This window comes from Candidatus Accumulibacter necessarius, from assembly GCF_036625085.1.
In genome coordinates, this window is the sequence record NZ_JAZKUM010000005.1 from 57,672 (window position 1) to 115,342 (window position 57,671).

Genomic DNA, 57,671 nt, shown 5'->3' on the forward strand with positions numbered 1-57,671 from the left:
AAATCGTTCAGGCCGGCGTGGGTGACCGCTTCGCCGCGCAGGCGCCAGCGGCCCGCGCCGGTCGAGCGACAGCCAGCCGTAGCAGGCAGGCACGTTCGGCCAGCGCAGCATGGCGCTGAAGTCAGGCGCGGCATGCTTCACTCGGCGGGCCCGGGTGGTGAACCTTGCTGCCAGCCTCCGCCGGTCGTCGGCGAGCAGCCGCGGCGGCAGGCACCTCAGAGCAGTTCCTCGATGTCGTCTGCGATGGCTCCGGCGGGTGGCCGGCGCATAGCGTTCTCACTTCCCCCTCGCGATTGACCAGAAACTTGGTGAAGTTCCACTTGATTCCCTCGCTGCCGAGCAGGCCGGGTGCCGCTTTCTTCAGATACTGGTAGAGCGGGTGCGCGTCGTCGCCGTTGACCTCGATCCTTGGCAAACATCGGGAAGCTGACGCCGTAGTTCTTCTGGCAGAAGCTGGCGATCTCCTCGGCCTCTCCGGGTTCCTGCGCGCCGAACTGGTTGCAGGGAAAACCGAGCACCACCAGGCCGCGCTCGCGATAGCGCTGGTAGAGCGCTTCGAGCCCTTCGTACTGCGGCGTGAAGCCGCATTGCTGGCGGTGTTGACGATCAGCAGGACCTTGCCCGCGTAGTCGCCCAGCGACTGGCTGCCGCCGGTGAGGCGTTCGGCGGTGAACTCGTGGATCGGTGCGCTCATGTTCATGTCTCCAGGAATCGTTGTCTGGGGAGACGAAGTGTAATCACAAATCGCCCGGGATGCGCCAGCGCCGGCTCGCGACGCGGCGCGCAGCGTCGATGCCGCTCGACTCTTCGCAGTACTCGTCGATCGGCACGCAGGCACAGAACAGGTGGCGGTCGCCATAGACGTCGTCGACCCGATTGACGCTCGGCCAGAACTTGTTCTCGGCCACCCAGGGCAGCGGGAAAACGGCTTCCTGGCGGCTGTACGGTCGCTCCAGTCGCGTCGACGAGGTCGGCCTGGGTATGCGGCGCATGCTTCAGCGGGTTGTCGTCGGCGGCCAGTGGCCCAGCTTCGATCTGGCGGATCTCTTCGCGGATGCTGATCATCGCGGCGATGAAGCGGTCGAGTTCGGCTTTTCGATTCCGACTCGGTCGGCTCGACCATCATCGTTCCGGCGACCGGGAAGCTGACCGTCGGCGCGTGAAAGCCATAGTCCATCAAGCGCTTGGCGATGTCGATCTCGGAGATTCCGGTCGCTGCCTTGAGCGGGCGGATGTCGAGGATGCATTCGTGCGCCACGCGGCCGTTGCTGCCGGTGTACAGCACCGGGTAGTGTGGCTGCAGGCGGCTGGCGATGTAGTTGGCGTTGAGGATGGCCACTTCGGTGGCGCGCGTCAGCCCGCTGCCGCCCATCATGGCGATATACATCCACGAGATCGGCAGGATCGAAGCCGATCCCCAGGGCGCCGCGGCGACCGCGCCCTGGCCAGCGTGCGGGCCGCTGATCGGCTGTACGCTGTGGTTGGCCATGAACGGCGCCAGATGCGCCTTGAGACCGATCGGTCCCATGCCCGGACCGCCGCCGCCGTGCGGGATGCAGAAGGTCTTGTGCAGATTCATGTGGCTGACGTCGGCGCCGATCAGTGCCGGCGAGGTCAGGCCGACCTGCGCGTTGAGGTTGGCGCCGTCCATGTACACCTGGCCGCCATGCTGGTGCACGATGGCGCAGATATCCTTGACCGATTCCTCGAAGACGCCGTGCGTCGACGGGTAGGTGATCATCAGGCAGGCGAGGTTGGCCGCGTTCTGCGCCGCCTTGGCCGCAGGTCGGCAAGGTCGATGTTGCCGGCATCGTCGCAATCGACCACCACCACCCGCATGCCGCACATCTGCGCGGTGGCGGGTTGGTGCCGTGCGCCGACTTCGGGATCAGGCAGACCTTGCGCTGCGTTTCGCCGCGGCTGGCGTGATAACGTGCGATGGCGACCAGGCCGGCGTATTCGCCCTGTGCCCCCGAGTTCGGCTGCATGCAGATGGCGTCGAAACCGGTGATCGCCTTGAGCCAGGCTTTCCAGCTCGCCGATCATCTGCAGGTAACCCTGCGCCTGGTCGAGCGGGGCGAAGGGGTGGATGTCGGTGAATTCCGGCCAGGTGATCGGGATCATCTCGCTGCTGGCGTTGAGCTTCATGGTGCAGGAACCGAGCGAGATCATCGAGTGATCGAGCGCCAGATCGCGGTTCTGCAGCTTCTTGAGGTAGCGCAGCATCTGCGTGTTCGGTATGGTGCGTGTTGAATACCGGATGCGTGAGGATGGCGTCCTGGCGCAGCAGGCTGCCGGCAAGGTCGGGTCGGCCTGCTGCAGTTGCTCGTCGAGCGGCGTGAGGTCGGCGGTGACGCCGGTGATCAGCTTGATCAGAGGGTGATGTCGGCGCGTGTGGTCTTCTCGTTGACCGCGATGCCGAGTACGCCGGGCGATACCTGGCGCAGGTTGTAGCCAGCGTCGACCGCGGCCTGGTAGGCGCTCAGCGCATCGGCTGCCGAGGTCGACGCGCAGGGTGTCGAAGAAGTGCCTGGTGAGGACGGTGATTCCGGCACGCCGCAGCCTTCGGCGAGAATCGCGGCCAGGCGGTGGATGCGGCCGGCGATGCTGCGCAGGCCCTGCGGGCCGTGATAGACGGCATACATGCCGGCCATGTTGGCGAGCAGAACCTGCGACGGTGCAGATGTTCGAGTTGGCCTTTTCGCGCCGGATGTGCTGTTCGCGGGTCTGCAGCGCCATGCGCAGCGCCCGCTTGCCGCGGGCGTCGATCGAGACGCCGATGATGCGGCCGGCGACCGACGCTTGTGCTCGTCCCGGGTGGCAAAAAAGGCGGCGTGCGGACCCCCGAAACCGAGCGGGATGCCAAAACGCTGCGACGATCCGAGGGCGATATCGGCGCCCATTTCGCCCGGCGAGCGGAGCAGCACCAGCGCCATCAGATCCGAGGCGACGGCGACGACGCCGCCGCGTGATTTGACGGCAGCGATCGGTCCGCTGAGGTCGCTGACTTCGCCGTCGTCGTTCGGATACTGAAACAGCGCGCCGAAGACCTCCTGCTGCGCCGCCTCGTCCGGCGTGCCAAAGACCAGTTCAAAGCCGAAGAAGGCGGCGCGCGTCTGAGCACGTCGATGGTTTGCGGGAAGCAGGCCGGCGTCAACGAAGAACCGTTCGACTTCGACCTTGCTGACCCGGCGTGCCATGCTCATCGCTTCGGCGGCGGCGGTCGCCTCGTCGAGCAGCGAGGCGTTGGCCAGTTCGAGGCCGGTCAGGTCGATCACCATCTGCTGGTAGTTGAGCAGCGCCTCGAGGCGCCCCTGCGCGAGTTCTGCCTGGTACGGCGTGTAGGCGGTGTACCAGCCGGGGTTCTCAAGCACGTTGCGCAGTACCACGCCGGGGTCAGCGTGTCAGCGTAGCCCATGCCGATCATCGAGTGCTGCACGCGGTTGCGGCGGGCAATCGCCCGCAGCGCTGCCAGCGCTTCTCCTTCCGGGCGGGGCTCGGCGAGCGCCAGTGGCGCCGCCAGCCGAATCGCCGCCGGCACGGTCTGTTCGACGAGTTGCTCGAGGCTGCTCGCGCCGATGCTTGCCAGCATGGCAGTGATTTCACTGGCGTCGGGGCCGATGTGACGGTCAAGGAAATCGTCGCGCTGTTCGAGGGTGGCGAGCGACGGCAATGAGGGAGGGGACGAAAGGGGGGCAGGCATGGCGTCTTCCGGTAGCGCTTCCACTGGCCTAGGCGGCGTCAACGATTTGCTGGTAGGCGGCGGCATCGAGCAGGCCATCCAGGTCGCTGGCTGCGGCGGGCTTCATCCTGAACAGCCAGGCAGCATAGGCGTCCTGATTGACCAGTTCGGGGGCGTCGACCGCCGCCTGGTTGAGCTCGATGACGGTTCCCGTCAGCGGCGCGTAGACGTCGGCAGCCGCCTTGACCGATTCAACGACGGCGGCTTCCTGCTCGGCGGCGAGTTCGCGGCCGACCTCCGGCAATTCGATGAAAACCAGGTCGCCAAGCAGCTCCTGGGCATGATCGCTGATGCCGATGGTGACAGTGCCGTCCGCTTCGCGCGGACCCATTCGTGACTCCTGGTGTACTTGAGGTCGGCGGGGATGTTCATCTTCTCTCCTGATAAATAAGACCAAGTCTGGCCATTTAATGCCATGAAATCAAACGAGGATGTTGCCGTTTCTGACGAAAGCGGGTTTGACCACCCGGGCAGCGAGCCGTTTGTCGCGAATCGACACCTGGACCGTGTCGCCTATCGTCACGGCGAGTGGCAGGCGGGCGAGGGCGATCGATTGTTGCATCGTCGGGGAGAAGCTGCCACTGGTGATCTCACCGTTGCCATGGGTGGTGTGTACCGGTTGGTGGGCTCGCAGCACGCCGCGGTCGAGCAGCACCAGGCCGAGAAACTGGACTTGCTGCGGCCGGGCGAGGAGGGCGGCCTTGCCGACGAAGTCGCGCGGTGATACGAGATCGACCGTCCAGGCCAGGCCGGCGTCGAGCGGCGAAACTGTTTCGTCCATATCCTGGCCGTAGAGATTCATGCCGGCCTCAAGGCGCAGCGTGTCGCGGGCGCCCAGCCCACAAGGCCGCACACCCGCTGCAGCGAGTGCCTGCCAGAGGCCGTCGGCCCGGGCGGCGGGCAGGGTGATCTCGTAGCCATCTTCACCCGTATAGCCGGTACTGGCGATGAAGTGGTCGCCGACGACGGCGGCAAAGAAGGGCTTCAGCGCTTCACTGGCTGCCCGGCATTCGGGCAGCACCTGCCACACCTTCTGGCGAGCATGCGGTCCCTGGACAGCGATCATCGCCAGCGCCCCGGCGCCCTCGCGGCGGGGCGTGATGTCTACCGCAAGCTGCCACTCGTCGCGGCGGGCGGCCATCCAGTCCAGATCCTTCTCGGCGGTGCCGGCGTTGACCACCACCCGGTAGCTACGGTCGTCGAGGTAATACACGATCAGGTCATCGATCACCCCGCCGGCTTGGTTGAGCATGGCGCTGTACAGTGCCTTGCCGGGGACCTTCAGCCGCTCGACATTGTTGGCCAGCAGGCGACGGAGAAAAACACCGGCGTCGCGACCCGCCACATCAACGGCGCACATGTGCGAGACGTCGAACATGCCGGCGTCGCGGCGCACGGCGTGATGTTCCTCGATCTGTGAACCATAGTGCAGCGGCATCTCCCAGCCGCCGAAATCGACCATTCGGGCGCCGCTTCGGCGGTGGCAGGCATTGAGGACAGTTTTCTTCATCGTATCAATCCATAAGGAGCACTTGTTCGAGTGGATTCAAGAAACAGAAAAGGGGCGAACCCGAAACGAGTTCACCCCCCTGTCCATGTACCTGAGAGATTGTCGGGCGGCTACCCTCATTCGCAGCCGCTCTTGCCCCATCGGTGGGCGCTTCGCCAATAGCGTGCGCCGCTCTCCAGAGTTCATTGCACGAACGGTCCTTTTGCCTGAGCGTTTCCGGGTGGATTGCGCCGTCGGCGGCGACACTGTCGCCCTCTCCCATTCGCGGTGCGACTATAACGCGACGCGAGCCCGGCTCGCAAGGCAATCGTCGCTGGGGTGCGTCGCTACAGCGCAGCGAGGGGCGGTCGCCGGGCGGTGTCTGAAGGTTCAATTGTTGCCCCGGGGAGCCGGGCTCGGGTGCTTCAAGGGATACGCGTGGCTGCCGGGCCGGGGCGCTGCCTCAGCGGCGAGGTTCCTGCCGCGGGTGCTGCAACCCTCAGGGGCTTGAGGGGTCCACCTGCCGCAGGGAGGCATCAGAGCCTCGTCTTGCGAGTGCGAGGCGGTCGCCCTCGATCGCGTGGGCCAGGGGTGCGGTGTCGGTTTTTTTTACACTTGAGTTATCTTGAACGATTCGTGAATTATTAAACACTTGGTTTCATGGAACATTCCTTTTTGGGCACGAATATTGCTACTTTTTCACTGAGTCAGGTTTTGTTGAGGACGCACGGATGTTGCTTTCCGGGTTTCCGAAAGCCAAGACTTGTGAAGCCCATTAAAACCCTCATCAACCGGTCTGCGAAACGGACTGGTGATTGACGTGAAGGAGTTCTCAATGAATCTACTATCTAGCAAGACAAGAATCGCTTTGGCGGTGTTGGCAATGGCTGCTTCGGCCGGCGCGTCGGCCGCGCCGATTGGTATGCAGGTCACCGGAATCAGCAATACGTTTGCCGTTTATAACGCTGACGCTACAGGCGTGGGGCTACTCAGCCTCGGGGTATCTGACCTCGCGAATGCCCAAGCGGCCCTCAACGATGGTAACGGTGACGCCACGAAGCCCGGCGGCAACGTGGAACTCGGGAAGTACGGCGCGAAGCCAGTCGCGGTGATGACCGGTACGGTCGGTGGCAAGAACATCACACTGAGCGGCCTGGACAGCGATGACTGGACCGGTAACAACAATGCTCTGGCTTATCGCTACGTCGGCGGTGCGGCGGCTTCGATTAACCAGCCCTTGACTCAACAGCAGTTGGATTTTGCAGTAAACAGCTTCCTGACTGTTCCTGTGGGTACGCCTGTCACCAATCCGCTCGGCCTCAAGCCCTGGAACTTCGTCAGTGACCCCAATATTTCGTATGTCTACATTGACGGTCACACGGTCAATATCGGCCTGGCAGGTTTCTTCGACGCGTCGCAGGCCCTGGGGCAATTGTTTCCCGGCTTGGTGTTTCCCAAAGGGGCGCAAGTGAGCGAGGTCGTTGAGGTCACCTTGGGTAATGCCCATGAGTACCTGTTCGGGTTTTCTGCGACGAACTCCCTTGTTTTTACTAAAGATGGCTCGTATACAGGTAACTACAACGTGCAGATCCCCGAACCCGAATCGCTCGCGCTGCTGGGCATCGGTCTCGTCGGTCTGTTCCTCGGCCGTCGCCGTCGGGTCTGAGCGAGCCTGAGAGTTCACCGGCGCGCAAGCGCCGTGAGGTTCCAAGAGCAGAGCCCGCAAGGGCTCTGCTTGTGTCGAGCGTGACCAGTGTCCGGGGCGGCGCTGAAGCCTTGACTGTGAATTGCGGAGGTGGCCGTGGATTTGGCCGTTTTGTTCGGCGTGTGTCTGCTGGTATCCGGTGTGGCGATCCGAGTAGGTATTGCGCTTGCCGGCTATCTCGGAATCATGGATCACCCTGGCGGGCACAAGCAGCACCAGGCGAGTACGCCGTTTGTCGGCGGCTTTGGCTTGATGACTGTTGTCGTCAGCGCTTCTCTGTTGGCCGATACGTTTTTTGCTGATGTCACGCTTGCTCCCCTGAGCGGGATTCTTTTCGGCGCACTGGCCATCTTCCTCACCGGCCTGGTTGATGATATCTGGCGCCTTGGTTTCAAGCCCCGTTTCATCGTGCAGGCGCTGGTTGCGTTGTCGATGGTCTTCCTCGGCGGCGTCGAACTCCGCTCGCTTGGTGAGCTGGTTCCGGGCGTGGTCGTTGATCTCGGCTGGCTGGCTATTCCTCTGACCGTTTTCGCAACCATCGGCCTGATCAATGCTATCAACATGATGGATGGCATCGATGGCCTTTCAGGCACGGGGAGTCTGGTCAGTCTGGCGCTGACCGGCATCGTCGCGTATTACGGCAACGGAAGTTCCTATGTCTTTCTCATTGTTGCCCTGATGGGTGGCGTCGCAGGCTTCCTCTATTACAATCTCCGCTATCCGGGTAACCGCCGGGCGCGGGTTTTTCTAGGCGACAACGGCAGCATGTTGCTGGGCTTCCTCTTTGCCTGGTTGTTCATTGCCATGTCGCAGGGGGAGCAGGCGGCGATGACGCCGGTTACCGCGTTGTGGTTGTTGGCTCTGCCGCTGATGGATACCGTCGGCGTCATGCTGCGCCGTGTCTGGTTTGGCGGGTCGCCGTTCCGTGCTGACCGCAACCATCTGCATCATCTCTTTGTCCGCGCCGGGTTTCGGGTAAGCGACGTCGTTCTCCTTGCGGCTGTGATGCAAGTTCTCTTTGGCTTGATCGGGGTCTGTGGTTTCCTGCTGGGTGTCCCCGAGTATCTGATGTTCTGGCTGTTTCTCGGGGTTTTCGCGGTGTACTTCGTGGTCATCCTGCGGCCCGCACGCCTGGTTACCCGTCTGCGCCAGCTCAATCGCTGGCTGGGGCTGCCGTCGGTCCAGGTGCGCGGCATCTTTGTCGGCTATCTGCGCAGGGAGAAGTCTCCGGAGATTGTTGCGGTGATCTCGCAGGGACTTGGCAGCACTTATGATTTCCAGCTCGGTGTGTACGAGATGGACAGGTCTTCGACCGACGGCCGCAACGTCTATTGTGTCGTGCACATTCACACCGACGGCGACGAGCAGCTGATCGGCAACATACAGCGTGATGCGCGGCGCATCAAGAGGCGCATCGCCGGGCAGCCGGGACTTGAGGTACGTCTCTTGATGGGCCGTAGCAGCCCGAACTCTCGTGTGGGTGCCGGCGAGCCATTGCTACCGGGCAGCAGCCGGGAGGCTGATCGCCGTGGTGTCCGGAGCACCTTGATCTACTCGATGGAGCGTGGCTGCTGCCCGGTCGAGAGCACCGTTCCGGGGTTTGAAGTCAGCGTTCCACCCTCCTGCAGGTGAGTTGAGCACATGTTCAGCAGGATTCTCACAGTCTGTACCGGCAACATCTGTCGCAGCCCGGCGGCAGAGTTCCTGCTGCGTCAGCGTATCGAAAAAGCCGGGAAGCGGGTGGAAGCGCGCTCCGCGGGCATTGGCGCGCTGGTCGATCATCCGGCGGAAGAAGCCACCTGTGCGATGATGAATGCGCGTGGTGTGGACCTCAGTACACATCGTGCCAGCCAGCTCACGCCCGAGCGTCTGCGCTGGGCTGAACTCGTTCTGGTCATGGAAAAACACCACCGGGAGGCGGTGCTGGCGATGGACCCGACGGCGCGTGGCAAGACCTTCCTGCTCGGGCACTGGACGAGGACCGAGATTCCCGACCCGTATCGGCGAGGAGATGCAGCGCACGCGGAAGCTCTGCAGTTGATCGAGGATGCGCTCGATCCGTGGATCAGCAAGCTCTGCTGAGCTGGCTGTTCTTTGCGCGGGTGTGAAATAAGGCACTGGTCCCGAAGTCGACCGGCGTTATCCTTGCGTTCGGAACCGACGACTCCCCCGGCAGCACCAGCATCGCATTGTTCCGGCCGGGTGAAGGTTCCCAGGCTGCACACGGGGTTCGCCGGGGTTCGCCCAAGGCGCCTGGACGAGCACCGCCGGAGGTATGCCGGGCGGCTGTGAACGGGCTGATCAGGCCGACCACAGGCGCTGATGTCTTTGCGCGATGGTCCAGCCGGGGGTAAACTGCGCGGCGCCCGTTGACGAGAGGTTCTCGGCAGCCGCAATGAGGGAAAGATATGAGGAGTTCGGCATGAAGCTGTCCTTTGCCCGCCATGACGGGAGCCGTCGCTTGCTGGTGTGTGTCGCCGCGAGCCTGTTGGCGGGTTGCACCCTCATTCCCGGTAACCAGAATTACGGCAACCGTGAGGAGTCCGACGTCAGGCTGCCGGTGCAGCAGGGCGACTTGCTTGCGCCAGCCAACATCAAGATCAGACCGATTACCGCCGAACTGATCATCGACATGTTTCAGGCGGCGCGGCCGCCAATTGGCGATGGCACCAGCTCGGCGAAGGTGGCGGCGAAGGACAGTCCGCGTTTCATCGGTGACAACCCCGCGTCGGTGCCCGAGTACCGGCTCGGTCCGGGCGACATCATCTCGATCATCGTCTGGGATCACCCTGAACTGACCATTCCCGCGGGCAGTTTCCGTACGGCCGAGCAGGCCGGTACCGTGGTTGCCGAAGACGGAACGATCTTCTACCCCTACGTCGGGGTCATCAAGGCCCAGGGCAAGACGACTCGCGAGCTACGGGCGATCCTGTCGGACAAGCTGGCCAAGTACATCGAGCGCGTTCAGCTCGATGTGCGCATGGTCGCCTTCCGTAGCCAGCAGGTGTATGTCGTCGGAGAGGTGGCGAAGCCGGGTATTCAGCAGGTGACCGATATTCCGATGACCGTTCTCGATGCGGTCAATCGTGCCGGGGGTTTCACGCCCGAGGCGGATTTCAGCCGCGTGCTGCTGACCCGGCGTGGCACGACCTATCTGGTCGATATCCAGGCAATGTATGACTACGGTGCCAGCGAGCAGAATGCGCTGCTCGAGCAGGGCGACATCGTCAACGTCGCCGACCGCAGTTACAACAAGGTCTTCGTGCTGGGCGAAGTGACCAAGCCGGGCTCGCTGGTGATGAACAGGAAGCGTTCGACGCTTGCCGAAGCGCTCAGTGATGCCGGCTACATCAATCAGAGTACCGCCGATCCCCGCTGGATCTACGTCATGCGCGGCAACACCGATACGCCGGAACTGTTCCATCTCGATTCGCGTCTGCCCGACGCGCTGTTGCTTGCGGATCGCTTTCCGCTCCGGCCACGCGACGTCATCTATGTCGATACGGCACCAGTTGTTCGCTGGCAGCGTGTAATCGCGAACATCCTGCCGACCGCGACGATGCTTGATGTGACCAGCCGGACGCAGTACCCACTTTTTGGCGGACGGCAGCCGTAGCGCCGAAGCAGGGCTGGGCCGCGTGCGTGGCCGCATGGTAGCCGCGAGCCCTGTCGGCTGAGAACTGCCTGCTTGCTCGCACCACGCTCGGCCCGGCGCGCTGCCAGGCGACCACAACCACGGACAACCAATGGACAACGATCACTCAAGACCCTTTCCCAATACGGGCAGCGGCCCCGCTATGAACACGGCCGCCCCGCAGCCGATGCAGCAGGCTTCCGCTGACGAAGAGGATGAAGGCCTGGCTCTGGGCGAGATCATTGCCGTACTGATGGACTATCGCTGGCTGATCGCGGCGATCAGTCTTTTTGCGCTGGCCCTCGGTCTGGCGTGGGTGCTGGTGGCCAAGCCGGTCTACCGGGCGGATGGATTGCTGCAGATTGAAGAAAAGGGCTCGGGCGGGGCGCTCAAAGCCCTCGAGCCGCTGTTGGGTGACGATACGACTGTGTCTGCCGAGGTCGAAATCCTCACTTCGAGGATGGTTCTCGGACGAGTGGTGAACAAACTCAAGCTCGACATTGTTGCCATGCCGAGGACACTGCCGCTGATTGGCGGTGCGTTTGCCCGGCGCTATCAGGGCGACGAGCCGAACTCTGCGTGGCTTGGCTTTTCGAGTTTCGCCTGGGGTGGCGAACGGATCCAGGTCGATTCGCTCGACGTTCCCCCGCAGGCGCTCGATCAGCCACACGCCCTGATCGCCCGGGAGGGCGGTACGTTCGAAGTTTTTGACGACGATGACCGCCTGGTCCTCAAGGGAAAGGCAGGGACGCGCGCCAGCGACCAGGGCTACTCCATCTTTGTCGCGCAACTCAGAGCGCGGCCGGATACCCAGTTCCGGTTGACGAAACGCTCTGCCGAAGCGGCGATTGACGATCTGCGCAGCAGTTACTCGGTCAAGGAACGGGGCAAGAAGTCGGGCGTGCTTGAACTGAGCTTGCTTGGATCGCGCCCCGAGCAGATCGCTCTGGTACTGGATGACATCCTCAATACCTACGTCCGGCAGAACGTCGAGCGGCGGTCGGCTGAGGCCGAGAAAACGCTCAAGTTCCTCGAAACCCAGTTGCCTGCGCTCAAGACGCAGGTTGACAGCGCCGAAGCGGCCTACAACAGCTATCGCCAGAGCCGCGGCTCGCTAGACCTGAGCCTGGAGACGCAGGGCATCCTGAAGTCGCTGGTTGAAGTCGAGAATGCCGCGGTATTGCTCAAGCAGGAGCGCGACGAACTGCGCCAGAGTTTCACCCCGGAGCACCCCCGGATCCAGGCGGTAGACAACAAGCTGGCGCGCCTCAACGACCGCCGCAAGCAGTTTGACGGCGAGGTTTCGCGCCTGCCCGATACCCAGCAGACCGTTCTGCGGCTGGCGCGCGATGTCGAGGTTTCCAACCGGCTGTATACCGAGCTGCTCAACACGGCGCAGCAGTTGCGGGTATCCAAGGCCGGCACGGTCGGCGACGTGCGCGTCATCGATACCGCTGCCGTTGCGCGCAAGCCGGTTGGCGCAGGCCCGGTGGCGATCCTGGGAATTGCCCTGCTGCTCGGCCTGCTGGTCAGCATGGTGGTGATCTGGGTACTGCGTTCGCTGCGGGTGGTGGTGGAAGACCCGGAGATCATCGAGTCGCAGCTCGGCCTGCCGGTGTACGCGACGGTGCCTCACAGCAAGACCGAACTCGAGTTGTATCGCAAGGCGCGCGGCGGCGTCGAGGAACTGCTGGCGGTATCGTATCCGCAGGATGATGCGGTCGAGAGCCTGCGCGGACTGCGCACGACGCTTCACTTCGCGCTGCTCGACGCGCAGCGCAACTCGCTGCTGATCACCGGATCGAGTCCGGGCCTGGGCAAGAGCTTCATCTCCAAGAACCTGGGCGCGGTCCTGGCACAGGTCGACAAACGGGTCGTGATTGTCGATGCCGACCTGCGCCGGGGACACCTGCACCAGGAGTTCGGCCTCGAGCGGGCGGTCGGCGTTTCAGAGTACGTCGCCGGGCAGGCATCCCTTGAAGACCTCCTGAAGACCACCATGGTGCCCAAGCTGTGGGTGGTCACGACCGGCCAGATTCCACCGAATCCTTCCGAGTTGCTGATGCATCCGCGTTTTCAAGTGCTGCTGAGCGAACTCGCTGCGCGCTTCGATACGGTCATTGTCGATGCGCCGCCGGTGCTGGCGGTCTCCGATGCGGCGATCATCGGGCGGCATGTCGGCGCAACGCTGATGGTCGCGCGGGCAGGCAAGCACCCGATCCGCGAGCTCGAACAGGCGGTCAAACGGCTCAATCAGGCCGGCGTACAGGTCAAGGGCTTCGTTTTCAACGACCTCAACGTCAGTCGCCAGAATTACCGTTATGGCTACAAGGGTTACGTCTACCGTTACTCGTACAAGACCTAGACGTTTGGCTGCGAGCGGGGCTATTTGCCGGCAGATCCCTGGCTGGCAAGCCGCCGCCGCGCCTCGTAGAGGCAGACGCCGGTGGCGACCGACACGTTGAGGCTGGCAACCGAGCCGAGCATGGGGATGCTGACCAGTTGATCGCAGGTTTCCCGGGTCAGGCGACGCAGGCCGTCGCCTTCGGCACCGAGAACCCAGGCGCAGGCGACTGGCCACTGAGCAGCATAAAGATCGTCCTTTGCCTCGGCATCGGTGCCGACCAGCCAGATCCCGCGTTCCTTCAGTTCGCGCAATGTGCGGGCGAGATTGGTGACCGTGATGTACGGCACCGTTTCGGCCGCTCCGCTGGCCACCTTGATCGCCGTCTGGGTGAGGCCGACGGCGCGGTCCCTGGGCGCGATCACCGCATGCGCGCCGACGGCATCGGCGACCCGCAGGCAGGCGCCGAGATTGTGCGGGTCCTGGATGCCGTCAAGGACGAGCAGGAACGGCGCTTCGTCCAGCGTATCGAGCACGTCGTCGAGCGTCACGTGGCGTTGCGTCGAATCGACAGTGGCGATGACACCCTGATGCCGGGCGCCGGGAGCCATCGCTTCCAGGCGGACGGAAGGTACCGGCAGCACGCGCACCTTGGCGAACTCCGCGTGCGCCAGCAGGTCGCGCAGACGCGCATCGTGGCGCCCGGAATCGACATAGATCTCGCGCACCGCACCGGCGTCGTGACGCAACTTGGCCAGGGTCGAATGAAAGCCGAAAATCAGTCGTGAGTGGGATGTCATCGAGGGGCGAGGAGCCAGGTTGAGGGGGAAGGGCTGGAGGGGAACGGTTCAGGGGACGATGTGCTTGTTGACGGCAGATTGCCCAGCTTGCGTCTGGTTGACCGCGATCGTCTCCAGGGTTCGCGAGCGCCAGTCGAGCACCGCGGTGCGCATGCTCATCTGCTCGCCAAGGCGAGGAAACTCGGCGCGAATGACATCGGCGGCGAAGGTTGACAGAAAGCGAGACTTGAGCTCGGCGCGCGCGCGGTCCACGCCGATCTCGTCGTAGGGCACCGAAGCCAGCAGCAGGAAGCCGTCGTCCGGGATGCGTCCAGCCTGCATGTTGGCTTCGATGATGCCGGCAGCGCGGCGGATCGGGACGTCGAGGTTCGGACTGTAGGGGCCGATGATCAGCGCGATGTTCGGCGTATGCAGGAAGTCGAAACCGCGGCCAAGACAGATCATCCACTCGCGGTGTTCGATGTCGAGCAGCCGTTCATTGCGGCGAATCTGCGCGCGCACGTTCTCGATATGTTCGAGATTGCCGTAGAACAGCGGCAGCAGATCGGCCCGCATGCGTGCCGGCATGTCCGGCAGCAGGGCGGCGAGGCGCAGTTCGAGCGTCGCCCGGTCAGTCGAAGTCAGCGTCGCGAGGTCGAGCTTGTCGCCGGCCGTACCATGGATCACCAGCGCGTCCTCGTCGGTCTCGAAACCGCAGACCAGAGGGTAGACGGTGCCGTGATCGGTGCCGAAGATGTGTTCGATCTGACGCCGTATTTCGTAGGTGTGGGCGATCGCCGCTGCCGTGTCGTACTGAAAGCCGGCGCAGCCCCGCCGCGGGTCGCCCTGCGAGTAATGGTAGGTGACCAGGAAGACGACGTTGCGGCCGGCGCTGACGACGCGCTGCACCTGGTGGGCGAGGACCTCACCGAGGTGCGGCCAGCCGAGGTCGAAGATGCCGCCGAGGTTGCGAAACGGCATCAGGATACCGACCGGTGTGTTGGTGGCGACCGGAATGTTGATCCGGCCGTCCATGCACTTGAGGACCGCGATCGCTGTCGGGTGTTCGGCCAGATAGCGCTCGCGTGCCAGCCACGCTTCCGGGCTGCGGAAGATCGTGCTGTGCCGATCGGCGAGGCCGAACAGCCAGTCGATGCGTTCCTCGATGGGTTTTCCGTGGATGTCCATGGCGACCGGAGCCTTCAGACGGCAAACGCGGCCAGTTGCTGGCCGGGCATTCCACACCGCGGTTGCGGGCGGACGCTCACTAGTATCTTCGCGCTTGGCGCTCAGGTCAAACACTCCCGCCCGGCTGCTGGAGGTCGCGGTGCCGCCAGCCATCGAGGCCGCCCGGCAGGTGCTGCCGCTCAGACGATCATGCCGGCGCCGACGGTATTGTTCGACGACTCGTCGATGACGATGAAGGCGCCGGTGCCGCGGCTCTCCGAGTACGGATCGGCGAAAATCGGCTGCGCCAGCCGGAAGCTGACGCGGGCGATATCGTTCATCACCAGCCGCTCGGCCGCCTGCTGTTCCAGCGTGTTGACGTCGACCCGGTAGTCGATGCCGGCGAGCATCGCCTTGCTGTCGCGCGTGGTATGGCGAAGCAGGTACTTGCGGCGCGGGTCGAGCGGCGATTCCGACAGCCAGCAGAGCATGGCGTCGATCTGTTTGCTGACCATTGGCAGTTCGCCGCTCTTGACGATCATGTCGCCGCGCGAGATGTCGATCTCGTCGTCGAGCAGGATGGTGACCGACTGTTCGGCGACCGCGTGCGGTTGTGACTCGCCGAGCACCTGGATGTCCCGGACGCGGGTCTCGCGTCCGGAAGGCAGTACGGTCACCGCATCGCCAATGGCCAGCTCACCGGACTCCACCCGGCCCATGAAGCCGCGATAGTCGTGCAGTTCCGGGTTGGCCGAATCCTGCGGGCGGCAGACGTACTGCACCGGGAAGCGGAATTTCTCGGCGTGGGCGCTGTGGATCGCCGGCGCGGTCTCGAGGATCTCGAGCAGCGTCGGCCCGTCGTACCAGTCGAGGTGCTCGCCACGGTCAACGATCATGTCGCCGTTGAGCGCCGACATCGGGACGAAACGCACGTCCGCTATACCCAGCTCGGCGGCGAAGGCCAGGTAGTCATCCCTGATCTGCGCGAAGGTTTCGGGTGAGTAGTCGACCAGGTCCATCTTGTTGACCGCGACGACGATATGCCGAATGCCGAGCAGGTGCGCCAGGTAGGAGTGGCGCCGGGTCTGCGTCAGCACGCCCTTGCGGGCGTCGATCAGGATGATCGCCAGGTCGGCGGTCGACGCGGCGGTCACCATGTTGCGCGTATATTGCTCGTGGCCGGGGGCGTCGGCGATGATGTACTTGCGCGTACCGGTCGTGAAGTAACGATAGGCGACGTCGATGGTGATTCCCTGTTCGCGCTCGGCCTGCAGTCCGTCGGTCAGCAGCGACAGGTCGACGACGTCCAGCCCGCGTTTGGCCGAGGTGCGCTGGATGGCGTGCAGGGTATCGGCGAGGATCGTCTTGCTGTCGAACAACAGGCGACCGATCAAGGTGCTCTTGCCATCATCGACGCTGCCGCAGGTCAGAAAGCGCAGCAGGCCGTTGTCCGGGAGGGTTTCGGCGGGGAGTTTCTCGATCGCGGACATCAGAAATAGCCTTCCTTCTTGCGTTGTTCCATCGATGCGTCCGATGTCTGGTCGTCGAGGCGGGTCGCGCCGCGTTCGGTGATCGTCGTGATGGCCGTTTCGGCGATGATTCTGGCGACGGTGTCGGCATCGGACTCGACCGGCGCGGTGCAGGTGATGTCGCCGACGGTGCGAAAGCGGACCATCAGGTTCTCGATCGTCTCACCGGATCGCGCCGGCGTCACCTCGGTCACCGGCAGCAGGCCACCGCTGCGGCGAACGAGTGGGCGTCGGTGTGCAAAGTAAATCGACGGCAGGGCGAGGCGCTCGCGCTCGATGTACTGCCAGACGTCGATCTCGGTCCAGTTCGAGATCGGGAAGACGCGGATGTTCTCGCCCTTGAAGCTGCGCGCGTTGTAGAGATCCCACAGCTCTGGCCGCTGGCTTTTCGGATCCCATTGGCCGAACTCGTCGCGGAACGAGAAGATGCGTTCCTTGGCGCGGGCCTTTTCCTCGTCGCGGCGCGCGCCGCCGATGCAGGCATCGAAACCGAATTCCTCGATCGCTTCGAGCAGCGTCACCGACTGATGCTTGTTGCGCGGTTCGTCGGCCGACTTGAGAACGACGGTGCCGCGCGCCATCGAGTCCTCGACCGAGCGAACGATCAGGCGTTCGCCGAGCTCGGCCGCCCGCCGGTCGCGGAATTCGGTGACCTCGCGGTAGTTGTGGCCGGTATCGACGTGCAGCAGCGGGAAGGGAAAGCGGCCCGGGCGGAAGGCCTTCTCGGCGATGCGCAGCATGCAGATCGAGTCCTTGCCGCCGGAGAAAAGCAGAACCGGGGTGCTGCACTGGCCGGCGACCTCGCGCATGATGTGGATGGCTTCGGATTCCAGCCAGTCAAGGTGGGAAAGCCTGGCCTGGCCTGGCTGGGAGAGCGTTGCTGTATTCATGATGGACCTGTGTTTCGGGGCTTGCAGTGCGTCGGGCGTGCTGGCCGGATGTCTTCCGTCGGGATGTCAGGCGCGCCTGACGTGCAGACCACATTCTTTCGATTCGGGATTCTCCCACCACCAGCGGCCAGCGCGAACATCTTCGCCGGGCGTGATCGGCCGCGTGCAGGGTGCGCAGCCGATGCTCGGGTAGAAGCTGTCGTGCAGCGCATTGTAGGGCACCTCGTTGAGCATGATGTAGGCCCACACTTCGTCCTCGCTCCATGCCGCAAGCGGGTTGAACTTTTCGAGGCCGCCATCGCCGTTGGCGGCGTCGAAGCTGCGCACTGGCAGCCCATCGCGGGTCGCCGACTGCGCCGCCCGCAGACCGGTGATCCATGCCTTGCGGCCCGCCAGAGCGCGCTGCAAGGGTTCGACCTTGCGCACGAAACAGCAGCCCTTGCGCAGCTCGACCGATTCGTAGAAGGCGTTGATGCCGTTGGCGTGGGTGTAGGCCTCGACCAGATCGTGGCGCGGATAGTAGAGGCGCAGCGCCAGGCCGTAGTGTCTTTTCACTGCGGCGATCAGCTCGTAGGTCTCGAGCGGCAGGCGACCGGTGTCGAGCGAGAAGATTTCGATGTCGAGCCGATCACGGACGATCAGGTCGGTGAGCACCATGTCTTCGGCACCAAGACTGCTGGCAAAGGCCGCTGGCGAGAAGTCCCTGGCGATCTCGCACAACAGCATGCGCGCGGCGGCGACCCGTCCCGCGAGGCTGTCGCGCAGGGCCTGGTCGTGCAGATTGATCCTCGTCCTCATGCCGATCCCTGTGCCTGGCGCCGGCGGAACAGCGGGTAGGGCTGGTCGACCGCCGCCTGGTAGGTTTCGCTGAATACCGACAGCCCGGCCAGCGCCCGGTCGATGTCCTTGTCGCCGCGCAGCGCGTAGGCGTCGATGCCGCAACGCTGCATGTAGAAGAGCTGGTCCTGCAGCACGTCGCCGATGGCGCGAATCTCGCCGGCAAAATGATAGCGCTCGCGTAGCAGGCGGGCGCTCGAATAGCTGCGGCCGTCGGTGAACTTCGGGAAATTGACGGCGATGACGGCGAAACGGTCGACGTCGCCGGCCAGCGCTTCGGGCCCCTCATGGCTGTCGAGCCAGACGCCGATTGGACGGCCGCCAGCGATGATCTCGTCCCGCCGTGCCAGCCAGACTGCCAGTGGCAGCAGCACCGGCCCGGCAGGCAGGGCGACCGCTGCCGGCGTCTCGCCCTCGGCCAGGGTGAGGACCTGCCAGTCGTCTTCGACGATGCTCGTGTTCCTGATGATCCTAGGCATTGACGACCTCCTTTTCCCTGTTGTCTACCTTGGCTGGCCGGCGGCGGTCGCGGCCGGCATAGGCGCGTGTCTTGAACGGCTCGATGCCGATTCGCTGCAGGGTGTCGATGAAGCGCTCGCTCGGCGTCCGCTGTTCGAGATAGACGGCGATCAGCGCTGCGATGACCTCTGGGACTTCCTGCGCATAGAACGAAGGTCCGATCACCTTGCCGATCGCTGCCTCCTTGCCCTGCTGGCCGCCGATGGTGATCTGGTACCACTCCTCGTCGTTCTTGTCGACGCCAAGGATGCCGATGTTGGCGACGTGGTGATGGCCGCAGGAGTTCATGCAGCCGGAGATGTTGAGCGATATGTCACCGATGTCGTACAGGTAGTCGAGGTCGTCGAATCTGTCCTGCACCGCCGTGGCGATCGGGATCGAGCGGGCGTTGGCCAGCGCGCAGAGGTCACCGCCCGGGCAGCAGATCATGTCGGTCAGCAGGCCGATGTTCGCGGTCGCCAGCCGATGGCTGCGGGCGATCTGCCAGACTTCGTAGACATCGCGCTGGCGGACGTCGGCGAGCACCACATTCTGTTCGTGCGTGACGCGCAGTTCGCCAAAGCTGAAACGCTCGGCGAGTTCGGCGACGGCGATCATCTGGCCGTCGGTGATGTCACCGGGAGCGACGCCGGGAGCTTTGAGCGACAGGGTGACGGCGGCGTAGCCAGGCGTCCTGTGCACATGAACGCAGCGCTTGACCCAGCTGGCGAAGGCCCGGTCAGCCTCGATTCTGTTCAGGTGTGCCGGGTCTGGCGAGGGCAGCGTCTCCCAGGGCGGTGGCGAGAAATGCTGCGCGATGCGCGCGAACTCCTCGTCAGGTACCGTCGTCGGGCCGTCGCGCAGGTGCGACCACTCTTCCTCGACCTGACGGGCAAACTCCTCGATACCGAGCGCCTGGACGAGGATCTTGATCCGCGCCTTGTACATGTTGTCGCGGCGACCGTAGCGGTTATAGACGCGCAGGATGGCATCGAGGTAGGAGAGCAGATGCCGGCGCGGAAGGAAATCGCGCACCTGCTTGCCGAGAATTGGCGTGCGGCCCAGCCCGCCACCGACAAAAACGCGGAAGCCGATTTCACCGCGGTCGTCGCTCACCAGATCGAGGCCGATATCGTGGGCGCGAATCACCGCCCGGTCCTGCGCCGCCGCATTGACGGCAATCTTGAACTTGCGCGGCAGGAAGGCGAATTCCGGGTGGAAGGTCGACCATTGCCGCAGCAACTCGCAATACGGGCGTGGGTCGGTCAGTTCGTCCGGCGCGACGCCTGCGAACTGATCGGTGGTGATGTTGCGCACGCAGTTGCCGGAGGTCTGCACGGCGTGCATTTCGACGCTCGCCAGTTCAGCCAGGATGTCCGGCGTTTCCTCGAATTGCGGCCAGTTGAGCTGCATGTTCTGGCGGGTTGTGAAGTGGCCGACGCCGCGGTCGTAACGGCGCGAGATCTCGGCCAGCTTGCGCAGTTGCGCCGCCGACAGCATGCCGTACGGGATGGCGATGCGCAGCATCGGTCCGTGCCGCTGGATGTAGAGGCCATTCTGCAGGCGCAGCGGGCGCAACTCGTCGGTCGATAGCTCGCCAGCCAGATGCCGGGCCATCTGGTCGCGATACTGGGCCACCCGCTGGTCGATGATCTGTTGGTCAGTACTGTCGTAGCGATACATTGCTCGTTCCTTGGTTGAATGCGGTCGTGGCCGGTTGCCGGTGGTGCAACGGCAGCTACTGGGCGATCAGCTTGCCACCGATCAGCACCAGCATGCCGGCCAGGATCGGGCGCAGAATGCGGTCGGGTACTTTCGCCGAAGCGTGGCTGCCAAGCCAGATCCCGGGCAGCGAGCCGAGCAGCAGGCTGCCGAGCAGTGACCAGTCGACGCTGCCGATCAGCCAGTGCCCGAGGCCGGCAACCAGCGTCAGCGGCACGGCGTGGGCGACATCGCTGCCGACGACGCGAATCGTCGGCAGGCGTGGGTAGAGATAGAACAGCACGGCGACGCCGAGAGCGCCAGCGCCAACCGACGAGACCGTCACCAGCACGCCGAGCAGCGCCCCGACGGCGACCGTGATCGGTGCCCGGAACTGCGTGTGCGCGGCATCGTCGGCGTGTGCCAGCGCCTGCCGCTGCAGCCTCTGGCGAAAGATGATCGCGGCAGCGGTCAGCAGCAGGGCGACACCGAGCGAGACGGAAATGATCTGCGAGACGGCCGCGCTCTGCTTCGGCAGCAAGGAAAGCACCCAGACGGTCAGCAACGCTGCCGGGATGCTGCCGCTGGCCAGCAGACGGGTGACGCGCCAATCGACGTGTCCCTTGCGGGCATGGACGACGGTGCCGCCGGCCTTGGTGATCGCCGCGTAGAGCAGGTCGGTGCCGACCGCCGTCGCCGGGTGGATGCCGAACAGCATCACCAGCAATGGCGTCATCAGCGAGCCGCCGCCTACCCCGGTGAGACCGACGATGGCGCCGACAACAAAACCCGACAGGGTGTACATCCAGTCCATGGCGCGCCGCAACAGAAAAAGTGCGCGCATGGTAGCAGCGCAAGGTTTGATCGAAAAAGAATATTCAGTTAGATTCTTATAACCAATCGTATTGTACAGCCGCCATGAAGCTCCAGCAGCTCCGCTATCTCGTCGAAGTCGCGCGCCGTGGCCTCAACGTTTCCGAGGCGGCGGAAGCGCTGCATACCTCGCAGCCCGGGGTTTCCAAGCAGATCAAGCTGCTCGAGGACGAACTCGGAGTCGTCGTTTTCGAGCGCGGCGGCAAGCGCCTGCTGGCGATCACCGAGCCGGGGCGGGCGGTGATCGCGATTGCCGAACGCATGCTGCGCGACGCGGAGAACATCCGGCGCGTCGGCGAGGAGTACGCCGGTGGCGACTCCGGCAGCCTGGTCATCGCAACGACGCATACGCAGGCGCGTTACGCCCTGCCGGCCGTCGTCAAGCGCTTCGTCGATCGCCATCCCAGGGTCAGGCTGTCCCTGCATCAGGGCCATCCGACGCAGATCGCCGAGTTGACGCTGAAAGGCGAGGCCGACATCGCCATCGCCACCGAGGCGCTAGACCAGTATCCGGAACTGGTGATGCTGCCCTGCTACCAGTGGGTGCACTGCGTGATCGCCCCCGACGGGCATCCGATCCTCGGCGAACAGCCGCTATCGCTGGCCGCGCTCGCGCGCTGGCCACTGGTGACCTACGACTCCGCCTTCACCGGTCGCTCACGCATCAACAAGGCTTTCGAACTGGCGCAACTGACACCCAACGTGGTACTCAGCGCCATCGACGCCGACGTCATCAAGACCTACGTCGGACTCGGCCTGGGGCTCGGGATCATCGCCCGCATGGCTTTCGATCCGCTGCGCGACGTCGGCTTGCAGGCGATCGCCGCCGAGCATCTGTTCGGCTCGAACACGACGCGCATCGGGCTGCGCCGCGGCACCCGCCTCCGTCGCTACGAATACGATTTCATCGAACTCTTTGCCTCGCACCTGACCCGCAAGGCGGTCGACCTGGCGATGGCCGGCGCGCGTCCGGCGGACGAGTATCAGCTTTGACGCCGCGCTGACGACAAGGTCAGTGCAGGGGTGGTGGCTGACGGTTGCCCGGTTTGCCGAGCGCGGCCCGGGCGGCAGAAACCGCCTTGACGCCAAGCAGGGTCAGGCTGCCGCCGACGATGCCGACCAGCACGTCGAGCAGCAGCGGGGTCACGGCCCTGAGTACACCACCGACGGCCGGGAGGCCACCAGCCAGCTCGGCCGCATGCGCGATGAAGTGATGCAGCGGCAGTCCGTGCGTGAGGATGCCGCCGCCGACCATGAACATCGCGGCCGTACCGATCACCGTTAGCGCCTTCATCAGGCGCGGCGCCGCCAGCAGCAGGCCCCTGCCGATCGTGCGCGCCAGCGCGCCGCTCCGGGTGAGCAGGTGGAGCCCGAGATCATCCATCTTGACGATACCGGCGACGACCCCATAGACGCCGACGGTCATGATCAGGCCGATCCCCGACAGCACCGCGACCTGGGTGGTGAAAGGCTGGTCAGCGACGGTGCCGAGGGCGATGACGACAATTTCGGCCGAGAGAACGAAGTCGGTCCGGATGGCGCCCTTGATCTTGTCGGCCTCGAATGCTGCCAGGTCGACCTTTTCGTCGGCCAGCGCGGCAGCCAGTTGCTCGGCGTGCCGGTCGTCGTCGCCGGCCTTGTGCAGCCAGCGGTGGGCCAGCTTCTCGACCCCCTCGAGGCACAGGTAAAGGCCGCCAAGCATCAGCAGCGGCGTCACCGCCCAGGGGATGAAGCGGCTGATCGCCAGCGCCGCCGGCACCAGGATCAGCTTGTTCTTCAGCGAACCGACAGCGACCGCCCAGACCACCGGCAGCTCGCGCTCGGCGCGTACCCCGGACACCTGCTGCGCGTTCAGCGCCAGATCGTCGCCCAATACGCCGGCAGTCTTCTTCGCGGCCACCTTGGTCATCAGGGCAACGTCGTCGAGGACCGAGGCAATATCATCGATCAGGGCAAGCAGGCTGGCTCCGGCCATTGAGGTGTCCCCTTCTGAAGGTCAGCGCCGCCGCGGTCGCGGCGGTCTGAAAACCCCGGATTCTAGGGCATAAGGCGATTCGCGTTGCGCCATCGGCCCAACAGGCTGGCCTGCCGCCAGCGCGGGCGAGACGACGGACAGGACGCTCTTCAACCAGGATGCACGGTTTGCCGGTCCGCGCCACCAGGATCCGGCCGTGTGCATTTCGCCACCTCGGCCCTGTGTGACTAGCGCGTGGTGCGGACTTGGCGTTATGCTCCCCGTCCTTTCCTGACCACAAACAACGCTCTCACCTGACAACTGGAGACAATCGTGCCTGCACTGCTGCCCCAACCCGATCCCGATGGTCTGCTTGAATACTCGGTGGTCTATACCGACCGCTCGCTGAACCACATGTCGCAACGCTTCCAGGGCGTGATGAAGGACATCGCACGGATTCTCAAGACGGTCTACAACGGCAAGACGGCGATCGTCGTGCCAGGCAGCGGAACCTTCGGCATGGAAGCCGTCGCCCGCCAGTTTGCCACCGACAGAAAGTGCCTGATCATCCGCAACGGCTGGTTCAGCTTCCGCTGGACGCAGATTCTCGACATGGGAGCGATTCCATCGGCGAGCATCGTCCTCAAGGCGCGTCGGGTCAGCGACGAGCCGCAGTCGCCGTTCATCCCGCCGCCGATCGAGGAGGTCGTCGAGCGCATTCGCGAAGAGAAGCCCGACCTCGTCTTCGCGCCGCACGTCGAAACCGCTTCCGGAATGATTCTGCCCAACGACTACCTGCGTGCCGTCGGTGAGGCGGTGCGCGCGGTCGATGGTCTTTTCGTCCTCGATTGCGTCGCTTCCGGCGCCGTCTGGGTCGACATGGCCGCCAACGCGGTTGATGTGCTGATCAGTGCCCCCCAGAAAGGCTGGACCGGTTTGCCCTGCTGCGCGCTGGTGGTGCTTGGCGAGCGTGCCCGCGCCAGGATCGACGCCACCACCAGCAGCAGCTTTGCCTGCGACCTCAAGAAGTGGATGCAGATCATGGAGACCTTTGAAAGTGGCGGCCACGCCTATCATGCGACCATGCCGACCGACGCGCTGGCAGCCTTGCGTGACGTGATGCGCGAAACCGAAAACTACGGTTTCGAGCGCGTCCGCCAGGAGCAGCTTGAAGTCGGCCTGCGCGTGCGCGCTTTGCTGACCGGCAAGGGCTTCAGGAGCGTCGCCGCCGAGGGCTTCCAGGCGCCGGGCGTCGTCGTCAGCTACACGGACGATCCGGAGATCCAGTCGGGTAGGAAGTTCGTCGCCATCGGCGTCCAGACCGCTGCCGGCGTGCCGCTGCAGTGCGACGAGCCGGCCGATTTCACCACCTTTCGCATCGGCCTGTTCGGCCTCGAAAAACTACACAATCCCGACCGCACGGTGCGCAACCTCGCCGATGCGCTCGATGAGGTGACGCGCGTGAACCCGCAGCCGGCGCCTTGAGATTGTGCCGACACTCAACTGGTTCGGTAAGGATGCCGTCGTCAGGCCGTGCCATGCCGTCTGCTCGAGGCGGTGCCCGAACTGATTTACGCTGCTGCCTCCCGCATGGGCGCCCGCGCCGCGCGTGAGGGCATCAGCTTCAGGCAAACTCCCTACGCGCTGGATATATGGATGAAGAATCCTCTCGAATCGGCAAGAAATCCCGACTTGCGCGGTTCATGGGACGCGCTGCTGCGTGCGGCTAAGGCGGCGAGAAGAACCGCCATCCTCACCAATACCGATCTGATTGTTTCAGAAGATGGGCGGATGCGTTGTATCAAGCCGGCCGACCTGCAAGAGGTCGCTTCGGCAGGCCAGGGGAGCAATCCAGTGACGGCCCATGATGCATGCGGAAATTCCCGACCATCTCGCGGCCCATCTAATTCTACTTTGTCAGATTCGTATTCGCCTTCCTGTGATCTGCGTTTGTCATGTGCTAGAATGCCATACGTCGTGATTGTTTAATCTATTCATGGAGTTGTAAATGACAATGTCAACTCCATTACGTCGATAGCATATCTTCGCTGGTCGCTTCGGCACTCGAGCACTTCGATTCGCACTTCGCGCCCTATCTCCATTGCTTTCGAAGCCGGACCCGTTCGGTAGAAGACACCGCGCGCCGGTATCTGCACGGGCTGTTCCAGAGTTCGCGCCGTAACCTGGAGTGCATGGCGGAAACCGTATCCGACAGCCGCTATCAGCCACTGCATCATATGCTTAGCGAATCCAATTGGGATCGGCGCGCGGTGCGTCGGCAACTGGTGGTCGATGCCAACGCCCACTTCGGCTATCCCAGCGCTCTACTCCTGGACGAGAGCGCGTTCGGGAAGAAGGGAAACATGTCCGCGGGCGTGGCGCGGCAGTGGAACGGTCGCTTGGGGAAGGTCGATAACTGTCAGGTGGGCGTCTTCGCGGCGGTGACGCGCGATGGCGTAGCAAGCGTGGTGGATGCCGACTTGTATCTGCCGGAGAAGTGGGCCAAAGATACGACACGTTGCGAGGCGGTGGGGGTGCCTGAGGAGGCGCAGACGTTCCGCACCAAGGGCGAGATCGCTCTGGACATGGTAATTCGCCTGAGGCGGGAAGGCTTGCACTTCTCTTTCGTCGCCTTTGATGGCGGCTACGGGCACTTGCCCTGGCTGCTCGGGGAACTGGATGTCGAGGGAGAGATCTTCTTCGCTGAGGTGCATTCGGATCAGGCGATCTATCTCCAGGATCCCGCACCCGCGGTGGCGGCTCGTCGTTCGTCGAAGGGTCGAGCGCCCCGTCGGCTGCGGACCACGGCGGTGCCCATGACGGTGGCCGCGTGGGCAGCCACGCAGTCGGCATCCGCCTGGGGGCGTCTGTCGATCCGTGACGGCGAGAAGGGCGAGGTGATGGCCGACTATCTCACCCAGCGGGTGTGGGTCTGGGACGGCGAGGCGCCGTTGGCGAGCCGTTGGCATCTCCTGGTACGACGGGAACTCGATGGGACGAAACTCAAATTCGGCCTGTCCAATGCCAAGCCCAGGGCGTCTTTGCGCCGCTTGGCGGAAATGCAGGGAGCGCGCCATTTCGTCGAGCAGTCCTTCCGAGAGGCCAAGAGCGCCTGCGGCATGGCCGAGTATCAGGTCCGCCGCTGGCAGGCGTGGCACCATCACATGGCCCTGGTCATGATCGCCACCATGTTCCTGGCCAAGGAGCGCCTGGCCCATCGCGAGACGGCTGAACTGCTCTCCTGCCGTGACTTGATAGAGATCATGCGCCATCGGCTGCCTACCAAGATCGTCACCGACGAAGACCTCGCGGCATCCATCATCGATAGGCATCGACGGCGGCACAAAGCCATGGAATCCGCCTACAGAAAGCAAGCCGCCATGCTCTCAGCATTAGATTGAAAGACAATCTGACAAAGTAGAACTAATGACAGGAGTGTAGACATGAATCTGCCTGACGCCATTGATGCTCACGTGCGGGTGCTGCCGGCGCACTTGCAGCGGGAAGCGCTCGACTTCATTGCCTATTTGGAAAAGCGCTACCACATTGCAGCGATGGTTGCTCCCCGCTTGACAACGAGCGCCTTCATCGAGCGCTTTGCAGGTTGTCTCGGCGATGATTTTCCGAACGAAATCGACGATGCCGATCTGCCAAGCGATGCTCCGAGGGATCCGCTCGAATGAGTGGCTTCCTGCTCGACTCGAACGCCTGGATTGGCTTGCTGAAGGGACATCCGGCAATCGCGGCAGGTGTGGCCCGTGCGGGAGGCCTGTGTGTCGTGACGCGCAATGTTTCGGAGTTCTCGCGAGTGCCGGGTTTGTCCATCGAGAACTGGCAGGGCCAATGATCGCCGGGTTCGCTCCGAAGACGTATCAGTCGCAGGTCCTCGAAAGCATCACAGCGTACTTCGAGTCCTGCCACGAACAGCGATCGCCGTCGCTGGCCTTCACCGCGACGACCGAACAGCTCTGGGGTCGGGGATTGGCGTACAACCCGCTGTCGGGTTTTTCTTCCGACATGCCGTATTTCTGTCTGCGCGTGCCCACCGGCGGCGGCAAGACCTGGCTGGCGGCGAAAAGCGTGGCTACCCGGCAGGCGTTTCAGGTCGAGGACGAAGAGTGCCGCAAGGTGTACCAGTCCAGCGGCGCGCTGATGCATCACTTGGAGAAGCTCGCTGCGGCGCAGCGCAACGCGCTGCTTGGCGACGGCGAGGGTGTCGAGCAGGTGAAGCCGTATTCGCTGGCCAATGTGCTGCGCCTGCACCGGCCTTTCGTGAGCGTCGATGAGGCGCACAACAGCCGTACCGAACTGGCTTTCGACATGCTGTCGAGCGGGTGCACGCCGAGTTGATCGGCAATCATCACATCCCGGCCGAGGAAATCGTCGTCGCCACCGGCGAGGAGAAAGGGCTGGAACAGATCGACGCCGACTATCGACTGGGCGTCGCCGACCCAGCGTGTCCGGTGAAGTTCATCATCACTCAGAAGGCTCTGGCCGAGGGTTGGGATTGCCCGTTTGCCTGCATTCTGGTCAGCATGGCGTCGCTGCATTCGGCGACGGCAGTCGAACAACTCCTCGGCCGGGTACTGCGGCAGCCAGGCGCCAGCCATCGGTCAAGCCGCTTGCTCAACCAGTCGTATGCCTTCGTGGTGTCGCGCAACTTCGCCGAGACGGCGAACGCACTGCGCGAGCGCCTGGTTACGGGTGCCGGCTTCGAGCGGCGCGAGGTGAGCGAGTTCGTCACCGCCGCGACGAGCAAACAGGCGCGGCTCGATCTCGACGGCCACGCGGGGCGGGTCTTCGTTCGGCCGGTAACCATCGCGCTGCCTGAAAGGCCAGATCTCAAGGGCCTGCCGAAACCGATCCGCAGCAAGCTGAGTTGGGATGCCCGGCTGAATACCCTGACCATCAGCGCGCCCCTGACGGCAGACGAGGGTGAGGTGTTGAAGGCAACGGTCACGTCCGAAGCAGCCGTTTCGGCCATTGGGCAGGCGGCCGAAGCAAGCCGCACGAGCGCCATCGAGTTTTTCCAGACCCCTGCCGAGCTGGGTGAGTGCTTCCAGATGCCGCAACTCGTGTGGCGGGAAGCCTGCTCATTCTTCCTGCAGAATGCGGATGGCCGCTTCTATCCCGATTTTGTCTGCCGACTGCCCGACGCAACGACCCTGGCTGTCGAATACAAGGGCGCCAATCGCTGGGCGTCCGCCGAGGACGACAGCATGATCGGCGGCTTGTGGGCCGCGTTCTCCGAGGGGCGCTGTCGCTTCGTGATGGTCACGGCGAAGTGCTGGGACGCGATTGACGCTCTGCTGTCATGAGCCTCGATTACTCCACTCTCGACCTGCTGCGCCAGAGCCACCCGGCCTGGCGCTTGCTGCGCTCGGAGCACGCGCCGCTGGTGGCGAGTTTTTTGCAGCGCGTGTTCATCGCGCCGAATGTGCGCGTGATGGCACAGGCCGACCTGGCCGAAGCGCTCGAGGACGAACTGTATGCGCTGCGCGAGCGCCGCGGCGGCGAGGGGTTTCCGAAGTCGGCGCTCGATTACCTCAACGACTGGGCGGCGAACGACAAGGGCTGGCTGCGTAAGTATTACACGCAGGGGTCGGACGAGCCCCATTTCGATCTGATGCCGGCGACCGAGAAGGCGATCGCCTGGCTGGCGACGCTCGCCGAACGCAGCTTCGTCGGCACCGAGTCGCGTCTGCTGACCCTCTTCGAGCTGCTGAAGCAGATGAGCGAGGGCAGCGAGACCGATCCGCAGGCGCGTATCGCCGAACTGCAGCGCCGGCGCGACGAGATCGATGCCGAGATTGCGCGGGTTCTCTCCGGCGACCTGCCGATGCTCGACGACACCGGACTGAAGGATCGCTTCCAGCAGTTCACGGCGCTGGCGCGCGAGCTGCTCACCGACTTCCGCGAGGTCGAGCACAATTTTCGCGGCCTCGACCGGCGCGTGCGCGAGCGGATCGCGCTGTGGGAAGGCGCCAAGGGTGCGCTGCTTGAAGAAATCATGGGCGAGCGCGACGCGATTGCCGACTCCGACCAGGGACGCAGCTTTCGCGCCTTCTGGGATTTCCTGATGTCGAGCCGCCGGCAGGAGGAGTTGACGGCGCTGCTCGAACGGGTGCTGGCGCTGCCGCCGGTGCTCGAACTGCGGCCCGACGTGCGCACCCGTCGGGTGCATTACGACTGGCTGGAAGCCGGCGAGCACACGCAACGCACCGTCGCCCAGCTCTCGCAGCAGCTGCGCCGCTTTCTCGACGACCAGGCCTGGCTGGAGAATCGCCGCATCATGGACATCCTGCACGGCATCGAGGCCAAGGCGCTGGCGCTGCGCGACACGCTGCCGACGGGTGCGGTGATGAGCATCGCCGACACCGCTGCCGACATCGAACTGCCGATCGAACGACCGCTGCACACGCCGGCGATCAAGCCGTCGATCGCCGACCTGGCACTCGATGCGGGTGACGCCGATGTCGATGCCGCAGTGCTGTTCTCGCAGGTGGTGGTCGATCGCGCGCAGCTCGCGCGGCATATTCGCCACGCCCTGCAGGATCGCTCGCAGGTGACCCTGCGCGAGCTGTGCGAGACGCGGCCGCTCGAGCATGGCCTGGCCGAACTGGTCGCCTACCTGCAACTCGCCGACGATACCTTCAGGGCGGTGATCGACGAAACGGCGACCGAGGTCATCGCCTGGCAAGGCATCGGCGCGGACGGTGAGCAACATTTGAAGCAGGCGCGGCTGTCGCGGGTGATTTTCGTCAATGGAGTGAGAACGCCAGCGAGATGAGCCGCCAAGATCTACTCGAATGGCTGGCAAGGCTCGGTCCTTGCCTGATGCAATATCCCGGGCAGGTGTCGTGTGCCGGCTGTTGGTCCATGAGGACTGGCGAGCGATCTGGACGACCTTTGCGAACGAGCGTGGCCGCTGGTCCCGCCAGCTGTCGGCCATGACGGATCAAGCGTCGCGGGGCGCAGGCAGGGCGCTGCACTGGCCATGGGCCGGCGGGTTGCCGGCCGCCCTCACGCCTCGCTTTCCTCTCCCGCCATTTCCTCTGCCAGCGGTGTGTCGAGCACCGACTGGATGTAGGCGGCCGGCAGGCGGTATTCCTGCGCCAGTTCAGCCGCCGACCTGCCGCTTTGCTGGATGCTCTCGATCCAGCCATTGAGGCCGGTCGAGAGCGAGTGGCCGGCCTGTTCACCGTCGCGCGTGGCGCGCTCGCCATCGGCGACTTCGTACTTGTTGCTGTAGCCGCGCGGGGTGATCATCAGGCCGTGGCGAACGAAGGTGTTCGAATTGCCGATCAGCACCGTGGTCAGCATGCCGATATCTGCTTCGGACATTTTTTCCAGGGTGGTGAATTCGATGCGCTGCTTCGGGCGATAGGCCGACTTGACGATGGCCACCGGCGTCTGCGCGTCGCGATGGCGCAGGAAGATGCGTTGCGCCTCGGCGATCTGCCGGGTGCGCCGCCCGCTCTTCGGGTTGTACAGCGCGACGACGAAATCGGCGTAGGCGACGGCATCGAGCCGGCGGGCGATGCTCGGCCATGGGGTCAGCAGGTCGGACAGCGAGATGGCGCAGAAGTCGTGCGTCAGTGGCGCGCCGACGAGGGCGGCGCAGGTGTTGAGCGCCGAGGCACCGGGGACGATCTCCACCTCGATCGCCGATTCCGGCGTCCAGCCGGCCTGGAACAGCACCTCGAAGGTGGGGCCGGCCATGCCGTAAACGCCCGCGTCGCCGGACGACACTATAGCCACCTTGCGACCTTGCCGCGCCCGTTCGAGGGCCTCGATGGCACGGTCGAGTTCCTCGGTCATCGACTTCCGGACCACTTCCTTGCCGGCCAGCAGGTCGGCGACCAGGCGGATATAGGTGGCGTAGCCGATTACCGTGTCGGCCTCGGCAATGGCCTCCCGGGCGCGCGCGGTGAGGTGGCCGAGGCTGCCCGGACCGAGGCCGACGAGCATGATTTTTCCTGTCTTTTGCGGCGAGTCGGGGCTGGCGTTCATGCGGCAATCCTTGCGATGGAGACGGTGGCGTTGCGGCCATCGGGGCCGCGCAGCTTGTATTTTTCGACGATCAGGTGGCTCGGGCCGGCGCCCGCGGCGAGCAGCGCCGCGGCTTCCGAGACCGACGGCGTGCCGGTGTGCCGGCGGACGATTTCGGAGGGGTTTGGCACTTCGACGGCAGCGAGTTCGGCCGCCGGGTGGAACCGGATGCTCCAGCCATGCTGCCCGGCGACGTCCGCCAGGCCCGGCTCATCGGCCTTGAGGTCGATCGAGGCAACGGCGACGACGTCGGCCGGCGAAGCGCCGCAGGCCGCCAGAGCCTCGGCGATGGCCTGGGCGATCGTGGCGGCCGGTGTGCCGCGGTCGCAGCCCAGGCCGAGCGCGACCGGTCCCGGCGGTGAGGCGGAAACGCTGCTCATGCGGCCGTCGGGCGATAGGTGACGCAGCGGCCGGCCAGTCGCGCCGCGCAGTCGGCGGGCATGACGCGCCGGCTGATCCAGAGCACGGCGGTAAAGCGCTCGAGCGCGACGTCTTCGAGCCGTGCGAAGAGCGTCACGTTCGCCGGCAACGGCCCCTTGCGGCCGTTGGCATGGTTGGCCCACCAGTCCGCACCGCCCGCTTCCTGGACCAGTGCCACCGGCTCGTCATTGACCATCGCCGCACTGCAATGGAGCAACTCGCCGTGCGTCGCGTCGAAGGTCCAGCCGAGCTCGCGGCCGAGGAGGTCGACGGCGATCGTTGCGCGGGCGTCCGAGGCGGTCGTCAGCACGGCGGTCGCGCCAAGCGCCGTGGCGAGATGGCCGGCGAGCGAATTGGCACCGCCCAGGTGGCCGGAAAGCACTGGAATGACGAACCTGCCGGCCTCGTCGACCACCACCACCGCCGGGTCGGTCTCCTTGCCCTGCAGATGCGGCGCGATCAGGCGGACGACCGCGCCGAGCGAGACGATGGCGACGATGCCGTCGAAGTTCGCGAACAGCGCCGGCACCTGGTCGCCGACCTTGCCCTGGTAGCAGTGGGCAGCACCGGCGGCAGCGCTTTCGGCCTCGACGCGGAACTTCTCCGGGGCGAAGAGTTGCGCGCCGGGCAGTGCGGCGACGATCCGGCCGGCCAGCGCGATGCCATGACGGGTAATCGAAACGACGGCAACTCTCATGGTCGGCGGCGGTCTGTCGCGCAAGTCAGTCGGTCGCCGCGGCAGCTGCGGCTGCCTCCCGGCGGCTGCGGCAGCCACGGCGCAGGGCCCCGCGCTCGCGCTTGGGGTTCTGGACCAGCATCAGGGACAGGTAGTTCACCTTGCTCCCCTGCAGGCTGGCGAGGTCGCGCACGATCCGTTGCTCCGGCGATCCGACCTTCTCGATGAAACAGGAAGTGGCCAACAGCCCGCGCCGTTCGAGCAGTTCGATGATCTCGTCCACCAGTGGCTTGACCTTGAGCAGGGCGAGCGTGTCGAAGTCGTCGAGCAGGTGGTCGATCACCTCGATGCCATAGGCGGCGGGAATGATGGCGAAGGTCTCGTCTTCCTCTGCGAGCGGCGTGCCGGTCGCGGCGGCAGCGGCGGCGAAGGAAGATACGCCGGGAATCGTCTCGACCTCGACTTGTGGGGCCAGGTCGCGGACGACGCGCGCGAGATGGCCGAAGGTCGAGAAGGTCGAAGCGTCACCCTCGACCAGGAAGAGCAGGTCGCGACCTTCGGCGAGCAGCTCGACGGTACGGTCGGCGGCGCGCATCCAGGCTCTGGCGAGGATCTCTGCGTCGCGGGTCATCGGGAAGATCAGTTCCTGGGCATCAGCCGGGATGGTCAGCCCGCCGCGCTCGACGATCGACAGCGCGTACGACGATTCCTCGGCCTTTTTTACCGGGTAGAGCCAGCGGGCGTCCGATTGCAGCGCCGCCCAGGCGCGGCGGGTGATCATTTCGGGGTCGCCGGGGCCGAGCGAGGCGCCGATCAGTTTGCCGTAGCGAGGTATTTCGGTCATGCGCTTCCCTTCTGTGGGTTGTGGGCAGCAACGATCCAGACCGGGTTCTGCGCCGCCAGGCGGTGCATGTTGAGAATCGGCTGGCTACGGCTGGCCTGGAGCTGGACGACTTCCCACGCGGCGCCGAGTTCGCTCAGCGCGCCGGTCGCCGTGGCGAGGTTTTCGAGGGTGACGAAGTTCATCACCAGCCGGCCGCCGGTGTTCAGGCGGCTGAGAACCAGGCGGATCAGCGTCGCCAGTTCGCCGCCGGAACCGCCGATGAACACGGCATCGGGATTGGGCCAGGCAGCGAGGCCGGCCGGCGCCCGGCCTTCGTGCAGCGTGTAGTTGCCGATGCGGAAGCGCGCGGCATTGGCGCGGGCGTTGGCGGCGTCGTCGGCGTTCTTCTCGATCGCCCAGACGTGGCCATGCGGCGCCAGACGCGCACATTCGAGACCGACCGATCCGGCACCGGCGCCGATATCCCAGACGATCGCGTTGCTCTTCAGCCGCAGCTTGGCCAGCGACACGGCGCGCGCTTCCAGTTTGGTGAGCAGCCCCTTCTCCGGCGTGCGCTGCAGATATTCGAAGTCTTCCCTGCCGAAAGCAGGTTCCGCTGTGGTGTCGGCTCGTTCGACCAGGACAACCCCTGGTTCGCTGAAGGCCATGCCGGCAGCGTCCACCGCCGCGAGGTCGGTGAACACCGCTTCATCGGGCAAGAGCAGGCGGCTGGCAACAGAGATCCGTGCGTCGTCGGTGTAGCCGGCGGCCATCAGTGCCCGTGCCAGGCGCGCCGGATTGTTGGCCGGACTGGTAAACGCGAAAACCCGGCGGTGCAGTGCGATCGCCCGCATCAGCGGGTAGAGGCCGTGCGCCGGCGTCGCGCCGAAGTGCCATTCGCCGGCATCCTGGCTGTGGCAGGAGGCGATGGTCACGTCCTGCCAGACCTTGCGGAAGCGGGCGAAGGCGATCTGCAGCGTCGACGGCGCCGGCAGCACTGTGATCAGCTCGCTGCCGAGCCGCTCGATCAGAGTGCTGGCGATGCCGTGGCAGAGCGGGTCGCCGGTCGCCAGCACGGCGACGCCGCGGCCGCTAGCCAGTGCTTCCCTGATCCAGGCCGGGCTGCTGCTCAGGCCGCCAGCCAGGTCGCGGCATTCGGTGGCCGCGGCAAGCTCCGCCCGGACGAGTCGGAGTGTGCGCTCGGCACCGATCACCAGCCCGGCGTTGCGCAGGCTGTCGCGGGCGGCCTCGGAGAGGCCGCGCCAGCCGTCGTCGAGGATGCCGACGACGGTGCACCGCGGGCGAGGGCTCGGGTCAGAGGGCTTCATGCTGGTCCACCCGGCAGATCAGCTGGCCTTCGAAATCGCAGACCAGGGCGGCAAGCCGGTAGTCGCCGGGGTACTGGCCCTTGAGACGGCGGATTGCCTTGCTCGCGAGCTCGCGGTGGAAGGGAACCGTCAGGCCCAGCCTGGATAGCTTCTCGGCAGCGAAACGGGCGGTTTCAGCGGCGCGGATCTCCTCGACCAGTGCCCCCGGGGCACCGACGGAGTGCGCCGCATCGGCCAGGATGTCGCGGTCGATCTCGGCCCGCCAGGCATGGGTGACCGCCAGTCCCTGGCACATCTTGGTCAGTTTGCCGACCATCGCGCCGACATACACCTCGCGTATCCGGCGCTTGACGGCGGTGGCGAAAGCGGCCTTGACGAAGTCACCCATCTGCACGAAGCAGGCCTCGTCGAGCGTCGGCAACTGGCGCATGGCGAATTTCTCGCTGCGCCCGCCGGTGGTGAACACGACGCTGGTCTGCCCCTGCTTCGCCGCCACATCGACCGCCTGCACGACGCTGGCGCGGAAGGCAGCGGTCGAGTACGGCCGGACGATGCCGGTGGTGCCGAGGATCGAGATGCCGTTCAGGATGCCCAGGCGGGCATTCAGAGTCTTCTTCGCCATTGCTTCGCCGCCGGGCACGGAGATGGTCACTTCCAGGCCGTCGACCGCCAGGTGGTCGCCAGCCACGGCGCGCACGTTGTCGCGGATGTTTCTCTGCGGCACCGGATTGATCGCCGGGCCGTCGACCGCCAGGCCCAGACCCTCCCTGGTGACGATGCCGACGCCTGCGCCGCCCTGCAACGCGATTTCGCCGGCACGCTGCGGCAGCCAGCGGACATCGGCGGTGAGGTGGGCACCGTGCGTCGCGTCCGGATCGTCGCCGGCATCCTTGACGATCACCGCGTGCGCAACACGTTCGAGGCCGGCGCCCTCGACGCGGCCGTCGAGCACCGCGAAGCTCGCTTCGCTGCCGTTGGGCAGGCGGCAGACGACGCTGCCCGGCACCTCTCCGGAGAGCAGGCCGCAAGTCGCTGCACGCGCCGCAGCCGCCGAGCAGACGCCGGTGGTGAAGCCGGTCCGGTTGCCGCGCGCGCGCCGGGTGTCGCCCTTGCGGACCTTTTCGTTCATGCGGCCTGTTGTCTCTGCGCCGCCTCGGCCAGCGAGAGCAGGGCATGGATTGCCGCGACGACCAGCGTCGAACCGCCCTTGCGGCCCTTGATGGTGATCCAGGGCACCTCGCTGACGGTGCGCAGCAGATCCTTCGCTTCGGCCGCCGAGACGAAACCGACCGGCATGCCGACGACCAGTGCTGGCCGGACGCCGTGTTCGCGGATCAGGCGGACGAGTTCGATCAGCGCGGTCGGCGCATTGCCGATGCCGACGATGGCAGCGTCGAGCTTGCCCAGCCGCCAGGCCTTGCGCATCGCCTGCACCGCCCGCGTGCTGTTCTCGGCGCTTGCCTGTGCGATCACATCGGGGTCGGAAATGTAGTGATGGGTGCTCAGGCCGAAGTGCTGCAGGCGCGGCGCCGAGAGGCCGACACAGATCATTTCGACGTCGGCGACGATCGGCCGGTGGCCCTGCAGGATGGCGGCAAAGCCGGCGCGCATGGCCTCCGGGTGGAAGACCGTGAGGCCGTTGAACTCGAAGTCGGCGTTGGCGTGGATCATCCGTCGGACCAGTGGCCATTGCTCCTCGCTGTAGGCGTGTGGGCCGGCCTCGGCGTCGATGATGGCGAAGGAGTCGCGTTCGATGGCGCGGCCGGCAGGGGTGAGCTGTTCGGTAACGGTGTTGGCGTGCATGGCGACTCCGTGCGTTCAGGCAGGTTGGTGGGAATGGCTGCGATGAAGCGTCTGCGGCTGTGCCAGTCCATCATCGTGGGCATGCGGCGGGTCGCCGCCGGTGGCGGTGTGGCGGTGATCGGGCAGGTGGCCGTCCTCGGCGAGTTCGCGATATTTGCAGCCATCGCATTCGAGCATTCGGCACTCGGGCAGGCCTTCGCCCCCCACCTTGTTGTCGAGCAGCTCAAAAATCCCCTTGTCGAAACCGAAGTGCGTACCGAGCGCGAACGCGACCTGTGGGTATTGTCCCTGCAGGCGCTCGACCTGGGCCTTGATGCGCTCGATCAGCACGCCGGTGAACAGGTACACCGGTACGATGCAGACCTGCATCATGCCCAGGCGGATCTGGCGCTGGACGGCGGTTTCCAGGCGCGGCCAGGTGATGCCGGTGAATGCGAGGTCGACCAGTTCGTGCTCGTTGGCCTCGAAGATCCAGCGTGCCATCTTGGCCAGTTCGCCGTTGGCGCCAGCATCCGAAGAGCCGCGCCCGAGCAGGATGACGCCGGTGCTGCGCGGATCGGGTACCGCCAGTTGCTTCATCAGCCGTTCGAGCTGGCCTTGTAGAACGGTGAAGATCTGGCGGCCCATCCCGAGGTGGGGGGTGACGGCGAATTCGGTCTGCGGATGGCGCTCGCGGGCCCGGTTCAGCGCTGCCGGCAGCTCCATCTTGACGTGGCCGGCGGCGTTCAGGATGAAGGGGATCAGCAGCACACGCCGGGCGTCACGGGCCGCCCGGTCGAGACCGTCGTCGAGCAGCACCTCGGCGTGCTCGATGAAACAGACCTCGATCCGCCAGTCGGGATGGCGCTCGCGCCACTGCGCGGCGAAATGCAGGGTTTCCCTGTTGCCATCGCGGTTGCGTGAACCGTGGCCGACAAGCAGGATGGTGGTGGTGGATGTCATGGGCTGGTCTCCGTGGCTTGGCGGAAGCGGTGGGAAAACGACGGGTCGTAGAGCTTGGAACGGGCCAGATCGGGCCAGTCGGCGGCGCCCAGCGTCGGCGAGGCGATGATCATTGCCTGCGCGGCGACCTTCTCGGCCTGGCACTTCTGCTTGATGTCGGCGAGTGTGCCGCGAATGATCTTCTCCTCGCCCGGCCAGCTCGCCTTCTGGACGACCAGGATCGGCGCGTCTTCGGCCCAGCCGCCAGCGCGCAGAGCCTGCTGCACCCGGTGCAGCAGGGTGATCGAGAGGAAGATGCAGAGCGTGGTCTTGTGCGCCGCCAGCGATGCAAGGTCTTCGCCGGCGGGCATCGGCGTGCGGCCGGCAACGCGGGTGAGGATCACCGTCTGCGTCACTTCCGGCAGGGTCAGCGTTTCGCCGGCGGCGGCCGCCGCGGCCAGCGCCGAAGAGACGCCGGGGACCACCGCCCAGGCGATGCCGGCGGCAGTCAGCGGCCGCGTCATCTCGATCAGCGCGCCGTAGAGGCCGGGGTCGCCGGTCTGCAGCCGGACGACGGTGGCGTGCCGCGCCGCCTGGTCGAGCAGCCAGTCGGTCATCTCGGCCAGCGTCATGTCCTTCGAATCGCGGATGGCGCAGCCGGCGGGGGCGAAGCGCGTCGCCGCCTGGTCGACCAGCGAGCCGGCGTAGAGGATGGCGCCGGCTTCCTCGAGCAGCCGGCGGCCCTTGACCGTGATCAGGTCGGGGTCGCCCGGGCCGGCGCCGACGAACCACACCTTGCCGGCCATCAGGCGGCACTCGGCTGCCGGGAAGGTGGCGCTTGGTTCATGTTCGGTTCTCCGGCGGGCGTTTCGGCCAGCACTGCCAGCAACTGCGGGATGCTGCCGGGAACGGGTGCGGCCGGCAACACGCCCCTGGCGACCAGCGAGCGGTGCAGCTGGACCACCGCGGGCAGCGCCTGTCCTGCCGCGCGTAGCGTCGCCGCCTGTTGCGGCAGTTCCGACGCGGCGAAGGAAGCGCTGCAGCGGCCGCCGGCCAGCAGGTGGATGTGGTCGGCCCAGCGGTAGGCGAAATCGACGTCGTGAGTGGCGAGAACGATGCTGATGCCGCGCGCCGAGAGGTCGTCGAGAATGCGCAGCAGCTCGTCCTGCATGCCGGAGTCGAGGCCGGCCATCGGCTCGTCGAGCAGCAGCAGCTCGGGCTGCATGGCGAGAACGCCGGCAATGCAGACGCGTTTCTTCTGGCCGAAGCTCAGATGATGCACCGGGCGCTCCGCCTGTTCCGCCATGCCGACCGCCGCCAGCGCCTGCGCCACCCGCGCACGCACGCCGGCTTCGTCGAGGCCGAGGTTGAGCGGCCCGAACGAGACGTCCTCGAAGACGCTGGCGGAGAAGAGCTGCCGCTCCGGGTTCTGGAACACCAGCCCGACCCGCCGGCGCAGCGCCGCGAGGCCGCTGCGGCTGTAGTCGAGCGTACAGCCGTCGATGCGGATGCAGCCCGCCGAGGGCTGCAGCAGGCCGTTCAGGTGCAGCAGCAGCGTCGTCTTGCCGGAGCCGTTGGCGCCGAGCAGCGCATTGCGGCTGCCGCGGCGGATGCCCAGCGAACAGTCGTCGAGGCCGCGGCTGCCGTCGGCAAAGACGTGGCTGACAGCCTGTAGTTCGAGCAGCAGTTCGCCGGCCATCAGCCGAGGCCCGCCGCGAGGAGGATCAGTGCGGTGCCGGCGACGGCGGCGAGCAGCGTGTCGCGGCCGGCGTTGGCGAAGCCGGGTGAGAGGAAGCGCAGCGGCCCGCCACCGTTGCGCGCCAGTGCCGCCCGGTGCAGCGCCTGCGCCCGTTGCCAGATCTGCACGGTGAGGTTGGCGACCAGCAGGCCGAGCGAGCGCCAGCCGTGAAGCAGCGAAGCGTAGCCGAGGCGGGCGGACTGCGCGGTCAGCGTGTCGCGCACGGCTGCCGCGAGTACGAACAGCATGCGGTAACAGAGAACCATCAGGTCGAGCAGGACTTCCGGCACGCGCAGGTAGCGCAGCAGCCCGATCAGGTCCGGCAGCGGCGTCGTCAGCACGAGCAGCAGCAAGGCCGTCAGCGAGGCCAGCGAGCGGCCGGCAACGGTCGCGATGCGCGGCCCGGCGTCGGGCGCCAGCTCCCACGAGAGGTGGCCGGCAGTATCGGTGCCGACGGCAACGAGCAGCGACAGGCTGCCGAGGGCGAGAAAACCGACCGCCGGTGCGGCGACGCGCAGGTACACGCCGGCAGGGACGCGCGCCCCGAGCACGGTCGTCAGCGCCAGCAGCAGCGCGACGAAGGCGGCCGCCGTCGGCGTCGCGGCGACGAAAGCGGCGAGCAGCCCGGCCAGCGCGAGGCTGCCCTTGGCGGCGGGACTGACCCGTCGCCAGCGGTTGCCGTAGGCCGCCTGCTCAATCAGCACGGTCGCTGCATTCGTGCCTGGCGGCCTGCCGCATCTTCTCGCGGGTGACCGCCGCTCCCAGCCAGTAACCGATGATGCCGGCGCCGATGGCGGCCTGCAGGGCGAAGAGCAGGGAAGCGATCTCGCCGCTCGCCGGCTCGAGCAGCGGCGCAAACCATGGCTGGTAACCCGGGGCGATCTCCTCGATCGCCTTTTGTGCCTGGCTGTCGGCGCCGGCGAAGATCTCGCCCGGCTGGCCGTCCGGGCCGGCCGCCGGCCGCGGCACCAGCCACAGTGGCAACGCCGTCAGCAGCAGCACGGCGGCGATCAGCAACCAGTTCGTGCGCTTCATGCCCGCACCTCGCGACCGGCAAACAGCGGCAGGCCCTTCAGCTCGTCGCGGTTGAAGCGCAGCAGGGCGTTGACCACCAGCACGCTCAGCAATCCCTCGCTGATTGCCAGCGGAATCTGGGTGATGGCGAAGATCCCGGCAAACTTGGCGAACGATGCTGCGAAGCCGCCGGCCGGATCGGGAAAGGCCCAGGCGAGCTGGATCGAGGTCGTCAGGTAGGTTGCCAGGTTGGCGCAGCAGGTGGCGGCGAAGACGCAGATGGCGAGCGGCAGGTGCAGCAGGCGGCCGGCGCGGAAGAGCCCGGCAGCGACGAAGGAACCGACGATGGCCATCGAGAACAGGTTGGCGCCGAGCGTCGTCAAACCTCCGTGTGCCAGCAGCAGAGCCTGGAAGAGCAGGACGACGAGGCCGACCGGTACCATCGCCGTCGGCCCGAAGAGCAGCGCGCCGAGGCCGACGCCGGTCGGGTGCGAGCAGCTACCGGTCACCGAGGGCAGCTTGAGCGCCGAGAGGACGAAGGAAAAGGCGGCAGCGACGCCGAGCAGCATCCGCTGCTCCGGCTGCTCGTGCAGTCGCCGGCGCAGCGAGCGGACCCCGATGACGACGAACGGCGCCGACGCCAGGGTCCAGCCGAGGGCGTGCTCGACCGGCAGGAAGCCTTCCATGATGTGCATCGCGTTCCCCCCTTCGAAGGCTGACGACCCGTCAGCCGAAAACCCCGCAGGAGGAAGGTGGCCTGGATGCGCAGCGGGCGCGACCAGAGACGCCTTCCCGTCACCCCGGGGAATGGTGCAATCGTGTCTTCGGGCCGGTCTTCTGGCTCGCCTTCGACCTTCCCCGCGCCTTCCCGTGCCTGGGCACAGTGGCGGATTGCGGAGTCGTCAGGCTTACAGCAGCGGGGGCTGCGCCGGAATGGGTCACCGTCACCATGGACGGCCAACTTCACCGGCTTCCCGTTTCACCCGCCCCATGGCTACGGAGCAAGGCACCCGAAACGGGGTTGATTATACGTCGAAAGCGTGCGCTGGGGAGCGGCTGCGGCGATCAGGCGGCGGCGCCGGCGAACAGGCGGGCGACCGCCGGCGGATTGCCGGGGAAGTAGAAATGGACGTAGGATGCGGTGATCGAACCCTGCCGATAGATCGCCTCGCCGTCGCCACCTGCCGGACGTCGCGCGCGACAAAGCGGTGCCAGTGGGGTGTCGCTTTTCGAATAATGGAAGGTGTGGCCGGCGAGCCTGCCTTCGGGCAGATCGGCGACCTGCATGCCGAGCGCCGTCAGGCGTCGCTGCATCACCGCCCGCCCGGGCAGCAGGCCGGCCAGCGGGTGCCGCTCGCCCTCCCGGTCGACCACCTCGTCGAACAGGCTCATCATGCCGCCGCACTCGGCGAGCAACGGCCTGCCGGCGGCGACGTGACTGGCCAGCGCCTGCCAGAGGTCGCGCCGCGTCGATAGCACTGCCGCGTGCAGTTCGGGGTAGCCGCCAGGCAGCCAGATCGCATCGCAGACGGGCAGCGCGTCGCCGGCGAGCGGCGAGAAGAAGCAGATCTCGGCCCCCAGTTCGCGCAGCGTGTCGACGTTGGCCGGGTAGATGAAACCATAGGCGGCGTCGCGGGCGATGGCGACGCGGTGGCCGGCGAGCAGGGCTGGTACGGGCGGTGCCGCGGGGGCGGCGAAGTACACCGGCGGCGGCAGGCAGACGCTCGCCGAGGCCGCCAGAGCGTCGGCGAGACGGTCGAGGCGGCCCGCCAGGTCGGCGATCTCGGCCGCCTGCAACAGCCCTAGATGGCGCTCTGGCAGGCTGTCGTCGCTGCGCGGCAAGGCGCCGAACCAGCCCATTCCCGGCGGCAGGCTGTTGCGCAGCAGGTCGGTGTGATGGGGGCTGCCAACGCGGTTCGCCAGGACGCCGGCAAACGGCAGCCCGGGCCGGTAAGTCGCCAGTCCGTGGGCGACGGCGCCGAAGGTCTGTGCCATCGCCCGCGCGTCGATCAGCGCCAGTACCGGAATGCCGAACAGGCAGGCGATGTCGGCCGCCGACGGCTGGCCGTCGAACAGCCCCATGACGCCCTCGATCAAGATCAGGTCGGAATTGGCAGCGGCACGCGCCAGGCGGATGCGCGCGTCGTCCTCGCCGCACATGCCGAGGTCGAGGTTGTAGCACGCGCGTCCGCTGGCGACGGCGTGGATCTGAGGGTCGAGGAAATCGGGACCGCATTTGAAAACGGTGACCCGCCGTCCCTGGCGGGCGTGCAACCGGGCCAGAGCCGCCGTCACGGTGGTCTTGCCCTGGCCGGAAGCGGCAGCGGCAAGCAGCGTCGCAGGGCAGTGCGGCATGGTTACAGCGCCTCAGCGGGCATGGTCACTTCCTTTTCGCGGCGAGCGCGAGCGCAGGCGGGCGGCGTGGTTTTCCGCGGAGATGCGGGGCGGGCCGACCGATGAAAGGCGGTGAGGATAGCACGCGCCCGTGCGGATCGCCGCCGTCGACCGCGCGACGCTGCAGCGCCGCGTTGCTTGAATGTCCAAGTGGTCAATACTTGCGGAAGCGGTGCCCGTTCCTCTATCCTGAATCTGTTGCCGGCTGGGAACGTCTGTCCTGACGGTTCCCGAAAACCGGCGTCTGGGGAGAAGCGTGTCATGGTCCATACGATGACGGCGTTGCAGCGGCGCCAGGAGGAGTCTCGCACGACCCCGAAGATCTCCGAGCGGCGGGCTGTGCCTGCACTGCAGGGAATGCCGAGGTTTCTCGGGGTCGGCTCGGCCCGGCAATCGGCGAACGTTATCGCGCGCGACGGCACACAAGGCCACGGCCGGGCGCTGGCGCACGGCGAGCGCATCCAGAATTCGTTCGGATCGCGGCACGATCTGTCCTCGGTGCGGATGCACGTCGGCCGAAGTTCGGGCGAAGCCTGCGACCGGCTCGGTGCTGCCGCGTTTGCGACCGGCTCGTCGATCGCGTTTCGTGCCGACCCCGATCTGTGGCTGGCCGCGCACGAGGCGGCGCATGTGATCCAGCAGCGCCATGGCGAGGGGCCGCCCGCCGGGCTCGATTCGCCAGGCGACCGTCACGAGCGCGCGGCGAGCGCAGTAGCCGATCGGGTCGTGGCGGGGAAGTCCGCCAGGGATCTGCTCCCGCGCGGTGAGCGCCGGGCCGCCGGCAGTACAGGCGCTGTCCAACGCTACACGATCGAAACGCTCGGAGGAGGACGTGCGCAGGTTGGCGAGAGCAAGCAGACGGCGCTGTTCGGGTCGCAGACGCTTTATGCGACATCGGCACTCATCAGCGGAGCGAACTCCAAGCTTCAGGCAGCGGGGAAAACAGGGCTCGTCCATCGAGCTGAAAGCGGTCGGCGGCTCGGTCAGCGTCGATGGCAACTCGCTGACCGGCGTCCAACCGGAATTCCTCGCCAAGCCGGGGAGCCCACACTCGGGCGTGGAAAAGGCCAATGCGCCGGGTGGCATGGACACCGAAGGAACAGCCAATGGCCCCATGGCCCTGTGGACCGATTGCGGCCGTTCGTCGGCGGCGGTGACCGGTTCTTCCGGCGGGGGCGACCGCAGTGTCGTCTATTTCGACAACGACGTCGCCAAGCTCGGCAAGGGCGTCGATGACTCGACGGTTTCGGACTGGCTCAAGGGAGAGCCGAACCAGATGGCGAATCAGGTGTACATGGATCTGATGCCACGCTTCATCGAGCGCTCGGACAACGCGGCATTCGTCGTCGAGGGTGTGCACTACGCTATCCTTAACTGTCGGCAACTGGTGCGCTGTCGGCGGCAAACTTCCGGGCAAGTGCCGACGGCACGGCCGCCGATGCCAATGACTACATCCTCTACGACACCGATTCCGGCGCCCTGTGTTACGACGCCGACGGCAGCGGCAAGGAGGGGGCAGCCCTCCAGTTCGCCACCGTGGTCATTGTCGGCACGACGCCACTCTCGGCTGCCGATTTTATCGTTACCTGAGGTAAAGGGCAGATTCAACGCACAAGTGCAACAGGGCCATGACCAGAGTGTAGCCGCTCCATGACCCCTGCGTCAGGCGTCTTGAGACCGAAGCGTCCCCCGGGACGATGCTGCAGCCGATCGCTGGCGAATCCAGTGTCGGCCAGGCTCATTCCCTGACGTCTGTTTCCGCTCGCCGCTGCCGGCGGGACCACCGGGATCGGAAAAAGTTCGCCCAAGTGTCGAAATACTTTACACCCGCCTTCGCGCGCGCTCTCGCGACATATAACAATCAATAGTTTGGAGTCATGGCATGTTAATTGCATTATGCCACCGGAAAGTATTTCTGCCGACCTTTCTGGAAGGGAAAAGTCGTGAAAACGATGGGCAAGCCGGTTTCGGCATTGCCGCATGATAAGAAGAATGGCCGAGTGCGGCAGCCCAGGGGACGTTCCACACACTATGTATTGACAAAATTGGCGGCTGAAACCCGTCCACCGCACCAAGCATCAAGGGGAGGGGTTATGTCTGATCTGTTCGTTGATCGCCTGGGCAACATCGTCATAGGCGACGGTGTGGCCCGACTCGATTTCCTGCGCCTGAGCGCGCTCGATGCGGAAAAGAAACAGGCGCGGATGGCGCCGTCGGTTCGCCTCGTCATTCCCGTCAACGGCCTGCTGCAGGCCATCGAGATGCTCGACAAGCTGCGCGGCGAACTGGTGCGCCAGGCGCAGGCCGGCCCCGCCCCCGCCCCCGAATCCACGCATTAGTCCCCCACTGACCGCCGGCCCGTCCGGCTTTCCCGCCGCTTGATCCCAACTTCTACCCAGGTACCCTCATGACCCCCGCCACTCGTAGCATAGCCTTCATCGATTCCCGTGTCGCCGACTACCAGACGCTGATCGACGGCCTGAGCGATCCGATGGATGTGTATCTTCTCGATAGCGATTCGGACGGACTGAGCCAGATAGCCGCGTACCTCAAAGGGCAGGCCGGCTACGACGCTCTGCACATCGTTTCACACGGCTCGGAAGGAACGCTCTTTCTGGGCAACAGCGTCATTGACGGCGCGAATCTGGCTGACTACCAGAGCCAACTCCAAAGCATCGGCAACTCGATGACCGAGACCGGAGATATCCTGCTCTACGGCTGCAATGTGGCGCAGGGAACCAATGGGCAAGCTTTTATCGATCAGATCGCCCGATACGCCGGAGCCGATGTGGCGGCGTCGAATAATTTGACGGGAGCAGCTAGGCTGGGTGGGGATTGGGTGCTGGAGCAAACCAAAGGGTACGTTGAAGCTGATGCTCTGCACATCTCAGACTATGCTGCAACACTCATCGCTGGTCCGAGCCTTGTTGGGCAAACTCAAACTGTTGCTGATGCCGGTACCTATATAGAAATCGGTACTCTGTTCGCGATTCTCAGCTACGGTGACGGTAGTTTGGGCGCGTTTTCAGGCCAATCCGTTTCCACGACCTACTCGAATTTGACCGATGAGGGATTCGACGATAACTACCGTGGATTCCTCGAAAACAATCTCCAACTTGGTAAGCGATGGCAGCTTCTGACGGACAGCACTAGCAGTACAAACAACGATGCGAAATGGAAAAGCGCTTGGGACAAAGCGCTAGAGGATTGGCATGGTACTGCGGAGTCTGTCAAGGGTGATTACTATGCCGACCACGCGACGATCAACTATGCTGATTTCACCTTCGGGGGCCTCTACAACGCATTTATCAGCACTACCGACATCGGCATTGGCGGCCAATACATGAGTCCTAGTCAGTACTCAAGCTGGGTTAACTATACAAACCCAGATCGTATTACTTTGACAAACCCATTTGGCACTGATTGGACGAAACCGGTTACAACAAACTGGTGGATTGGTGACTCCAATGCGCTTGTGGCAAAAAGCGCAGATGGAACATTGGTTCTGGCTTTTCGGGGGACCGATGAATTTGACAATTCCGCCGATGGTGGACAAACACACATTGGAGATGGTCAATTTCTGCACTATGAGGCGTTTCGCCCTCTAATTGAAGCCGCTTACGCCTATGCAAACGATAGCGCCAATGGCGTCAAACATATTGTCGTTTCAGGTCATAGCCTTGGCGCGTCCATGGTGGATGTTTTTACGCTGGTTGATGCAGGGCGCTTTGCCGCCATCACTGCATCCGATTTGACGATCGTATCAATCGCTTCCCCAGGGCTCGATCCAAATGTCATTACCGACGGGCCGTCTGGCTATGGATACAGCGACCGCTATGACCAAGGCTTGGCAACGGTGTCGAGCAATTTCGGTGTCGCCAGCTTGACGCTTGAGCCAACTACCCGGATGAGTAAGTTTTACCATGGATTTAGCCATGACAAAGACCGTGTCTATCACGCAGAACTCGACGAGAGCGTCTTATTGGAGGGGGCAGGCGGCGTATTGACGGGAGATTTCACACCAAATACACCCATCGAAGGGAATTCAAATTTTGGTGCCACGACGCTGAATTTGCCGTCGATCAGCAATTTTGACGTGACATATTCGAACAACTATGGATGGCAGTCGACATACAAAGCGCACGGTTTCGGCGCAGATCACAACGGCCAAATCTATTGGCGTGATATCCATGCGCTTTACAGTTCAGAACTGTATTCGCATTATTCTGACCAAAATTTGATCTTTGGTCGTGGCCAGTTCGCTACGCTACAAGACTGGTTTCAAGCAAAAACCCTCCCTGGGCAGTTGAGTGATCAAGGGCAAATAGCCCTTGACGGCACCGATCAAGCTGATTTCATCTTCGGACTTGAAGGTAACGACCTTCTTCGTGGATTGGCTGCAGACGACCTCTTGGATGGCGGTGCTGGTAATGACACCCTCGATGGCGGTGCTGACAATGACATTCTCTGCGCAGGTATTGGCTTTGATAGCGTGGACGGCGGATTGGGAACTGACACGTTAATAATTACAAGAGACCTGAGTGGTCCTCTTGTTGGTGGCGCCACCTACGAAATCAACGGTAGCGCTCTGAATAGTGGAAGCAGCTTTGCTTCCCTGGTGGCCGCATTTGATTCAGCCATCACCACTTACGTGATCAACTTCTCAAGTATCGGCAAAACCACCGCCACCAACATCGAGAACTACATTGTTAACCTGACCGGAACGTACGACAACGACTTGCTCGTCTACCAAAACGGCACCCGTTACGACGGCAGCCTGGGTACGGACACCTTCTATGCCAACTGGGGTATCAACACCACGGGTGTTTCGTGGGCCAATGATCCCAATAGCCAACAGACTGTTAACGGAATCAGCATTGCCGGTGTAGAACGCCTGTTGCTCACCACCGGGACGGGCGCGGATTATATTTCCAACACCACCGTTACCACCAACGACTTCATCCAGACCGGCCGTGGCAACGACGAAGTCCACGCCGGCGCGGGCGACGACGAAGTGTATGGGTGGGAAGACGACGACACACTGTTTGGCGATGCCGGCAGGGACACCCTTAATGGCGGCATCGGCAACGACCATCTGTTCGATGGTGGCGACAACAACGACGACATTGACCACCTGTACGGCGACGCGGGCAACGACACCCTGATCTCAAGTGGCGGCAACGACTACATGAGCGGTGGGACCGGGAGCGACACCTACAGCTATGAATCCACCAACAACTACCTGGCCATCGTCAGTGACCTAGGCGATGGCAACGATCTGTTGCGTATCAAGGCGCCGGATGCCGACTTCACCAAAACCCGTTTCGTAGTCTCCGGCGACAACCTTTTTATTGATGCTTTTACAACAGCGGGGTCGTTGATTCGCAGTGCCGTGATTTCAGACATGGCGCATGCCGCAGGCCAGATCGAGACGCTGGAAATTGACCTGGGTACGGGGGCCAACGCGGCATCGGGGCGTTACAACCTGGTCACGGCCTGGAATGCCGCCAAAGCAGGCGACGACACGGGCGGGGCGGCCTATCTGGGGTCGTTCATTGGAGGTATCTATACCGGAGACGGTGCCGATAACGTCATCGGCACCATCGGTGATGACTGGATTCATGGCCGGGGTGGGAATGACACCATTAACGGATTGAGTGGTAGTGACCACATCTTTGGGGATGAGGGAAATGACACGATCACGATCACCAACGGCACGGTGGATGGCGGAGCGGGGAACGACACATGCAACATCACCAGTATCGCGCCTTCGGGTGATTCCGGTTACACCGTATGGCGAGCCAGTACCACGGTAGGGCTTGTCCCGAATGGTGATATTTATTATCTCTCCACGTACGCACAAGTTTCCGCTGCACTTTCTGCGGGTACGACCTTTATCCTGTGGACGGGCTTAGACGCCTACTATGGCACTTGGGTTACCCAATACAGCCTGACTGACGTTGAAAACTGGAACATTCTGGAAGGCAGTAGCAGCAATGACCTCCTGTTTGTGCGGGGAAGCGGCACCACGTACAACGGAGCGGGCGGCACCGACACGCTGTACGCCGATTGGAGTGCGAAAACGGGGGCAGTGGCATGGACCAACACCGGGGCGGCCTTCACCTACGATGGTGTGACGATCAGCAATGTGGAGCGTTTGTTGCTGAAAACGGGCAGCGGCAACGACAACATCAACAATACGGCTTCAATCACCAACGACTACATTGACACCGGTGCCGGCAACGACACCCTGGACGGAGGCGCCGGCAACGACACCCTGATCGGCGGTCTCGGCAACGACCAGATCACGATCACCAACGGCACGGTGGATGGCGGAGCGGGGAACGACACATGCAACATCACCAGTATCGCGCCTTCGGGTGATTCCGGTTACACCGTATGGCGAGCCAGTACCACGGCAGGGCTTGTCCCGAATGGTGATATTTATTATCTCTCCACGTACGCACAAGTTTCCGCTGCACTTTCTGCGGGTACGACCTTTATCCTGTGGACGGGCTTAGACGCCTACTATGGCACTTGGGTTACCCAATACAGCCTGACTGACGTTGAAAACTGGAACATTCTGGAAGGCAGTAGCAGCAATGACCTCCTGTTTGTGCGGGGAAGCGGCACCACGTACAACGGAGCGGGCGGCACCGACACGCTGTACGCCGATTGGAGTGCGAAAACGGGGGCAGTGGCATGGACCAACACCGGGGCGGCCTTCACCTACGATGGTGTGACGATCAGCAATGTGGAGCGTTTGTTGCTGAAAACGGGCAGCGGCAACGACAACATCAACAATACGGCTTCAATCACCAACGACTACATTGACACCGGTGCCGGCAACGACACCCTGGACGGAGGCGCCGGCAACGACACCCTGAACGGTGGCAGCGGAGACGACCAGGCGGTCTATGTTGGCAACCGGACCAATTATTCGATCGCGCGGGTTTCCGGCGGGTTTAGCGTTACGGACATGGCCGGCAACGAAGGCGTAGATACGATAGTCGGAATCGAAGCGCTGGTCTTTGCCGAAGGCAAGTACACGCTTGACGCTGACGGAAATCTGACGCTTAGCAACAATGCCGCGCCCACCGGCTCCGTCACCATCAGCGGTACCGCCACCCAAGGCTCGACGCTCACGGCGGCCAACACCTTGGCCGACGCCGACGGACTGGGGACGATCGCCTACCAGTGGAACGTCGATGGCAGCGTCATCGCCGGGGCGACGGGCAGCCTCTTCGTCCTGACCCAATCCCAGGTCGGCAAGGCGATCACGGTGACCGCCAGCTATACCGACGGCCACGGCACCCTCGAGTCCGTGGCCAGTGGCGCCACCGGGTTGGTCACTGGCGTCAGCGTCAATACCCCCCCCCACCGGCTCGGTCACTATCAGCGGCACGCCCACCCAGGGCCAGACGCTCACGGCAAGCAACAGCCTGGCCGACGCCGACGGCCAGGGCACCATCATCTACCAGTGGCTGGCCGATGGCAGCATCATCGCCGGGGCGACCGCCAGTACCCTGGTGCTCGCCGAAGCCCAGGTCGGCAAAGCCCTCTCTGTCACCGCCAACTACCTTGACGGGCATGGGACCGCAGAATCAGTCACCAGTAGCCCGACCAGCCTCGTGGGCGCCTCACCGTTCTCCGGCACCGGCGACGCCGGCAACAACCAACTGACCGGCGGCGCCGGCGACGACAGCCTCAGCGGGCTGGCCGGCAACGACACCCTGATCGGCAACGCCGGCAACGACATGCTCGATGGCGGCCAGGGCACCGACAGCCTGGTTGGCGGAGCAGGCGACGACGTCTACCGGCTCGACATCCTCGGCGATACCGTCAGCGAGGCGGCGTCGGCAGGAAGCGACCGCGTCGAGCTCGCGCTTAGCGCGGGCGGCACCTACACCCTGACGGCCAACGTCGAGCACGCGACGATTGTCAACGCCACGCCCGGCGTCAATCTCGTCGGCAATACCGAGAACAATGCGCTGACCGGCAACGCGGCGGCCAACAGCCTCTCGGGTGCTGCCGGTGACGACACCCTCGACGGCGCAGCTGGCGACGACAGCCTCGACGGCGGCGTGGGCAACGACAGCCTCGTCGGCGGGCTCGGCAACGACACCCTGATCGGCGGCGCCGGCGCGGATACGCTGGCGGCCGGCCCGGGGCTCGACACCGTCTATGGCGGTGCCGATGCCGACACACTGGTCGTCCTCGGCAACTTCGCCGACTACACGCGGACCCGCCCGAACGCCACCGACACCCGTCTCGTCTTTGCCGGTGCCGGCGAAGACATCACCTTCCGCAACGTCGAGTCCGTCGTCTTCCTTGACGGTCCCAGGACGCTCGCCGAGGTCCACCTCAACATCGCCAGCGCCAACAACGATTCGATCGTCGGCACCGCCGGCAACGACACCCTCGACGGCCTGGCCGGCACCGACACGCTGGTCGGTCTCGACGGCGACGACACCTACTTCGTCGATGTCGCCGGCGACGTCGTCACCGAGGGCGACGGAGCGGGCAGCGGCAGCGACCGCGTCAACGTCGTCTTCACCGCCGGCGGTACCTACACGCTCGCCGCCAACGTCGAAAACGCCACCATCGCCAACGGCACGGCCGGCGTGAACGTGACCGGCAATGCCCTCGACAACGCACTCCTCGGCAATGCCGCGGCCAACCTCCTCACCGGCCTCGACGGCAACGACACGCTCGACGGCAACGCCGGCATCGACACCCTCGTCGGCGGCCTCGGCAACGACAGCTACACGGTCGATGTTCCGGCGGACGCCATCACCGAACTCCTCGGCGAGGGAACCGATCAGGTCAATGTCCTGTTCGCCGCCGGCGGCACCTACACGCTCGCGGCAAACGTCGAGAACGCCCAGATCGGCAACGCCACGGTCGGCGTCAACCTCACCGGCAACGGCCTCGGCAACACCCTGCTGGGGAACGGCCAGGCCAACATCCTCGCCGGCTTTGACGGCAACGACAGCCTCCTCGGCGGCCTCGGCAACGACACCCTGATCGGCGGCGCCGGGAACGACACGCTTCAGGGCAACGAAGGCAACGACCTCTATCTCGTCGACAGCGTGGACGATGTCGTGAGCGAAGCGGCCGGCCAGGGTCTTGACCGAGTCGACACTGCACTCGCCAGCTACACCCTGAGTGCCGACGTCGAGAACCTCACCTACACGGGCGGATCGGCGTTCTCCGGCACCGGCAACGCCGTCAACAACAGCCTCGTCGGCGCTGGCGGCAACGACACGCTGAGCGGCGAAGCCGGCGACGACACCCTGATCGGCAACGCCGGCAACGACACGCTGACTGGTGGCGCGGGCAACGACAGCCTGGTTGGTGGCCTTGGCGATGACCTCTATCTCGTCACCGACGCCGGCGACGTCGTCGTCGAAGTGGCCGCGGGCGGCGCCGATCGCGTTGACACCGATCTCGCCAGCTACACGCTCAGCGCCGAAGTCGAGCAGCTCAGCTACACCGGCGTCGGTGACTTCACCGGTAACGGACAAGGCCTCAACAACCGCCTGACCGGCGGCACCGGCAACGACAGCCTCAGCGGCCTCGCCGGCAACGACACCGTGATCGGCAACGACGGCGACGACGCGCTTGATGGCGGCCAGGGCACCGACAGCCTGGTTGGCGGAGCAGGTGACGACGTCTACCGGCTTGACGTCCTCGGCGACGCCGTCACCGAGTCGGCGGCGGCAGGAAGCGACCGCGTCGAACTCGCGCTGAGCGCCGGCGGCACCTACACCCTGACGGCCCACGTCGAGCGCGCGACGATTGTCAACGCCACGCCCGGCGTCAATCTCGTCGGCAATACCGAGAACAATGCGCTCACCGGTAACGCGACGGCCAACAGCCTCTCGGGTGCTGCCGGTGACGACACCCTCGACGGCGCGGCGGGCGACGACAGCCTCGACGGTGGCACGGACAACGACAGCCTCGTCGGAGGCCTCGGCAACGACACCCTGATCGGCGGCGCCGGGAACGACACGCTTCAGGGCAACGAAGGCAACGACCTCTATCTCGTCGACAGCGTGGACGATGTCGTGAGCGAAGCGGCCGGCCAGGGTCTTGACCGAGTCGACACTGCACTCGCCAGCTACACCCTGAGTGCCGACGTCGAGAACCTCACCTACACGGGCGCCTCGCTGTTCTCCGGCACCGGCAACGCCGTCAACAACAGCCTCGTCGGCGCTGGCGGCAACGACACGCTGAGCGGCGAAGCCGGCAATGACACGCTGATCGGCAACGCCGGTAACGACAGCCTGATCGGCGGCGCGGACAACGACAGCCTGGTCGGCGGGCTTGGCGACGACACCCTGGGCGGTGGCGTCGGCAACGACACGCTTCAGGGCAACGAGGGCAACGACGTGTATGTCGTCGACAGCGCGCTCGATGTCGTGACCGAGGTGGCCGGCCAGGGTCTTGACCGCGTCGACACCGATCTCGCCAGCTACACGCTCGGCGCGGAAGTCGAGAACCTCAGCTACACCGGCGCCGGCGACTTCACCGGCAACGGACAAGGCCTCAACAACCGCCTGACCGGCGGCACCGGCAACGACAGCCTCAGCGGCCTGGCCGGCAACGACACCCTGATCGGCAACGACGGCGACGACACGCTCGATGGCGGCCAGGGCACCGACAGCCTGGTTGGCGGAGCCGGCGACGACCTCTACCGGCTTGACGTCCTCGCCGACGCCGTCACCGAGTCGGCGACGGCAGGAACGGACCGCGTCGAACTCGCGCTGAGCGCGGGCGGCACCTACACCCTGACGGCCCACGTCGAGCACGCGGCCATTGTCAACACCACGCCCGGCGTCAACCTCGTCGGCAATGGCGAGAACAATGCGCTGACCGGTAACGTGGCGGCCAACAATCTCTCGGGCCTTGCCGGTGACGACACCCTCGACGGCGCTGCGGGCGACGACAACCTCGACGGCGGCGCGGGCAACGACAGCCTCCTCGGCGGCCTCGGCAACGACACCCTGATCGGCGGCGCCGGGAACGACACGCTTCAGGGCAACGAAGGCAACGACCTCTATCTCGTCGACAGCGTGGACGATGTCGTGAGCGAAGCGGCCGGCCAGGGTCTTGACCGAGTCGACACTGCACTCGCCAGCTACACCCTGAGTGCCGACATCGAGAACCTCACCTACACTGGCGCCTCGCCGTTCTCCGGCACCGGCAACGCCGTCAACAACAGCCTCGTCGGCGCTGGCGGCAACGACACACTGATCGGCAACGCCGGCAACGACACGCTGATCGGTGGCACCGGCAACGACAGCCTGGTTGGTGGCCTTGGCGATGACATCTATCTCGTCACCGACGCCGGCGACGTCGTCGTCGAAGTGGCCGCGGGCGGCGCCGATCGCGTTGACACCGATCTCGCCAGCTACACGCTCAGCGCCGAAGTCGAGCACCTCAGCTACACCGGCGTCGGTGACTTCACCGGTAACGGACAAGGCCTCAACAACCGCCTGACCGGCGGGGCCGGCAACGACAGCCTCAGCGGCCTCGCCGGCAACGACACCCTGAATGGTGGCGCGGGCAACGACAGCCTGGTTGGTGGGCTTGGCGATGACGTTTATCTCGTCACCGACGCCGGCGACGTCGTCGTCGAAGCGGCCGCGGGCGGCAGCGATCGCGTCGACACCGATCTCGCCAGCCTACACGCTCGGCGCCGAAGTCGAGAACCTCACCTACACCGGCGCCGGCGACTTCACCGGCAACGGACAAGGCCTCAACAACAGCCTGACCGGCGGGGCCGGCAACGACAGCCTCAGCGGCCTGGCCGGCAACGACACCCTGATCGGCAACGCCGGCGACGACACGCTCGATGGCGGCCAGGGCACCGACAGCCTGGTTGGCGGAGCCGGCGACGACCTCTACCGGCTTGACGCCCTCGCCGACGCCGTCACCGAGTCGGCGACTGAAGGAACCGACCGCGTCGACCTCGCGCTGAGCGCGTCCGGCACCTACACTCTGACAGCCAACGTCGAGCACGCGGCGATTGTCAACGCCATGCCCGGCGTCAACCTCATCGGCAATACCGAGAACAACCAGCTCACCGGCAACGCCCAGGCCAACAGCCTCTCGGGTCTTGCCGGTCATGACACCCTCGACGGCGATGCCGGCAACGACACCTTGTTGGCTGGCGACGGCGACGACCGGCTCAATGCCGGCACCGGCGTCGACCTCGTCGACGGCGGCGCCGACAGCGATACGCTTATCGTGATGGGCAACTTCGCCGACTACACCATCACCCGGCGGAGCGAAGCCGACACCCAACTGGTGAATGCCGTCACCGGCGAAGACATCACCTCCGCAACGTCGAACTCGTCACCTTCCTCGACGGCACCCGCTCGCGGGCCGAAGTCCTGCTCAACATCATCAGCGCCTACAACGACTCAATCGTCGGCACCCCCGGCAACGACCTGCGCGACGGCCTGGCCGGCAACGACACCCTCGCCGGCCTCGCCGGCGACGACACCCTGATCGGCGGCACTGGCGCCGACCTCCTCATCGGCGGTACCGGAGACGACACCTACGACATCGACGTCGCCACCGACCTCATCATCGAGCAGGACGCCGAAGGCACCGACCAGGTCAACCTCGCCTTCGCCGCTCCCGGCAGCTATACCCTGGTCGCCCATCTCGAACACGTCACCGTCACCGCCGCCGCGGCGATCGCCGTCAACGTCACCGGCAACGAACTCAACAACCGCCTCACTGGCAACGCCGCCGGCAACATCCTGAACGGTGCCGCCGGCAACGACACGCTGATCGGCGGCGCCGGTAGCGACACGCTCGTCGGCGGAAGCGGGGACGACGAGTACCAGATCGACGTCGGCAGCGACGTCGTGAGCGAAGCCGACAATCAAGGCGATGATCTCGTGAACATCGCCTTCACCAGTACCGGCAGCTACACGCTGACCGCCAACGTCGAGGACGCCGTCGTCACCTCGCCGGGCGACAGCTTCGCCGTGCAAGTCACCGGCAACGCTCTCGCCAACGCCCTCACCGGCCACGCCGGCGCCAACAACCTCTTTGGGCTCGACGGCAACGACACCCTCGACGGCGGCGGCGGCAACGACACGCTCGACGGCGGTGGCGGCAACGACGACACCGCGATCCTCGCCGGCGTCCTCACCGATTACGCCATCAGCCGCCCGTCGACGACGCAGACCCGGTTCACGCACCTGCCCAGCGGCCACACGATCCTGATCAGCAACGTCGAACTCATCACCTTTGCCGGGGATGCCAGCACCCAGACGCTGGCCGAGCTGATTGCCCGCATCGGCTCGCCGGGCAACGACACCCTCACCGGTACCGGCGGCGACGACACCCTTGCCGGCGTGCTCGGCAACGACAGCCTGATCGGCGGCGCCGGCAACGACGACCTGCAGGGCGGTGACGGCATCGACACCCTCGCCGGAGGCGCCGGCAACGACCTCCTCGATGGCGGTGCCGGTAACGACACCTACCAGTTCGCCATTGGTGGCGGTGATGACATCATTGACCAGCACGACCCACTCGCCGGATCCATCGACACCGTCGAACTGGCCAGCCCGATCGGCGATCTCATCAGCGGCGAAACCACCCTGACGCGCGGCTGGCACAGCTACGACGACCTGGTGATCACCGTCAATTCCGGACCAGCCGGTGCCGAAGTCGTCGATCACCTCATCGTCAATGACTTCTTGACCAACGACCTGATCAACCTGGGCACCATCGACCAGATTCGCTTCCTCAGCAACAGCAGCGCCCTGACGCAGACAGAGATTCTTGCCGAATTGCTCAAGGGAACGGGTGGCGACGACTGGTTGCGCGGTTACGCCAACACCAGCGACAGCATCGCCGGTGGCGCCGGCAACGACACCCTCGGTGGCGCCGCCGGCAACGATACCTTGAGCGGCGGTCTGGGCAACGATTCGCTGTCGGGCGACGCCGGTGCCGACCTGCTCGATGGCGGCGCCGGTGCCGACCAGGTCTTCGGTGGCGACGGCCACGACACCCTCAGCGGCAGCGGCGGCAACGACACGCTGAGCGGCGAGGCGGGCAACGACACCTACGTCTTCGGGCCGGGATTTGGCCAGGACCTCATTCAGGACTTCGGAGCCGTTGGTGAGGTCGATACGCTGAAGTTCAACGTCGGCATCCGGCCGACGGACGTCGGCGTCGCTCGAGTGGGCAATGACCTGGTGGTGAGTTTCGCTGGGGCGCCGGGCGACGGGGTTCGCATCAGCGACTTCTTCGACGACGCTTTCAGTGATCTCGGCTTCAACCGGCAGATCGAGCAGTTTGCCTTTGCCGACGGCAGCATCTGGTCGGCCACGGCGATTCGCGCCAAGGTGCTGGTGCCGACCAGCGGCGACGACGAGATCACCGGCTATCTCGGTAGCGAGTCGCTGTCTGGACTGGCGGGCGACGACACGATCGCCGGCGGAGCGGGTAACGACACGCTCAGCGGCGGCGATGGCACCGACCGGCTGACCGGCGGTTCGGGGGTCGACCGCTTCGTGTTCGATACCGCCGATGCGCTGGTCCATGCCGACCTGATCACCGACTTCGTCAGCGGCGTCGACCGGATCGCCCTCAAGGCGAGCGTGTTCACAGGGCTCGGCGCCGTCGGGGCGACGGTCGGCCTGAGCGATCATCTGACCTACGACAGCGGCACCGGCGCGCTGGCCTATGATGCCGACGGCGCGGGTGCCGGCGCCGCGGTGACCTTCGCGACGCTCGGGGTGGGGACCCATCCGGCGACGCTGGGGATGGACTTCCTGATCGTTTGAGGGAGCGGTGCCTGAGAGCGGAAAGCAGCAGCGGCGCCCCCCGCGGGGGCGCCGCGCTTCATCCTTGAAATGTAGGGCAGCCAGGTTTCGCAAGGTGGATTCCGGCTGCCTCGTGTTGACTTGTCGTGGCATGCTCGGCGGGCGGATCGGATGCGACAACGCGGCGTGGTTCAAGGATAAGAAATCCAACGGCACCGACGAGGGTATATGAGCCTTCATCAAGCAGCGTCAATGTCGAATTTGGACCCGGAAGCCCCTGAAAAGTCATCCGAATCCCGCCCCGCTTAGAGCCTGTGATCATCCGCCTGGCCGGACCGGCTAGGCGGATGATCACAGGCACGAGTCCTCCCACGACGGGCGATGACAACTCGTCTTGCTTCAGTCTGGACCTTTGCGCATTGGCACCTACCAGGCAATGCGCTGGTCGAATTCGTACTCCGGCACCGATTGAGCCTGCGCTTCGTCCTCGCCCAGGGTGGCGCCCTGCATCTCCCAGAGCGGGGGCGCACGGGCTCTCATCAGGCGTGGCGGCGAGGTCGGTTCG

General features: G+C 65.0%; 44 protein-coding genes, 8 pseudogenes and 3 riboswitches (2 of these 55 cut by a window edge). Of the genes and pseudogenes, 22 read left to right on the top strand and 30 right to left on the bottom strand.

All coding sequences use genetic code 11. The features are described 5' to 3' along the window. The 5 genes and pseudogenes from V5B44_RS14120 to gcvT form a co-directional block, all read right to left on the bottom strand. Nucleotides 1–111, bottom strand: a pseudogene (locus V5B44_RS14120) (DUF2946 family protein) (its annotated part extends 208 nt beyond the left edge of the window); the annotation flags it as partial. Between the two features lie 104 nt (nt 112–215). Continuing rightward, nucleotides 216–694: pseudogene (locus V5B44_RS14125) on the bottom strand (glutathione peroxidase). A gap of 118 nt (nt 695–812) precedes the next feature. Continuing rightward, a pseudogene (gene gcvP / locus V5B44_RS26725) lies at nt 813–3,703 on the bottom strand (aminomethyl-transferring glycine dehydrogenase); the annotation flags it as partial. Between the two features lie 28 nt (nt 3,704–3,731). Further along, nucleotides 3,732–4,114, bottom strand: a pseudogene (gene gcvH, locus V5B44_RS14150) (glycine cleavage system protein GcvH). A gap of 49 nt (nt 4,115–4,163) precedes the next feature. Then, a complete protein-coding gene (gene gcvT / locus V5B44_RS14155; RefSeq protein ID WP_332359670.1) occupies nt 4,164–5,252 on the bottom strand; it encodes a glycine cleavage system aminomethyltransferase GcvT in 1,089 nt (362 codons plus the stop codon). 77 nt (nt 5,253–5,329) lie between these two features. Beyond that, nucleotides 5,330–5,433, bottom strand: a riboswitch (glycine riboswitch). Nucleotides 5,434–5,436: 3 nt separating this feature from the next. Further along, a riboswitch (glycine riboswitch) is annotated at nt 5,437–5,523 on the bottom strand. A gap of 543 nt (nt 5,524–6,066) precedes the next feature. Between gcvT and V5B44_RS14160 the strand changes: the two genes are divergently transcribed. The 3 genes from V5B44_RS14160 (at nt 6,067) to V5B44_RS14170 (ending at nt 9,018) form a co-directional block, all read left to right on the top strand. After that, entirely contained in the window at nt 6,067–6,897 is an 831-nt protein-coding gene (locus tag V5B44_RS14160; protein WP_332359671.1) for an NF038130 family PEP-CTERM protein, read from the top strand. A gap of 135 nt (nt 6,898–7,032) precedes the next feature. Next, complete coding sequence (locus V5B44_RS14165) at nt 7,033–8,568, top strand: MraY family glycosyltransferase (protein WP_332359672.1); 1,536 nt, start codon at nt 7,033–7,035, stop codon at nt 8,566–8,568. Between the two features lie 9 nt (nt 8,569–8,577). Beyond that, entirely contained in the window at nt 8,578–9,018 is a 441-nt protein-coding gene (locus tag V5B44_RS14170) for a low molecular weight protein-tyrosine-phosphatase (RefSeq protein WP_332359673.1), read from the top strand. A gap of 219 nt (nt 9,019–9,237) precedes the next feature. On the opposite strand, the gene V5B44_RS14175 is transcribed toward V5B44_RS14170, so the two are convergent. Then, the gene (locus tag V5B44_RS14175; RefSeq protein WP_332359674.1) at nt 9,238–9,360 is read right to left on the bottom strand and encodes a hypothetical protein; all 123 of its coding nucleotides are present in this window, start codon (nt 9,358–9,360) and stop codon (nt 9,238–9,240) included. Here V5B44_RS14175 and V5B44_RS14180 point away from each other — a divergent pair. Both V5B44_RS14180 and V5B44_RS14185 read left to right on the top strand, forming a co-directional pair. Beyond that, nucleotides 9,359–10,552, top strand: a complete 1,194-nt coding sequence (locus tag V5B44_RS14180) for a polysaccharide export protein (RefSeq protein ID WP_332359675.1) — start codon at nt 9,359–9,361, stop codon at nt 10,550–10,552. The genes V5B44_RS14175 and V5B44_RS14180 overlap by 2 nt on opposite strands. A gap of 181 nt (nt 10,553–10,733) precedes the next feature. Then, nucleotides 10,734–12,935: a polysaccharide biosynthesis tyrosine autokinase gene (locus V5B44_RS14185; protein WP_332359676.1), complete on the top strand. Its 2,202-nt coding sequence runs from the start codon at nt 10,734–10,736 to the stop codon at nt 12,933–12,935. Nucleotides 12,936–12,955: 20 nt separating this feature from the next. Here the strand turns inward: V5B44_RS14185 and rlmB are convergent, their stop codons facing one another. From rlmB to V5B44_RS14225, 8 genes are all read right to left on the bottom strand, one after another. Next, nucleotides 12,956–13,714 (bottom strand): 23S rRNA (guanosine(2251)-2'-O)-methyltransferase RlmB, encoded by a 759-nt coding sequence (gene rlmB / locus V5B44_RS14190; RefSeq protein WP_332359677.1) that lies wholly within the window; start codon nt 13,712–13,714, stop codon nt 12,956–12,958. 48 nt (nt 13,715–13,762) lie between these two features. Then, nucleotides 13,763–14,881 carry a hypothetical protein gene (locus V5B44_RS14195; protein ID WP_332360047.1) on the bottom strand — a complete coding sequence of 373 codons (1,119 nt, stop codon included), beginning with the start codon at nt 14,879–14,881 and terminating at the stop codon, nt 13,763–13,765. A 179-nt stretch (nt 14,882–15,060) separates the two neighbouring features. Beyond that, a complete protein-coding gene (gene cysN, locus V5B44_RS14200; protein WP_332359678.1) occupies nt 15,061–16,350 on the bottom strand; it encodes a sulfate adenylyltransferase subunit CysN in 1,290 nt (429 codons plus the stop codon). Continuing rightward, nucleotides 16,350–17,279, bottom strand: coding sequence for a sulfate adenylyltransferase subunit CysD (cysD, locus tag V5B44_RS14205; protein WP_332359679.1), 930 nt, complete (start codon nt 17,277–17,279; stop codon nt 16,350–16,352). Before cysD ends, cysN begins: the two co-directional genes overlap by 1 nt. 66 nt (nt 17,280–17,345) lie before the next feature. Next, the gene (locus V5B44_RS14210) at nt 17,346–18,077 is read right to left on the bottom strand and encodes a phosphoadenylyl-sulfate reductase (RefSeq protein ID WP_332359680.1); all 732 of its coding nucleotides are present in this window, start codon (nt 18,075–18,077) and stop codon (nt 17,346–17,348) included. Then, nucleotides 18,074–18,595, bottom strand: a complete 522-nt coding sequence (locus V5B44_RS14215) for a DUF934 domain-containing protein (protein ID WP_332359681.1) — start codon at nt 18,593–18,595, stop codon at nt 18,074–18,076. The genes V5B44_RS14210 and V5B44_RS14215 overlap by 4 nt, the downstream gene beginning before the upstream one ends. Further along, nucleotides 18,588–20,297 carry a nitrite/sulfite reductase gene (locus V5B44_RS14220; protein ID WP_332359682.1) on the bottom strand — a complete coding sequence of 570 codons (1,710 nt, stop codon included), beginning with the start codon at nt 20,295–20,297 and terminating at the stop codon, nt 18,588–18,590. Before V5B44_RS14220 ends, V5B44_RS14215 begins: the two co-directional genes overlap by 8 nt. A gap of 55 nt (nt 20,298–20,352) precedes the next feature. Then, nucleotides 20,353–21,129 (bottom strand): sulfite exporter TauE/SafE family protein, encoded by a 777-nt coding sequence (locus V5B44_RS14225; RefSeq protein WP_332360048.1) that lies wholly within the window; start codon nt 21,127–21,129, stop codon nt 20,353–20,355. Nucleotides 21,130–21,233: 104 nt separating this feature from the next. Here V5B44_RS14225 and V5B44_RS14230 point away from each other — a divergent pair, with 104 nt between their 5' ends. Continuing rightward, entirely contained in the window at nt 21,234–22,181 is a 948-nt protein-coding gene (locus V5B44_RS14230) for a CysB family HTH-type transcriptional regulator (RefSeq protein ID WP_332359683.1), read from the top strand. Between the two features lie 19 nt (nt 22,182–22,200). Here the strand turns inward: V5B44_RS14230 and V5B44_RS14235 are convergent, their stop codons facing one another. Beyond that, complete coding sequence (locus tag V5B44_RS14235; RefSeq protein WP_332359684.1) at nt 22,201–23,163, bottom strand: DUF808 domain-containing protein; 963 nt, start codon at nt 23,161–23,163, stop codon at nt 22,201–22,203. Nucleotides 23,164–23,475: 312 nt separating this feature from the next. Here V5B44_RS14235 and V5B44_RS14240 point away from each other — a divergent pair, with 312 nt between their 5' ends. From V5B44_RS14240 to V5B44_RS14275, 8 genes are all read left to right on the top strand, one after another. After that, complete coding sequence (locus V5B44_RS14240) at nt 23,476–24,627, top strand: aminotransferase class V-fold PLP-dependent enzyme (protein ID WP_332359685.1); 1,152 nt, start codon at nt 23,476–23,478, stop codon at nt 24,625–24,627. 72 nt (nt 24,628–24,699) lie between these two features. Next, a complete protein-coding gene (locus tag V5B44_RS14245) occupies nt 24,700–25,131 on the top strand; it encodes a hypothetical protein (RefSeq protein ID WP_332359686.1) in 432 nt (143 codons plus the stop codon). Between the two features lie 59 nt (nt 25,132–25,190). Next, the gene (locus V5B44_RS14250) at nt 25,191–26,543 is read left to right on the top strand and encodes an IS701 family transposase (RefSeq protein ID WP_332357861.1); all 1,353 of its coding nucleotides are present in this window, start codon (nt 25,191–25,193) and stop codon (nt 26,541–26,543) included. A gap of 42 nt (nt 26,544–26,585) precedes the next feature. Further along, nucleotides 26,586–26,825 carry a DUF2281 domain-containing protein gene (locus V5B44_RS14255; RefSeq protein WP_332359687.1) on the top strand — a complete coding sequence of 80 codons (240 nt, stop codon included), beginning with the start codon at nt 26,586–26,588 and terminating at the stop codon, nt 26,823–26,825. Beyond that, nucleotides 26,822–26,989 (top strand): hypothetical protein, encoded by a 168-nt coding sequence (locus V5B44_RS14260; RefSeq protein ID WP_332359688.1) that lies wholly within the window; start codon nt 26,822–26,824, stop codon nt 26,987–26,989. The genes V5B44_RS14255 and V5B44_RS14260 overlap by 4 nt, the downstream gene beginning before the upstream one ends. Next, nucleotides 26,986–27,492 (top strand): hypothetical protein, encoded by a 507-nt coding sequence (locus V5B44_RS14265; protein WP_332359689.1) that lies wholly within the window; start codon nt 26,986–26,988, stop codon nt 27,490–27,492. The genes V5B44_RS14260 and V5B44_RS14265 overlap by 4 nt, the downstream gene beginning before the upstream one ends. Further along, complete coding sequence (locus tag V5B44_RS14270; RefSeq protein ID WP_332359690.1) at nt 27,477–28,460, top strand: hypothetical protein; 984 nt, start codon at nt 27,477–27,479, stop codon at nt 28,458–28,460. The genes V5B44_RS14265 and V5B44_RS14270 overlap by 16 nt, the downstream gene beginning before the upstream one ends. Continuing rightward, complete coding sequence (locus tag V5B44_RS14275) at nt 28,457–29,932, top strand: DUF3375 domain-containing protein (RefSeq protein ID WP_332359691.1); 1,476 nt, start codon at nt 28,457–28,459, stop codon at nt 29,930–29,932. The genes V5B44_RS14270 and V5B44_RS14275 overlap by 4 nt, the downstream gene beginning before the upstream one ends. Nucleotides 29,933–30,165: 233 nt before the next feature. Here V5B44_RS14275 and cobJ read toward each other — a convergent pair whose 3' ends face one another. The 14 genes from cobJ to V5B44_RS14345 form a co-directional block, all read right to left on the bottom strand. Then, nucleotides 30,166–31,155: a precorrin-3B C(17)-methyltransferase gene (cobJ, locus tag V5B44_RS14280; RefSeq protein ID WP_332359692.1), complete on the bottom strand. Its 990-nt coding sequence runs from the start codon at nt 31,153–31,155 to the stop codon at nt 30,166–30,168. Next, nucleotides 31,152–31,574 carry a cobalamin biosynthesis protein gene (locus V5B44_RS14285; RefSeq protein WP_332359693.1) on the bottom strand — a complete coding sequence of 141 codons (423 nt, stop codon included), beginning with the start codon at nt 31,572–31,574 and terminating at the stop codon, nt 31,152–31,154. The genes cobJ and V5B44_RS14285 overlap by 4 nt, the downstream gene beginning before the upstream one ends. Next, nucleotides 31,571–32,311: a cobalamin biosynthesis central domain-containing protein gene (locus V5B44_RS14290; protein ID WP_332359694.1), complete on the bottom strand. Its 741-nt coding sequence runs from the start codon at nt 32,309–32,311 to the stop codon at nt 31,571–31,573. The genes V5B44_RS14285 and V5B44_RS14290 overlap by 4 nt, the downstream gene beginning before the upstream one ends. A gap of 25 nt (nt 32,312–32,336) precedes the next feature. Continuing rightward, on the bottom strand, nt 32,337–33,134 hold the full coding sequence (gene cobI, locus V5B44_RS14295) for a precorrin-2 C(20)-methyltransferase (protein ID WP_332359695.1): 798 nt from the start codon (nt 33,132–33,134) through the stop codon (nt 32,337–32,339). After that, nucleotides 33,131–34,441: a precorrin-6y C5,15-methyltransferase (decarboxylating) subunit CbiE gene (gene cbiE, locus V5B44_RS14300; protein WP_332359696.1), complete on the bottom strand. Its 1,311-nt coding sequence runs from the start codon at nt 34,439–34,441 to the stop codon at nt 33,131–33,133. The genes cobI and cbiE overlap by 4 nt, the downstream gene beginning before the upstream one ends. Then, nucleotides 34,428–35,570: a cobalt-precorrin-5B (C(1))-methyltransferase gene (locus V5B44_RS14305; protein ID WP_332359697.1), complete on the bottom strand. Its 1,143-nt coding sequence runs from the start codon at nt 35,568–35,570 to the stop codon at nt 34,428–34,430. The genes cbiE and V5B44_RS14305 overlap by 14 nt, the downstream gene beginning before the upstream one ends. Next, entirely contained in the window at nt 35,567–36,244 is a 678-nt protein-coding gene (locus V5B44_RS14310; RefSeq protein ID WP_332359698.1) for a precorrin-8X methylmutase, read from the bottom strand. The genes V5B44_RS14305 and V5B44_RS14310 overlap by 4 nt, the downstream gene beginning before the upstream one ends. Nucleotides 36,245–36,259: 15 nt before the next feature. Then, nucleotides 36,260–37,186, bottom strand: a complete 927-nt coding sequence (locus V5B44_RS14315) for a sirohydrochlorin chelatase (protein ID WP_332359699.1) — start codon at nt 37,184–37,186, stop codon at nt 36,260–36,262. Then, nucleotides 37,183–37,971 (bottom strand): precorrin-4 C(11)-methyltransferase, encoded by a 789-nt coding sequence (gene cobM / locus V5B44_RS14320; protein ID WP_332359700.1) that lies wholly within the window; start codon nt 37,969–37,971, stop codon nt 37,183–37,185. The genes V5B44_RS14315 and cobM overlap by 4 nt, the downstream gene beginning before the upstream one ends. Beyond that, a complete protein-coding gene (locus V5B44_RS14325; protein ID WP_332359701.1) occupies nt 37,971–38,864 on the bottom strand; it encodes an energy-coupling factor ABC transporter ATP-binding protein in 894 nt (297 codons plus the stop codon). Before V5B44_RS14325 ends, cobM begins: the two co-directional genes overlap by 1 nt. Beyond that, nucleotides 38,864–39,607, bottom strand: coding sequence for a cobalt ECF transporter T component CbiQ (gene cbiQ / locus V5B44_RS14330; protein ID WP_332359702.1), 744 nt, complete (start codon nt 39,605–39,607; stop codon nt 38,864–38,866). Before cbiQ ends, V5B44_RS14325 begins: the two co-directional genes overlap by 1 nt. Continuing rightward, nucleotides 39,597–39,938, bottom strand: coding sequence for an energy-coupling factor ABC transporter substrate-binding protein (locus V5B44_RS14335; RefSeq protein WP_332359703.1), 342 nt, complete (start codon nt 39,936–39,938; stop codon nt 39,597–39,599). Before V5B44_RS14335 ends, cbiQ begins: the two co-directional genes overlap by 11 nt. Further along, complete coding sequence (locus tag V5B44_RS14340; RefSeq protein ID WP_332359704.1) at nt 39,935–40,612, bottom strand: energy-coupling factor ABC transporter permease; 678 nt, start codon at nt 40,610–40,612, stop codon at nt 39,935–39,937. The genes V5B44_RS14335 and V5B44_RS14340 overlap by 4 nt, the downstream gene beginning before the upstream one ends. Before the next feature lie 115 nt (nt 40,613–40,727). Further along, nucleotides 40,728–40,946, bottom strand: a riboswitch (cobalamin riboswitch). A gap of 36 nt (nt 40,947–40,982) precedes the next feature. Next, complete coding sequence (locus tag V5B44_RS14345; RefSeq protein WP_332359705.1) at nt 40,983–42,272, bottom strand: cobyrinate a,c-diamide synthase; 1,290 nt, start codon at nt 42,270–42,272, stop codon at nt 40,983–40,985. Between the two features lie 396 nt (nt 42,273–42,668). On the opposite strand from V5B44_RS14345, the pseudogene V5B44_RS26730 reads away from it, so the two are divergent. The 8 genes and pseudogenes from V5B44_RS26730 to V5B44_RS14380 form a co-directional block, all read left to right on the top strand. Then, nucleotides 42,669–42,950 (top strand): annotated as a pseudogene (locus tag V5B44_RS26730) (eCIS core domain-containing protein); the annotation flags it as partial. A gap of 247 nt (nt 42,951–43,197) precedes the next feature. Further along, nucleotides 43,198–43,965, top strand: coding sequence for a hypothetical protein (locus V5B44_RS14350; RefSeq protein ID WP_332359706.1), 768 nt, complete (start codon nt 43,198–43,200; stop codon nt 43,963–43,965). A 439-nt stretch (nt 43,966–44,404) separates the two neighbouring features. Then, nucleotides 44,405–44,650: a hypothetical protein gene (locus V5B44_RS14355; RefSeq protein ID WP_332359707.1), complete on the top strand. Its 246-nt coding sequence runs from the start codon at nt 44,405–44,407 to the stop codon at nt 44,648–44,650. 68 nt (nt 44,651–44,718) lie between these two features. Then, nucleotides 44,719–49,209: pseudogene (locus tag V5B44_RS14360) on the top strand (DUF4347 domain-containing protein); the annotation flags it as partial. A 433-nt stretch (nt 49,210–49,642) separates the two neighbouring features. Beyond that, nucleotides 49,643–54,232, top strand: coding sequence for a beta strand repeat-containing protein (locus tag V5B44_RS14365; RefSeq protein WP_434735458.1), 4,590 nt, complete (start codon nt 49,643–49,645; stop codon nt 54,230–54,232). Beyond that, nucleotides 54,114–54,830: pseudogene (locus V5B44_RS14370) on the top strand (calcium-binding protein); the annotation flags it as partial. The gene V5B44_RS14365 and the pseudogene V5B44_RS14370, both read left to right, overlap by 119 nt. Further along, a pseudogene (locus V5B44_RS26735) lies at nt 54,782–55,117 on the top strand (calcium-binding protein); the annotation flags it as partial. The pseudogenes V5B44_RS14370 and V5B44_RS26735, both read left to right, overlap by 49 nt. 111 nt (nt 55,118–55,228) lie before the next feature. Beyond that, entirely contained in the window at nt 55,229–57,127 is a 1,899-nt protein-coding gene (locus V5B44_RS14380; protein ID WP_332359711.1) for a calcium-binding protein, read from the top strand. Between the two features lie 405 nt (nt 57,128–57,532). Here V5B44_RS14380 and V5B44_RS14385 read toward each other — a convergent pair whose 3' ends face one another. Beyond that, nucleotides 57,533–57,671 carry the 3' portion of a transposase gene (locus tag V5B44_RS14385; RefSeq protein ID WP_332359712.1) on the bottom strand. 779 nt of this gene lie beyond the right edge of the window, so 139 of the gene's 918 nt are visible here — the last part of the coding sequence; its start codon lies off the right edge, out of view; it ends in the stop codon at nt 57,533–57,535.

What these genes read in the sequence shown, in the direction of transcription:
- gcvT (WP_332359670.1), bottom strand. Translation starts at nt 5,252, where the DNA reads ATGAAGAAAACTGTCCTCAATGCCTGCCACCGCCGAAGCGGCGCCCGA.
- V5B44_RS14160 (WP_332359671.1), top strand. Translation starts at nt 6,067, where the DNA reads ATGAATCTACTATCTAGCAAGACAAGAATCGCTTTGGCGGTGTTGGCA.
- V5B44_RS14170 (WP_332359673.1), top strand. Translation starts at nt 8,578, where the DNA reads ATGTTCAGCAGGATTCTCACAGTCTGTACCGGCAACATCTGTCGCAGC.
- V5B44_RS14180 (WP_332359675.1), top strand. Translation starts at nt 9,359, where the DNA reads ATGAAGCTGTCCTTTGCCCGCCATGACGGGAGCCGTCGCTTGCTGGTG.
- V5B44_RS14175 (WP_332359674.1), bottom strand. Translation starts at nt 9,360, where the DNA reads ATGCCGAACTCCTCATATCTTTCCCTCATTGCGGCTGCCGAGAACCTC.
- V5B44_RS14185 (WP_332359676.1), top strand. Translation starts at nt 10,734, where the DNA reads ATGAACACGGCCGCCCCGCAGCCGATGCAGCAGGCTTCCGCTGACGAA.
- rlmB (WP_332359677.1), bottom strand. Translation starts at nt 13,714, where the DNA reads ATGACATCCCACTCACGACTGATTTTCGGCTTTCATTCGACCCTGGCC.
- V5B44_RS14195 (WP_332360047.1), bottom strand. Translation starts at nt 14,881, where the DNA reads ATGGACATCCACGGAAAACCCATCGAGGAACGCATCGACTGGCTGTTC.
- cysN (WP_332359678.1), bottom strand. Translation starts at nt 16,350, where the DNA reads ATGTCCGCGATCGAGAAACTCCCCGCCGAAACCCTCCCGGACAACGGC.
- cysD (WP_332359679.1), bottom strand. Translation starts at nt 17,279, where the DNA reads ATGAATACAGCAACGCTCTCCCAGCCAGGCCAGGCCAGGCTTTCCCAC.
- V5B44_RS14210 (WP_332359680.1), bottom strand. Translation starts at nt 18,077, where the DNA reads ATGAGGACGAGGATCAATCTGCACGACCAGGCCCTGCGCGACAGCCTC.
- V5B44_RS14215 (WP_332359681.1), bottom strand. Translation starts at nt 18,595, where the DNA reads ATGCCTAGGATCATCAGGAACACGAGCATCGTCGAAGACGACTGGCAG.
- V5B44_RS14220 (WP_332359682.1), bottom strand. Translation starts at nt 20,297, where the DNA reads ATGTATCGCTACGACAGTACTGACCAACAGATCATCGACCAGCGGGTG.
- V5B44_RS14225 (WP_332360048.1), bottom strand. Translation starts at nt 21,129, where the DNA reads ATGGACTGGATGTACACCCTGTCGGGTTTTGTTGTCGGCGCCATCGTC.
- V5B44_RS14230 (WP_332359683.1), top strand. Translation starts at nt 21,234, where the DNA reads ATGAAGCTCCAGCAGCTCCGCTATCTCGTCGAAGTCGCGCGCCGTGGC.
- V5B44_RS14235 (WP_332359684.1), bottom strand. Translation starts at nt 23,163, where the DNA reads ATGGCCGGAGCCAGCCTGCTTGCCCTGATCGATGATATTGCCTCGGTC.
- V5B44_RS14255 (WP_332359687.1), top strand. Translation starts at nt 26,586, where the DNA reads ATGAATCTGCCTGACGCCATTGATGCTCACGTGCGGGTGCTGCCGGCG.
- V5B44_RS14260 (WP_332359688.1), top strand. Translation starts at nt 26,822, where the DNA reads ATGAGTGGCTTCCTGCTCGACTCGAACGCCTGGATTGGCTTGCTGAAG.
- V5B44_RS14265 (WP_332359689.1), top strand. Translation starts at nt 26,986, where the DNA reads ATGATCGCCGGGTTCGCTCCGAAGACGTATCAGTCGCAGGTCCTCGAA.
- V5B44_RS14275 (WP_332359691.1), top strand. Translation starts at nt 28,457, where the DNA reads ATGAGCCTCGATTACTCCACTCTCGACCTGCTGCGCCAGAGCCACCCG.
- cobJ (WP_332359692.1), bottom strand. Translation starts at nt 31,155, where the DNA reads ATGAACGCCAGCCCCGACTCGCCGCAAAAGACAGGAAAAATCATGCTC.
- V5B44_RS14285 (WP_332359693.1), bottom strand. Translation starts at nt 31,574, where the DNA reads ATGAGCAGCGTTTCCGCCTCACCGCCGGGACCGGTCGCGCTCGGCCTG.
- V5B44_RS14290 (WP_332359694.1), bottom strand. Translation starts at nt 32,311, where the DNA reads ATGAGAGTTGCCGTCGTTTCGATTACCCGTCATGGCATCGCGCTGGCC.
- cobI (WP_332359695.1), bottom strand. Translation starts at nt 33,134, where the DNA reads ATGACCGAAATACCTCGCTACGGCAAACTGATCGGCGCCTCGCTCGGC.
- cbiE (WP_332359696.1), bottom strand. Translation starts at nt 34,441, where the DNA reads ATGAAGCCCTCTGACCCGAGCCCTCGCCCGCGGTGCACCGTCGTCGGC.
- V5B44_RS14305 (WP_332359697.1), bottom strand. Translation starts at nt 35,570, where the DNA reads ATGAACGAAAAGGTCCGCAAGGGCGACACCCGGCGCGCGCGCGGCAAC.
- V5B44_RS14310 (WP_332359698.1), bottom strand. Translation starts at nt 36,244, where the DNA reads ATGCACGCCAACACCGTTACCGAACAGCTCACCCCTGCCGGCCGCGCC.
- V5B44_RS14315 (WP_332359699.1), bottom strand. Translation starts at nt 37,186, where the DNA reads ATGACATCCACCACCACCATCCTGCTTGTCGGCCACGGTTCACGCAAC.
- cobM (WP_332359700.1), bottom strand. Translation starts at nt 37,971, where the DNA reads ATGGCCGGCAAGGTGTGGTTCGTCGGCGCCGGCCCGGGCGACCCCGAC.
- V5B44_RS14325 (WP_332359701.1), bottom strand. Translation starts at nt 38,864, where the DNA reads ATGGCCGGCGAACTGCTGCTCGAACTACAGGCTGTCAGCCACGTCTTT.
- V5B44_RS14335 (WP_332359703.1), bottom strand. Translation starts at nt 39,938, where the DNA reads ATGAAGCGCACGAACTGGTTGCTGATCGCCGCCGTGCTGCTGCTGACG.
- V5B44_RS14340 (WP_332359704.1), bottom strand. Translation starts at nt 40,612, where the DNA reads ATGCACATCATGGAAGGCTTCCTGCCGGTCGAGCACGCCCTCGGCTGG.
- V5B44_RS14345 (WP_332359705.1), bottom strand. Translation starts at nt 42,272, where the DNA reads ATGCCGCACTGCCCTGCGACGCTGCTTGCCGCTGCCGCTTCCGGCCAG.
- V5B44_RS14350 (WP_332359706.1), top strand. Translation starts at nt 43,198, where the DNA reads ATGCGACATCGGCACTCATCAGCGGAGCGAACTCCAAGCTTCAGGCAG.
- V5B44_RS14355 (WP_332359707.1), top strand. Translation starts at nt 44,405, where the DNA reads ATGTCTGATCTGTTCGTTGATCGCCTGGGCAACATCGTCATAGGCGAC.